Below are 57,671 nucleotides of genomic sequence, written 5' to 3'. Positions count from 1 at the left end.
ATGCGCTACTGGCGCGATAATTTCTCTGCCGCGTACGATCTTAACCGCGTCTTTTTGATTGGCAGTGACAACCTCTGTATGGCCGACTTCGGCCTGCGCGATATGCCGGTTGAGCGTGATGATACGCTAAAAAGTCTGCATGAGCGGATCGTCAAATACCGTAACGCGCCGCAGGATGAGCGCAGCAACAATGTCTACTGGATGAGCCAGGGGCCACGCCCGGGCATCGGCTATTTCTACGCCCTGACGCCGGTTTACCTCGGCAATCGCCTACAGGCGCTGCTCGGCACCGAGCAGTCGATCCGGATGGAGAACTTTTTCACGCCGGGTACGCTGCCGATGGGCGTTACCATTCTTGATGAGAATGGCCATACCTTGCTCTCGCTGACCGGGCAGGAGAGCAGTATTACCGCCGATCCGCGCTGGCTGCAGGAGCGCTCCTGGTTTGGTTACACCTCCGGTTTCCGCGAGCTGATCCTTAAGAAGACGCTGCCGCCATCCTCCCTGAGCGTGGTCTACTCCGTGCCGGTGGATGTGGTGCTGGAGCGCATCCGCATGCTGATCCTCAACGCCGTGCTGCTTAATGTGCTGGTTGGGGTGGCGCTGTTTACCCTGGCGCGCATGTATGAGCGGCGCATCTTTATTCCGGCGGAGAACGATGCACAGCGGCTGGAAGAGCATGAGCAGTTCAACCGTAAAATTGTCGCCTCCGCGCCGGTGGGGATCTGTATTCTGCGAACCCAGGATGGCACCAACATATTGAGTAACGAGCTGGCGCATAACTACCTCAATATGCTGACCCATGAAGACCGGCAGCGGCTGACGCAAATTATCTGCGGACAGCAGGTTAATTTTGTTGATGTGTTAACCAGCAACAACACCAACCTGCAAATCAGCTTCGTGCATTCGCGCTATCGCAATGAAAACGTGGCGATCTGCGTGCTGGTGGATGTCTCCGCCCGCGTCAAAATGGAGGAGTCGCTGCAGGAGATGGCGCAGGCGGCGGAGCAGGCGAGCCAGTCGAAGTCGATGTTCCTCGCCACCGTCAGCCATGAGTTGCGCACGCCGCTGTATGGCATTATCGGTAACCTCGATCTGTTGCAGACCAAAGAGCTGCCGAAAGGAGTCGACCGGCTGGTTACCGCCATGAACAACTCTTCAAGTCTGCTACTGAAGATCATCAGCGATATTCTCGACTTTTCGAAAATCGAGTCCGAACAGCTGAAAATCGAGCCGCGCGAGTTCTCGCCGCGCGAAGTGATGAGCCACATCACCGCCAACTATCTGCCGCTAGTGGTGCGCAAGCAGCTTGGGCTCTACTGCTTTATCGAGCCGGACGTGCCGCTGGCGATTAATGGCGATCCGATGCGCCTGCAACAGGTGATTTCCAACCTGTTGAGTAATGCGATTAAGTTCACCGATATGGGCTGCATCGTGCTGCATGTGCAGTGTGATATGGAGTATCTCAGTATCCGCGTACGGGATACCGGCGTGGGGATTCCCGGCAAAGAGGTGGTGCGCTTATTCGATCCCTTCTTCCAGGTTGGCACTGGGGTACAGCGCAACTTTCAGGGTACCGGTCTGGGTCTGGCGATCTGTGAAAAGCTGGTCAACATGATGGATGGCGATATCGCTGTCGATACCGAACCGGGCATGGGCAGCCAGTTCACTATTCGCATTCCACTCTACAGCGCGGTGCCAACGGTGCAGGCTGATGTCGATGGACTAGCGGAAACCTGCTGCTGGCTGGCGGTGCGTAATGCCTGGCTATCAGAATATCTGCATAACCTGCTGCAGTGGAACGGTATTCAGGTTAAGCAGTATGACGGTCATGAGTTGGGTAACCAGGATACGCTGATTACCGATGACGAGCTGCCCCAGCCCTGGACCGGGCGCGCGGCGATCATCTTCTCCCGCCGCCATATTGGCATTCCCCTGGAGCGCGCGCCGGGCGAGTGGCTACATAGCGTTGCCTCGCCGCACGATCTGCTGGCGTTGCTGGGCCGCATCTATCGCGTTCAGGTCATGGAGCCGCAGGCGGCAAACACCTTGTCGGCTGATTCCGGCGAGATGGAGAACAACGACGACATGATGATCCTTGTAGTCGACGATCATCCTATCAACCGCCGTCTGCTGGCGGATCAGCTGGGATCGCTTGGCTATCAGTGTAAAACCGCCAATGACGGTGTTGATGCGCTCAATGTGTTGAGCAAGAACCCGATCGATATCGTGCTCAGCGACGTGAACATGCCGAATATGGATGGTTATCGCCTGACGCAGCGCATACGCCAGCTTGGGCTGACGCTGCCGGTGATCGGCGTGACGGCGAATGCTCTTGCGGAAGAGAAGCAGCGCTGTCTGGAGTCGGGGATGGATAGCTGCCTGTCGAAACCGGTAACGCTGGATGTGCTGAAGCAGACGCTGGCTGCGTACGCCGCGCGGGTAAGAAAAAGCAGGAAGTAACGGTAAGAAAAACGAACCCCGGCGGCTGCCGGGGTTACGGGGATTACTCTTTTTCCGTCTGGGTGAGCGTCACGGAAGAGAGGTAGTTCAGCAGGGCGATATCGTTATCGACACCCAGTTTCATCATTGCTGATTTCTTCTGGCTACTGATGGTCTTAATGCTGCGGTTTAGTTTCTTGGCAATCTCCGTCACCAGGAAACCTTCTGCGAACAGGCGCAGCACTTCACTCTCTTTCGGTGACAGGCGTTTATCGCCATAGCCACCGGCGCTGATTTTCTCCAGCAGACGGGAGACACTCTCCGGGGTGAACTTCTTACCCTTTTGCAGTGCCGCCAGCGCTTTCGGCAGATCGGTCGGCGCGCCCTGTTTCAGTACGATACCTTCGATATCGAGATCCAGAACGGCGCTGAGGATTGCCGGATTATTATTCATGGTAAGCACGATAATAGAGAGCGCCGGGAAGTGGCGCTTGATGTATTTGATCAGCGTAATGCCATCGCCGTATTTGTCGCCCGGCATTGACAGATCGGTGATCAATACATTGGCCTCAAGTTTCGGCAGATTATTGATAAGCGCTGTAGAGTCTTCAAATTCACCGACTACATTTACCCATTCGATCTGTTCAAGTGACTTGCGAATACCGAACAGTACAATCGGATGGTCATCGGCAATAATTACGTTCATATTGTTCATGTATTAGGCTACCTTGCTACAGCAAGCTTTTGACGTAAGCGTCAATGTCGCTGATGTAATTTTCTATGCCTGGAGCATCACTCTCGCGAATTAATTGCTCCAGCGTTTCACACAACTGCTTACCAGGTACCAGATTAAGCATGGCAAACACCCCCTTGAGGCGGTGGGCCGTCTGTGCCAGCGCAGCGAAATCGCGCGAAGCCGATTCAGTATACAACCTCTTAACATCATCGGGAACTGTGTCGACAAACAGCGCGTAATAACCGCTGGCATGGAGTTCGGCATTCTCATCGCCGCCTAAAGGCGACTCCGTGACTTCCTCCTGCGCCAGCTGCTCCTCAATGAGCTGCAATATTGCTCCCTGCATTGCGTTGCTCATATTAAAATTGACGCGCAACTGGCCTGGACCAATTTTCCGCACGCCGACCTCATCATCGCTTAAAAGCAATCCTGAAGCTGTAAGATTTGACGGATTATCTGTTAAAAAGAGATCATATTCTTGATTAGATAATCGCTCGTCGGGCGAAATGCAGCTCGCCCCCCAATTCTCAAGCTGACGCACCACAATATTACGAATTTCATTCGACGTAATATCAATCATTGCCACCACATCATCGAGCAATTTCTCTTCGCTCTCGCCCTGCTGCGCGCGGACTGCCATTTTCACATGCAGGGAGTAACGGGTGCCAAGATCCTCACGCGCTTTAATATTGAGATGCCCGCCCAGTTTACGGGCCAACTGATCGCAAAGCCAGAAGGTGAGCGCATTTGCCTTGCCAAACTGATCGCCCTGCGTTTCGTTCAGGAACGGGAAATGCAGATTATCAATTTCGCTGGCGTTGACGCCGACGCCGGTATCAAGGATGCGGAAGGTTAGCCGATCGTCCGCGGATTCGTCCATGCTGACTTCGAGGGTGATTTTGCCCATTTGCGTAGTGGTCACCGCGTACTGAATCAGCAGCAGCATGATACGTCGCAGCGCATCACGATCGCCGTGACGCTCTTCATTGGCCGGAAGATGATTGTTGATCAGCAGCTGCAGCCCTTTACGCTTGATTACCGGGAGGACTTCCGGCACGACTTCATCAATCAGATCCTGAATGGAGAAAAGGGAAGAGGAGCCTTTCCAGGTATCGTTCTCCAGCATATTCGCCAGCTGAAGCTCATCCACCAGCTGCACCAGACGGTCAGCGTGATCGGCAAGGCGGTTCGCCTCGTGGCTCTCAATTGTCGCGGCATCACTGGCCAGCGCTTTTACCGGTTGTTTGAGCGCTTCGGCGAGATTATGCATAAACGCCGCGCGCCCCTGCTGGTTCTTCTCATACAGCCGCTGTGCCTGCTTAAGCTTTTTATTGACCAGCACTTCGCGATCCTGGTCGCGAATAATAAAGATCTGCGTACGCGATGCCACCTGGCTGCGGAACTGGCGAATCTCGTACAACTCATTATTAATGGTCGCCTGAATCACGCCCTGGTGCTGATCCGCCATCGCCGTAATGTTCTGCAAGTTAAGGTGCGGCAACAGGTGGTCGGCAATTTTATTGCTCAATACTGTACGGTTGGCTTCCTGATCGTGAACCAGCAAACCCAGCGGCAGCAGGGAGACTATCTCTTCATTAAAGGCGCGCAGCACGCGCAGCTCATTATTCGCGCCAGGCGTAGCGAGCGTATCGCTCTTACGCCCCGGCTGTTGACGAAAAGTCGTATAACCAAATAGCGCCAGCGCCAGCAGGCCAATATTGAGCAACAGCGGCAGCAGAACGTTTTGCAGGGTATCAAGCAGCAGGGTACCGAACGGTACTTGCCATACCAGGCGTAAACCGGTGCCGTTCAGCGCTGAGGAGATCTCAATGCGTGAACTGTTGAAATTTACAGAGGCACTATCGGTTGTCTCTTTATCCTGCGCACGCGCGCTACCCGGCGTGGTATCAGGATCGAGACGGAAGCTGTCCAGCGTCATGCCGGGCGGAATCAGATCGTTGATCGGCAGATCGAAGGCGACGACGGTTGCCAGATGGCCCGGCTGGTTGAAGGTGGTGCGCAGCGTAAAGTAGTGACCATTTTGCCAGGCAAGGCGGCGCAGCGAAGAGAAGCTTTCACGCTCATCAAGGGCATTCGCCTGCTGGAGCATCTCCGCGCGGCGGGTGTCGACGATATTACTGATCATCGAATCTTTAAAACCGGAGGTGAGATCCTTAAGCGGCAGCGTTGAGACAAGGATCATGCTGTTATCCTGGCCGTTAAGGTAGTACATCGACCACGGCACGGTTTCCGCGCCCCACAGCGTATCGAGATAGGTCGAAATGCGCTGGGTCATCTCCAGCGTTGAACTATCATGGGAGCCGAAAATCAGCGCTTCCGTCTTGCGGCGTGGTTTTTCCAGGTAGTAAACGTCCTGCTTTAAACGCGTCTCCTGCAAGCCTTCGCCGGAGGAGGCGGGGGCAGCAGCGATGTTGTCGTAAATCTGCCAGGTCGCATAGCGCCAGATATCAATGCGCTTATGAATAGCGTGAGTGGTATCAACAATTTGATAGCTCTTATCCTTCAACCACGCGTTAACTGCGCTCTGGATCATCACGCCCATGGTGACCAGCAGAACAATAATCAATAAAAGGAAGTAACGGGTAATGTTGCCCGGTATGAGGGAAAATTTGCCAGGAATCATTGTGTCCGATTGACTCATTCGTGTGTGTAACCCGTTATGACAACACGGCTGATAAAATTCCAGCCTGCGCTGAGACAATGTTGCTGCCATGCCGTTAGCGTCGCGTTTGGTGGGCGCGGGCGTAAAGGTAGTGTGCTGCAGAGTGATGTTCAGCAGGCAGTATATCGGTAAATGGGTGAATTTCCAGACTCTCTTTTCAGGAAATGCCTGGGCAGTGCATGAATATGCAACCTTAACCGATTGTCCGCTAAGAGTAGTGAGATGAGCAGAACGAGATACCTATTTACCGTCTGGCTGACAAAATATCGCACGAAATAACAAGATATTAACTTTTTAATTATGCTTGCGGGTTAATACTGGTACGATTATTGATTAATTAATAGTCATTACAAATGGTGACTATATAAGGTTTGAGTATTAACTGATGTAAAGAAAGGTAAAAAAAAACCGAATGCAGCGCATCCGGTTTGAAGAGGGGTAAACAGACATTCAGATTCGAATGACGGTAATAAATAAAGTTAATGATGATAGCGTTGATTATTTTAGACACCAATTTTGCTTTCAGTTTGGCATTCAGTGCTCTCATTTTGAATTTAATTAAGTTATTGTTTTTGATGGTAAATAACTATGAAAACGTTGCTATTAATCTTATTTGTTTGCTTTTTGTGCTTTCAAAAAGTTCCCGCTTATTCACATACAGAAACATTTAGCCTTAGATATGAAACATCTTCAAAGTTTTCGTATCATATTCCTGTTGGATTATTTTTGTTTTTTGCGCACAATGAATCGCCAGCTGATTTGAGGGTTAATCAGCATGCAGTGGCAATAAAAATGCATATAACAGAGGGTTAATAAAATGAAAGTTAAAGTTCTTTCCCTCCTGGTACCGGCTCTGCTGGTAGCGGGCGCAGCAAATGCGGCGGAAGTTTACAATAAAGACGGCAACAAATTAGATCTCTACGGCAAAGTAGACGGCCTGCACTATTTTTCTGACGACAACGGCTCTGATGGCGATAAGACCTATGTGCGTTTTGGCTTCAAGGGCGAAACTCAGGTTAACGATCAGGTAACCGGCTACGGGCAGTGGGAATACAACGTTCAGGCGAACAAAGAAGAGGGCGCAAGCGATCAGGCATGGTCTCGTCTGGCTTTCGCAGGTATCCGTGTGGCTGACGCTGGGTCTTTCGACTACGGTCGTAACTACGGCATTAACTACGATGTGACCTCCTGGACCGACGTTCTGCCGGAGTTCGGCGGTGATACTTATGGCGCGGATAACTTCATGCAGAACCGCGCAAATGGCGTGGCGACCTACCGCAACACCGACTTCTTCGGTCTGGTTGATGGCCTGAACTTTGCTCTGCAGTACCAGGGTAAAAACGGCAGCGTCAGCGGTGAAAACACCACTGGCCGCAGCCTGCTGAATCAGAATGGCGACGGCTACGGTGCGTCTCTGACCTACGATCTGGGCGAAGGCTTCAGCATCGGCGGCGCAATGTCCTCTTCTAAACGTACCGCAGACCAGAACAGCGCCGTTGACCCGCAGCTGCTCGGCGACGGCGATCGCGCTGAAGTTTACAGCGGCGGCCTGAAATACGATGCCAACAACATCTACCTGGCAGCACAGTACTCTCAGACTTACAATGCGACCCGTTTCGGTACCTCTAACGGCTCTTCTAAGACCGAGATTTACGGTTTTGCTAACAAAGCGCAGAACTTCGAAGTGGTTGCTCAGTACCAGTTCGACTTCGGTCTGCGTCCGTCCATCGCTTACCTGCAGTCTAAAGGTAAGGACATCACCAACAGCACCGGTACTGCTAACTTCGGCGACCAGGATCTGCTGAAATATGTTGATGTTGGCGCGACTTACTACTTCAACAAAAACATGTCCACCTATGTTGATTACAAAATCAACCTGCTGGATGAGAACACCTTTACCCGCGCGGCCGGTATTGCTACCGACGACGTAGTTGGCCTGGGCCTGGTTTACCAGTTCTAAGTCTGCAACATCGCGTATTGCAGGGGCCGCAAGGCCCCTTTTTTATTGCCTGTTTCGGGCAAATCCCTTTTTCGTGTACGCTTGCGCCAGCAAGGAGATAACAACTATGGCGATCGCTACTCTTCGTGCCGCCCTGATGGCGGCACTTTTTCTGTTAGCTGGCTGTGATACGGCAAACCAGGCTACACCTACGGTGCTAGAAGGCAAAACCATGGGCACCTCCTGGCGCGTCAGCGTGGTGGATATCACTCCGCAGCAGGCAACAGCGCTACAAACGAAAATCCAGGCGCAGCTTGATGGCGATGACTGGCTCATGTCGACGTGGAAAAAGGAGTCGGCGCTGATGCGCTTTAACCGCAGCACCAGCACCGCGCCATGGCCGGTCAGCGAAGCAATGGCGGATATTGTCACCACCTCGCTGCGCGTCGGGCAAAAAACCGATGGCGTAATGGATATTACCGTTGGGCCGCTGGTTAACTTATGGGGCTTTGGCCCCGACCAGCAGCCTGACAATACGCCAACACAGGCGCAGATCGACGCGGCGAAAGCGCGTACCGGGCTGCAACATCTGACGGTAATCAATCGCGCCGGTAAACAATTTCTGCAAAAAGATCTGCCCGATCTCTATGTCGATCTTTCGACGGTTGGCGAAGGTTACGCCGCCGATCATCTGTCGCATTTAATGGAGCGCGAGGGAATTGCCCGCTATCTGGTTTCCGTCGGCGGGGCGCTGGTCAGCCGTGGGATGAATGGCAAAGGGCTGCCGTGGCGTGTAGCGGTGCAGAAGCCAACGGATCGCGAAAACGCCGTCGAGGCGGTGGTCGATATTAATGGCCACGGCATTAGTACCTCCGGTAGCTACCGCAACTACTATGAGCTGGACGGTAAACGTATCTCCCATGTAATTGATCCGCGCAGCGGGCGACCAATCGAGCATAAGCTGGTGTCGGTGACGGTGATCTCGCCGACCGCGCTGGAAGCGGATGCCTGGGATACCGGTCTGATGGTACTGGGCCCCGAGCGGGCAAAAGAGGTGGTGGAGCGTGAAGGGCTGGCGGTGATGATGATCATGAAAGAGGGCAATGGCTTCACGACCTGGATGTCGCCGCAGTTTTCCGCTTTCCTCGTAAAGGATAAAAATTAAAGCGCAAGATTGCGGGTGTTTACGCGCGCGCTAACCGCCACAGTAGGGCTAAGCTTAGATAAGGAGCCTGAGATGAACAATGCGACGTTAACCGATGATCAATGCTGGCAGGCGGTGCTGGCGCGCGACCCGAAGGCCGATGGGCAGTTTGTCTTTGCCGTACTGACCACGGCGATTTTTTGCCGCCCCTCCTGCACGGCGCGGCGCGCCCTGCGCCAGAATGTCCGCTTCTATAAAGATGTTGCGAGCGCACTGGAGGCAGGTTTCCGTCCCTGCAAACGCTGCCAGCCGGACAGAGCGCATCCGCAGGAGCAGAGGCTGGAGAAGGTCGCCGCCGCGTGCCGCTTGCTGGAGCAGGATCGACCCGTCACGCTGGAACAACTTGCCGCGGCGGTTGCCATGAGTCCCTACCATTTTCACCGGCTGTTCAAATCGGTAACTGGCGTGACGCCGAAAGTGTGGCAGCAGGCATTTCGCGCCCGACGCTTACGCGAAACGCTGGCGACAAGCGAGACCGTTACCGATGCGGTGCTGGCGGCGGGATTCCCGGACAGCAGCAGCTACTATCGTAAAGCGGATGCCGCGCTCGGCATGACTGCTCGCGCCTTTCGCCGCGGCGGCCCGACATGCGCGGTTAGGTTTACATTGACGGCCTGTACGCTGGGTCGCTGCCTGGTGGCGGAGAGTGAGCGTGGCATCTGCGCCGTGTTGCTGGCACAAAGTGACGAAGCATTACTGGCGCAGCTCGGTGACCTGTTCCCCCATGCCCGCCAGGCAGAGGATGACCCGGAATTTAACACGCGCGTCCAGCAGGTGATTGCACATGTGGAGAGACCCGATTCGCCCTTTGCCCTGCCGCTCGATTTACGCGGCACCGCGTTTCAGCTCCAGGTATGGCAGGCGCTGCGCCAGATCCCGGCAGGGGAGAGGATCAGCTATCAGGCGCTGGCCCACGCTATCGGCAAGCCCGGCGCGGTCAGAGCCGTCGCCAGCGCCTGTGCGGCGAATAAGCTGGCGGTTATTGTTCCCTGCCACCGCGTGGTGCGCCAGAGCGGGGCGCTCTCCGGCTACCGCTGGGGCGCCGATCGTAAAGCGCAGCTGCTGGCGCGTGAAGCTAATCAACAGGAGACCTGATGCTCGATCTGTTTGCCGATGAACAACCCTGGCAGGAGCCGCTGGCACCAGGTGCCGTGGTATTACGCCGTTTTGCCCTTGCCCACAGCGAGGCGCTGATGCGCGGTATCGCTGATGTGGTCAGCGTTGCGCCGCTGCGCCATATGGTTACACCCGGTGGTTACACCATGTCCGTTGCCATGACTAACTGCGGGCAGCTTGGCTGGACGACGGACAAGCGCGGCTATCTTTACGATGCGGCCGATCCGCAGACGCAGCGTCCGTGGCCCGCTATGCCGCAGGCCTTTGTGACGCTCTGCAACGCCGCAAGCGCTGCGGCTGGCTACCCTGATTTCCGCCCGGATGCCTGTCTTATTAACCGCTACGCGCCGGGCGCGAAGCTCTCGCTGCATCAGGATAAGGATGAGCCGGATCTGCGCGCGCCGATTGTCTCCGTCTCGCTCGGCTTGCCGGCGGTTTTCCAGTTTGGCGGGCTGAAACGCAGCGATCCGCTCCAGCGGCTGCTGCTGGAACATGGTGATGTGGTGGTGTGGGGCGGGGAATCGCGCCTCTTTTATCATGGCATTGCACCGCTGAAGCCGGGTTATCACCCGCTTACCGGTGAGTGTCGCTATAACCTCACTTTTCGCCAGGCAGGCAATAGCGAACAAAAATAAGAATTATTCTTGATGAAAACGGGTAGCCGTTTAAACTGCTGGCTGTTTTTATTGACCGGATAGTCTTATGGAACTTCTCCTTCTTGTCTGGCGGCAGTATCGCTGGCCGTTTGTGGCGGTGCTGGCGCTCTCGCTTGCCAGCGCAGCAATGGGCATCGGGCTGATTGCCTTTATTAACCAGCGCCTGATTGAATCTGTCGATCTCTCCGTTGCGGTGTTGCCGGAGTTCCTCGGTCTGCTGCTGCTGTTAATGGCTGTTACCCTCGGCTCGCAACTGGCGCTGACGACACTGGGACACCACTTTGTCTACCGCCTGCGCAGCGAATTTATCAAACGTCTTCTTGATACGCCTGTGGAGCGCATCGAACAGCTGGGCAGCGCCTCGCTGCTGGCCGGGCTGACCAGCGATGTGCGTAATATCACCATCGCCTTTGTGCGCCTGCCGGAGCTGGTGCAGGGGATTATCCTTACCGTCGGCTCCTGTCTCTATCTCGCCATGCTCTCCGGCAAGATGTTGCTGATCACCGCGATCTGGATGGCGTTGACCATCTGGGGCGGTTTTTTACTGGTGTCGCGGGTGTACAAACATATGGCGACCCTGCGTGAGACGGAAGATAAGCTGTATGCCGATTTCCAGACGGTGCTTGAAGGGCGCAAAGAGCTTACGCTCAACCGCGAGCGCGCCGAGCATGTATTTGAAAAGATGTACCTGCCGGATGCGCGCGAATACCGCCACCATATTATCCGCGCCGATACCTTCCACCTGAGCGCGGTAAACTGGTCAAACATCATGATGCTGGGGGCGATTGGTCTGGTGTTCTGGATGGCGAACGGGCTGGGCTGGGCGAATACCAATATCGCGGCGACCTACTCCTTGACGCTGCTCTTTCTGCGTACGCCGCTGCTCTCCGCCGTCGGCGCGCTGCCGACGCTGCTCACCGCACAGGTAGCGTTTCGCAAGCTTAAACAGTTTGCGCTTGCGCCTTACCGCCCTGAGTTTCCGCGCCCGCAGATATTCCCCGGCTGGCAAACCCTTGAGCTGCGCGATGTCACCTTTAAATACCAGGATAACGACTTTGCCATCGGGCCAATTAATATGACCCTCAAGCGCGGCGAGCTGGTGTTTCTGATTGGTGGGAACGGCAGTGGGAAGTCGACGCTGGCGATGCTGCTGACCGGCCTCTATCAGCCGCTCAACGGTGAGATCCTGCTGGATGGCAAACCGATGGCGCAGGATAAACCGGAAGATTATCGTAAGCTCTTCTCTGCCGTGTTTACCGATGTCTGGCTGTTTGATGAACTGCTTGGCCCCGAAGGGCAGCAGGCCGATCCGGCGCTGGTGGAGAAGTGGCTTGAGCAGTTAAAGATGTCACACAAGCTGGAGCTTGAAAACGGCAAAATCCTCAACCTGAAACTCTCAAAAGGGCAGAAGAAGCGTGTCGCGCTGCTGCTGGCGCTGGCGGAAGAGCGCGATATTCTGCTGCTGGATGAGTGGGCGGCAGATCAAGATCCGCACTTCAGGCGCGACTTCTACCAGGTGTTGTTGCCGCTGATGCAGCAGATGGGCAAAACGATCTTCGCCATCAGCCATGACGACCACTACTTTATTCACGCCGATCGCCTTTTGGAGATGCGCAACGGTCACTTAAGCGAGCTGGTGGGTGAAGAGCGTCAGCTCGCCTCCCGCGACGCCGTTTCCCGCACTGCGTAATCACTATGCTCCCTGCTGAAGCGGGGAGCGTTGCCGTTTTTTTATCCAAACAACCCCGCCGTTGAGCCTTTTTTTAGCACCTGACGCTATGCTTAGAGCTATTCCGCCCGGATGAGAGGGCGCTTTCGATTCAGGATTGTCATGCCGGTTATCAAAAAGAACAGTGTCAAACTGCGCGAAGAAGAGCGCGCCCGTCTTATCTGGTTGCTCACCACCCATAAAGCCCTGACCGCCACGCTATTGGGCGAGATCACGCTGGTGGAGCAGGTGAACAGTGAAGTGCTCGATCAGCACCTGCTTGAAGTTCGCGCCCTCGCCGCACACCTGCCGCCGCCGGATCTGGCCGATACCCTCGAAGCGTTGCCGGTGGATGAACGCCACGCGTTGTGGCGGGTGATTGAAGATGAGAAACGCGGCAAAGTGCTACTCGAAGCCTCGGAAAATGTCTGGGACGATCTGATTGATGAGATGAGTGACCGCGCGCTGCTGGATGCGCTGGAAACCCTCAATATTGATGAGCAGATCTACCTGGTGCAGCATCTTCCGCGCAACCTGACCGGACGCATGATGGCAACGCTGCCGCCGAAAGAGCGTGCGCGGGTGCGCCAGGTGATGCGCTATGGCAAAAACTGCGTCGGCGCGATCATGGAGTTTGAGGTGATCACCATTCGCGCCGAGGTGACGCTGGCCGCCGTTCAGCGCTACCTGCGCCGCCTGGGAAAGATGCCGGAGAACACCGACAAGCTGTTTGTGGTCGAGCGCGACAACCGGCTTGTTGGCGAGCTGACGCTGCAAACCCTTTTGTTGAACGCCACCGATCGTGAAGTGGGCGAGGTGATGGAGAGCGATCCCGTCACCTTCCTGCCGGAAGAGGAGGCGGAGCGGGTTGCGCGCACCTTTGAGCGTGACAACCTGCTTAGCGCAGCGGTAATTGATGAAAATGGCGTACTGATGGGACGTCTGACCATTGATGAGATCCTCGATGTGGTCTACGAAGAGACCGATAACGATATGCGTCAAATGGGCGGCCTGAGTACCGAAGAGGATGTGTTTGCGCCAGTGACCAAAGCGGTCAAGTCGCGCTGGGCGTGGCTGGCGCTTAACCTCTGCACCGCCTTTATCGCCTCGCGGGTGATTGATGGTTTTGAACACACCATTTCCCAGTTGGTGGCGCTGGCCTCGTTGATGCCGATTGTCGCCGGTATTGGCGGTAACACCGGTAATCAGACCATCACCATGATTGTGCGCGCGCTGGCACTGCAAAATATTCAGCCGGGCAACTTCTCGTTTCTTATTCTGCGCGAAATGGGCGTGGCGTTAATTAACGGCGTGGTGTGGGGTGGCCTGATGGGCTGCATCACCTGGTGGCTGTATGGCGACCCGGCGCTGGGCGGCGTGATGATGCTGGCAATGGTGCTCAACCTGCTGATGGCGGCCTTAATGGGCGTGCTGATCCCGATGCTGATGATCCGGCTGGGGCGCGACCCGGCGGTCGGCTCCAGCGTGATGATTACCGCCATTACCGACACCGGGGGCTTCTTTATTTTTCTCGGGCTGGCGACGCTGTTTTTGCTGTAAACAACGACTTTTCCCGCCACTTCGCCGGTGTAATCGCCAGCGTTATCACCCCGGCAACCACGCCAATCGCCAGGTTGCCGGTGCTGACGGTAGCAATCACCGTTATCACCATCACCACGCTCTCGACGAAAGGCGCCTGTTTCAGGGTGTCCGGCTTGAGACTTCCCCAGTTAAAGGTCTTGAAGGCGACAATTGCCATAATCCCGGCCAGCACCACCATCGGAATTTTCGCCATCACTTCGCTTAACGCCGTTACCAGCAGCAGCAACACCAGCGCGGCGGCAATGGTTGAGAGGCGCGTGCGGCCTTTGCCCATCTCAACGTTAACGATGGTTTGCCCAATCATTGCGCAACCGGCGATGCCGCCATAGAGCCCGGCGAGGATATTGGCGATGCCAAGCCCGGCGCTTTCACGCCCTTTATTCGACGACGTATGGGTTAAATCATCGACCAGTTTGGCGGTCAGCAGCGACTCCATTAGCCCGACAAAGGCAATGCTCAACGCGCAGGGCCAGATGATGCCGAGGGTGTGGAGATTAAACGGCACCAGCCACTCGGTCAGACCCGGCAGGCCGCCTTGCATCGGGCCTTCATCGCCGACGGTCGGTAACAGCTGGCCGCTAAAAATGGTATAGGCGGTGAGTACGACAATGGCGACCAGCGGGGCAGGCACGCTTTTCAGCCAGCGCGGCAGCCACAGCACAATCAGCAGCGTCAGGGCGAAGAGCGCCAGAATCAGCGGATTTTTGCTCCAGAAGTGGGGCACCTGGGCAAAGAAGATCAGAATGCCGAGGGCGTTAACAAACCCGGTCATCACCGCATGGGGGATAAAGCGCATCAGCCGCGCCATGCCGGTGAGGCCGAAGATAATCTGGATCACGCCCGCCAGTATTACCGCTGGCAAAATGTATTCCACACCGTTCTGGTTGACCATCGGACCGATAACCAGTGCGACTGACCCGGCAGCGGCCGTTACCATCGCCGGACGACCGCCGAGAATGGACATGCCAAAGCAGAGCACAACCGAGGCGATGAGGCTCACCTTTGGGTCAACGCCGGCAATTACCGAGAAGGAGATCACTTCCGGAATTAATGCCAGTGCAGTAATGACGCCAGCTAAAATTTCGCGTGTAAATAGCTTCGGCGAACGCAGCACGGCGCTTACCGGGGCAGGGGAGGAGAGAGTTTTATCTGTCATAACGTTCCGCAAGTGGAGAGTGCCATAAAGCAGAGGCAAACGGCATCCATGCGTTTGGCAAAGCGCAGGATAATAACAGATTCAGCTGTTGAACGGGCAACAATTAGTGTTAAAACTAATGCATAAAAGCAACTTATTAGTAACATTTATATAATTATTATTTAATGTTTAAACATTATTTAAATCTCGACTTTTAAGTGCTACGTTAGACGAGCTAACGATTTAACCCTCTATAAATGCGAATAAAGCAGCACTAAAAGTAAGGCAATATCATCATGAAAAGAATGACTGCCAGGCTGTTTTCGATGGCTGTCGGGCTTAATGCTGTCTCAAAAGCAGCAGACGCGTCCGTATCGAAAGAGCAGGAAACAGATGTGCTTTTAATCGGTGGTGGGATCATGAGTGCCACGTTGGGAACCTGGCTTTCGGATCTTGAACCGGACTGGTCAATTACGATGGTGGAGCGTCTCGACGCCCTGGCGCAAGAGAGTTCAAACGGCTGGAACAATGCCGGTACCGGGCATGCTGCCCTGATGGAACTCAACTACACCCCCCGCAGCGCGGACGGCTCTGTCAGCATCAAAAAAGCGATTGAGATCAACGAAGCGTTTCGCATCTCTCGCCAGTTCTGGGCACACCAGGTGAAAAGTGGTGTGCTGCGCGATCCACGCTCCTTTATCAATACCGTGCCGCATATGAGCCTCGTCTGGGGCGACGATAACGTCAACTTCCTGCGCGCGCGCTATAAAGCATTGCAGCAGTGCTCTCTATTTCGCGGCATGCGCTACTCCGAAGATCCTGAGCAGATCAAACAGTGGGCACCGCTGGTGATGGAAGGGCGCGATGCCACGCAAAAAATTGCCGCCACCCGCACGGAGATCGGCACCGATGTAAACTTTGGCGAGCTGACCCGCCAGATGATCGGCTCGCTGCAGAAGAAGGCGAACTTCGACCTGCAACTCGCCACCGAAGTGCGCGGCTTAAAGCGCAATGCCGACCAGAGCTGGAGCGTGACGCTGCATAACCTGAATAGCGGCGCTGAGCAGGTGATCAAGGCGAAATTTATCTTTATTGGTGCCGGCGGTGCGGCGCTGAAGCTGTTACAGCAATCGGGCATTCCAGAAGCGGCCGATTACGCCGGTTTCCCGGTGGGTGGCCAGTTCCTGGTGGCGGAAGATCCGGCGGTGGTGAATCACCATCTGGCGAAAGTCTACGGTCAGGCGACCGTTGGCGCGCCGCCGATGTCGGTGCCACATATCGATACGCGCATTATTGATGGCAAGCGCGTGCTGCTCTTCGGGCCTTTCGCCACCTTCTCCACGCGTTTTTTGAAAAATGGATCGCTGTGGGATCTGCTGCGCTCAACCAACTCATCCAATATTTTACCGATGCTGACGGTCGGGATGACCAACTTCAGCCTGGTAAAATACCTGGTAAACCAGGTGCTGCAAAACGAGGATGACCGCTTTGATGCGCTGCGTGAATACTATCCGCTGGCGCAAAAAGAGGACTGGCGTCTGTGGCAGGCAGGGCAGCGGGTGCAGATTATCAAGCGTGAGGCTGGTAAAGGCGGCGTGCTGCGTCTGGGCACTGAAGTTGTCAGCGACAAAGAGGGCACCATCGCGGCGCTACTCGGCGCGTCGCCGGGTGCCTCAACCGCGGCACCGATTATGCTGGAGTTAATGGAGAAGGTCTTTACCGAGCGCTTCGCTTCCGAGGCCTGGCAAACTAAGCTCCGGGAGATTATCCCCTCGTTCGGTACCGAGCTGAATGGCAATATCGAGGCCGCCGACGCCGAACTGCGCTACACCAGTGAAATTTTGGGTCTGAAGTGCGACGAATCGATGGTGGCGGACATTACTCCGCCGGTACAGAAGCCAGCGGTGCAGCCACATCATGACGATGAGCAGGTTGCGGATATCGCGCTCTAATGCAGACAATCCCGGCTATATAGCCGGGATTTTTCATCTCTACTCCTGATCGTCGCCGTAGTAGAGCTTACCGATCTTAATCAGCGGTCGGCCCTGAGATTTACGGTGCAGGTTGCTGTCGCGCAGGGAGTAGACGCAGCCGCAATACTCCTGCTGGTAGAAGCGCTCCCGTTTGCTGATCTCAATCATTCTTGCCGAGCCGCCCTGCTTACGCCAGTTGTAATCCCAGTAGACCATTTCCGGGTAGTGGGCCGCCGCGCGCTGGCCGCAGTCATTGATTTGCTGCATATTCTTCCAGCGAGAGATGCCCAGCGAACTGCTAATGGCTTTGAAGCCGTGCTCATGAGCATAGAGCGCCGTGCGCTCAAAGCGCATATCGAAACACATCGTGCAGCGCACACCGCGCTCAGGCTCCCACTCCATCCCTTTCGCCCGCTCGAACCAGTTGTCGGTATCGTAATCCGCGTCGACAAAGGGCACACCGTGCTTCTCAGCAAAGCGGATATTCTCCTCTTTGCGCAGCTCATACTCTTTTTGCGGATGGATATTCGGGTTATAGAAGAAGATGGTGTAGTCGATACCGGAAGCCTGGATCGCTTCCATCACTTCACCCGAGCAGGGCGCGCAGCAGGAGTGGAGCAGGAGTTTATCGGCGCCGTTGGGCAGCTGGAGTTGTGGACGGTTTAAGTCGGACATAGGTTCACTCATCATAACAGGCATGAATTTGTCTCTATGTTAACATCCTGATTACGAATTGCTTACCCGTTTGCCGGACTAAAAGGCTTTTCGCGGGCAAAAAAAAACAGCAAGTTAAAGCAACTTGCTGTTTTTCTTCGTCTTGCCGAAAAGAATCAGGCAACACGGCGGGGAATTTTGGTCGGCACGAGAGGATTTGAACCTCCGACCCCTGACACCCCATGACAGTGCGCTACCAGGCTGCGCTACGTGCCGACATGTGGCGCTAATACTACCCGTTTCTTGCCCGATTGCAAGAGCAGGGCAGGCTGAGTGATTCATAAATAATCAATCAGTTAGCGATAAACCGTTTTTCATCGGTCAGCACCTGCAGCAGTAAACTGAGCTGTGGTTTCTGATCGTGGATCCTCTCACCCTGCGCATCCCATGATTTGTAATTACCGTTCTGATCGAGCACCAGCGTCATCTGCGGGGTGGTTATTGCCAGCGTATTGCTGTTAGCGGCGGTCACCCAGTTGTGGCGGCGCGCGGCGGTAAAGAGATCCTGCCCCTGAGAATACTCATTGGCCGGCGTGCTGACGTGCAGCAGGCGCTGCATCAGTGTGGTCATCACATCCTGATGCTCCGTCAGTTTTGTAATACGCTGTGCAGGCGTACCCGGCCAGTGCACCACAAGCGGAACATGCAGGCGGCTGCGCGACCAGTCGAATGTCGCATCCTCTTTGTTCGCCGGGATACCGCGACCGGCAGTAATCACCACCACCGTGTTCTCCATTTTTCCGGAGTCGCGCAGCACATCAAGTATGCGGGCAATCTGTGCATCGACATCGGCGGCAGCGCGGGTGTACTTACGTGCAAAGCCCGGAGTATCGATGTCAAACGTCGCAGTACCGTTAAAGGAGACCCATGAGAACCAGCGGGTATCGTCCTGCGCATCATGGGACAGCCATTTGATCCACTGAGCAGCTGTCTGCTCATCACTCTGGCTTTTCACCGGCGGCAGCGAGAAATCTGAAAGCAGAGCCTGGCGATTGAGCGGGCTGCTGAAGCCATCTGACGAGAAGAGGCCCAGCTGATAGCCCTGATGATTCAGGGCGGTGATCAGCGCAGGTGGGATGCGCGCCGACATTACGCCATCCATATAGCTCGGCGAAATGCCGTAAAAGAGGCCGAAATAGCCGTTATCGGCGCTATTTCCGGCGCTCATATGCTGAGCGAAATTGATATTTTGCCCCGCAAAGCTCGCCAGCTGCGGCATCTGTTTTTCGTAACGTGCGTAGTTAAGACCGTCGACGGTAATCAGCAGCACATTCTGCCCGGATCCCATATCGAGATAACGCAGATCGCTTAACGGATACTGCACCGATACCGCCTCAGGATTGCCTTGCTCCACCAGACGACGCTGGTAATCCTGCGCATCCAGCAGGCCGTGTTTTTCAAGGAAGCGGCGTGCGGTCATCGGGTAAGAGAGCGGCAGGTTGGCACGCTGCATAGTGATCGGCCGATAGAAATTGGCGTCTGCCCAGATATACATCACATGGGTGGCAATAAAGGAGACGAAAAAGAGGGCGGCCACCGGTTTGGCGAAGTGGCGGCGGCGCGTGAGGCTGCGCAGCTTCTGCCAGCTCCAGGTCGCAAACAGCATCTCAATCAGCAAAATTATTGGCACGCTGATAAACATCAGCTGCCAGTCGCGGGCCATCTCGTTCTGATCGGGGTTTATGACCAGTTCCCAGACCACCGGATTGAGGTGCAGGTGAAAACGGGTAAAGACTTCGCTATCGATAAGCAGCAGCGTCATGCCTGCGGTGGCGAGGATGGCAGAGAGCACGCGCATCAGCCGCTGCGACATCACAATAAAGGTCAGTGGGAAGAGGATCAGCAGATAGGTGGCGAAGACCACAAAGCTGAAGTGGCCCACCAGGCTCAGCCAGGAGTAGATACGCCCGGAGAGCGTGGTGGGCCAGTCGGCAACAAACAGATAACGGCTACCGAGCACGATGGACAACAAAATGTTGAACAGCGCGAACCAGTGCCCCCAGCTCACCATCTGGGAGACTTTTTCACGGTAGCGTTGACGATTAGTCACCATAAACTGTTGTGATTTCCCTTAGTGCGCTTTGTCGTCGCCAATGGACGATTGCAAGGCTTTTGCAAACGATGTCGCGATGGCCTGACGCTGCGCGGGGGCGACGCTGCTGTTAATCAGATTGGTCACCATATTGCCCAGCACCATCAAAGAGAGGTCGGCCGGTGCTTTGTGTTTTTCCAGTACGTTGGCCAGCTCACTGAGCAGTTGTTCAACGTGTTCATCACTGTAGCGGGAGATTTGTGGCATAAATCGAAATCAGTCTGTTCATGAAAGGGCAACATCTTACCGTAGCAAGAGCTTTTTTTCTGCTTTTTTATCAGCAGTTGCGCCGCGGCGTTGGTGGTGGTTGAATACCGCCGGTCAAAAAGGAGAGTTTATCATGAGTCTGGACATCAACCAGATTGCCCTGCACCAGCTTATCAAGCGCGATGAGCAAACCCTAGAGCTGGTGCTGCGCGATTCTTTGCTCGAACCCACCCCGCCCGTCGAAGAGATGGTGGCGGAACTGCACCGGGTCTATAGCGCAAAAAGTAAAGCCTATGGCCTGTTTAATGAAGAGAGCGAGCTGGCACAGGCGCTGCGTCTGCAACGTCAGGGCGAAGAGGAGTTTCTCGCTTTCAGCCGCGCGGCGACCGGACGCTTACGTGATGAACTGGCGAAATACCCCTTTGCCGACGGCGGTATTGTGCTGTTTTGCCACTACCGTTATCTGGCGGTGGAGTATCTGCTGGTGGCGGTGCTGAATAACTTAAGCAGCATGCGCGTCAATGAACACCTCGACATAAGCTCGACCCACTATCTTGATATCAATCACGCCGATATTGTTGCGCGCATCGACTTAACCGAGTGGGAGACCAACCCGGAGTCAACGCGTTACCTTACCTTCCTGAAAGGGCGGGTAGGGCGCAAAGTCGCAGATTTCTTTATGGATTTCCTCGGTGCCAGCGAAGGGCTGAATGCCAAAGCGCAGAACCGTGGGCTGCTGCAGGCGGTCGATGATTTTACCGCTCAGGCCGAGCTGGATAAATCTGAGCGCCAGACTGTACGTCAGCAGGTCTACACCTACTGTAACGAGCAGCTGCAGGCAGGTGAGGAGATTGAGCTGGCATCGCTCTCAAAAGAGCTGGCGGGCGTAAGCGAAGTGAGCTTTGAAGAGTTTACGGCGGGGCAGGGCTACGAGCTGGAAGAGAGCTTCCCGGCAGACCGCAGCACCTTGCGCCAGTTAACCAAATATGCTGGCAGCGGCGGCGGGCTGACCATCAATTTTGATGCGCTGCTGCTTGGCGAGCGGATCTTCTGGGATCCGGCTACCGATACGCTGACTATTAAAGGCACGCCGCCGAACCTGCGCGATCAGTTGCAGCGTCGGCTGAGCGGCGGAAAATAGGCCATAAAAAAACCCCGCCGGAGCGGGGTTTTTTCTTCAACTTGTCAGCGATTACGCGCGAACGAAGTCGATGTGAGTCAGTTTCGGCTTGAACGGGTGACGCTGAACAGCCTGAATTTTGACTTTAACTTCTTTGCCATCGACAGCCAGGGTCAGAACTTCGCTGTAGAAACCAGGCTTAGTCTGCATGTTCCACACTTTGTCGTGATCCAGTTCGATAGCAACCGGCGCTTCAGTTCCACCGTAGACGATAGCCGGGAACTTGTTCGCGGTGCGCAGGCGGCGGCTCGCACCCTTACCCTGCTCTTTACGTACTTCTGCGTTAATAGTAAACATTTGAATCTCTCTTAAATAGATCCTGTTACAGGCGACCCAGCAACAGGCAGATGATCGGCTTTGCGGATGCAAAAGCGGGCGGTATTCTATCCCCTAATGATTGATACATCAATAAAAAGTGCGCTTAACCGCGCAATTCATGCGCCCGGCGAAAACGACCTTCGTAATCAAACACTTTTTCCCGCACCTGCCAGTACTGACCCTTGAGCCGCGCGACGACAAAATCGGGGTGACGCAACAGTGCCTGCTGGGCGACGATATCCGCCGCCACAATCCAGCGTAATGGCACGCCGGGCGTACGCGTATGCGGGCGCATAAAGAGCTGCTCAAAGGCGGTGCGCTGCGCCGGAGTCTGTAGACGAAAGCGCTCGCTGACATCCGCGCCATCTTCATCGTAGTAGGTGATTTTCAGCCATTCGCCTTTCTCATCCGCGCCGTGCTGGAGCGTCATGCCGCTGCAGCGCAGCACCAGCGCATCTTTCAGCTTCAGCGCGGCTTTCAGCATATCGTCCGGGTCGACGAGGATGGCATCACAGCTGCGGCAGCGGCGGGCGGCGATATCATTCTCCGCGTTGCAGTGCGGGCAGTTTTTGAAGCGGAAACGGTAATCGCACTGCTCGCGGTGCCCTTCATCATCTTCAAACCAACCCTGGCAGCGGCGGCCAAAGTGCTCAATCAGCGTGCCGTCAGCGGTGGTTTTGCCCCAGAAGGTGTTAGCAAAGCCGCAGCCTGGGCAGAAGACCTGCACCGGCACGTTATCGCTTTTACCTTTTGGCGCGCCAATCTCCGGAGCGTAGAGATCGTGCGGGTTACCGGCGTAATCGAGGATCAGGCAGTCGGTTTTCCCTGGCGCCAGGCGCAGGCCGCGACCCACAATCTGCTGATAGAGGCTGACAGACTCTGTCGGGCGCAAAATGGCAATCAGATCGACATGTGGTGCATCAAAGCCGGTGGTCAGCACCGCAACGTTAACCAGAAAGCGGAACTGCTGCTGTTTAAAGGCTTCAATTAAGGCGTCGCGCTGCGGGCCGGGCGTTTCACCGGTGATCAGTGCGGCGTCGTTAGCGGGCAGCAGTCCGGTGATCTCGCGGGCGTGCTCCACCGTGGCGGCAAAGATCATCGCCCCTTTGCGCGTCTGCGCAAACTCAATAATCTGGCTAACAATGTGTGGCGTAATGCGCTTCTGTTTCTTCAACTCGCGGTTCAGCTCCGCTTCGCTGAACAGTCCGTTGCTCTGCGTCTGTAAGCGGCTGAAATCATACTGCACCACCGGCATATCCAGCCGCTCCGGCGGCGTCAGATAACCGTGTTTGATCATATAGCGCAGCGGCAGTTCATAAATACAGTCGCGAAACAGCGCTTTTTCATCCCCGCGCACCATGCCGTGATAGTGAAAGCGGTAAATCCATCCTTTGCCAAGACGGAAGGGCGTCGCCGTCAGGCCGAGCAGGCGAATGCGCGGATTCACCGCCTTCAGATGGGAAAGAATTTGCTGATACTGGCTGTCGTCATCATCGCTGATGCGATGGCACTCATCCACCACCAGCAGGGAGAACTCACCCTGGAACTGATTCAGGTTGCGCGCTACCGACTGCACGCTGCCGAAGACCACTTTGCCGTGGCTCTGCTTGCGCTTCAGCCCGGCGGCGAAAATATCGGCTTCCAGTCCCAGAGCAATATATTTGGCGTGGTTCTGCGCAACCAGCTCTTTCACATGCGCCAGCACCAGCACGCGACCGCGCGCCAGCCGCGCCAGCTCGGCAATCACCAGGCTTTTGCCGGCACCGGTTGGCAGCACAATTACCGCAGGTTCAGCGTGTTGACGAAAATGGGCGAGGGTGGCATCCACCGCTTCGCGTTGATAGGGGCGTAGCGTAAAAGTCATTGGCTCAACGGCGTTACAGATTGACGGTAGACAGTATGCCACGAAACTTTGCTTTAAGCGGTTTATGATGCTCGTTATACTTCAGGCTGTTCATCTCTTTTGTGGGCGCATTGCCCCCATTCAGCACCATACAGGCTAGAAAATTTCATGCGACTTGATAAGTTTATCGCTCAGCAGCTTGGCGTAAGCCGCGCCATTGCCGGGCGCGAAATCCGCGGCAGCCGTGTTACGGTCAATGGCGAGATCGTTCGCGATGCCGCCTTTAAACTGCAACCGGAACACGAGGTTGAGTACAACGGCAATACCCTCGTTCAGCAGAACGGCCCGCGCTACTTTATGCTGCATAAACCGGAAGGGTATGTCTGTTCCACGGAAGATCCTGACCACCCGACGGTGCTCTACTTCCTCGACGAGCCGGTTGCGCACAAACTTCACGCCGCAGGGCGTCTCGATATCGATACCACCGGTCTGGTGCTAATGACCGATGATGGTCAGTGGTCGCACCGCATTACCTCTCCGCGCCATCACTGCGAAAAGACCTACCTGGTGACGCTGGAGTCGCCGGTTGCAGAGGAGACCGCTGAGCAATTTGCCCACGGCGTACAGCTGCATAATGAAAAAGAACTCACCAAACCCGCCGTGCTGGAGGTGATTACGCCGACGCAGGTGCGCCTCACTATTAGCGAAGGGCGCTATCATCAGGTGAAGCGTATGTTTGCCGCCGTGGGTAACCACGTGGTTGGGCTGCATCGCGAACGCATTGGCGGCATCCGTCTGGATGATGACCTGGCGCCGGGGGAGTACCGCGCGCTTACCGAGGATGAAATTGCCAGCGTTGGCATGCCCGTCCGCTAACTTCAGGAGATTGCTGCCGTGACCAGCAGGCCACACTCATCACTGAGTATTGTCTTTATTCTTGGCCTGTTGGCCATGCTTATGCCGCTGTCGATTGATATGTATCTGCCCGCCTTACCGGTGATTGCCGGGCAGTTCGGCGTACCAGCCGGCAGCGCGCAGATGACCCTGAGCAGCTACATTCTCGGCTTTGCCATCGGCCAGCTCTTTTATGGTCCGATGGCAGACAGCATCGGGCGCAAGCCGGTTATCCTCGGCGGCACGCTGGTGTTCGCCGTCGCGGCGGTGGCCTGCGCGCTGGCGCAGAGTATTGAGCAGCTTATCTTCATGCGTTTTCTGCACGGCCTCGCCGCTGCGGCTGCCAGCGTGGTGATCAATGCGCTGATGCGTGATATCTACCCGCGCGAAGAGTTCTCACGCATGATGTCGTTTGTCATGATGGTAACCACTATTGCGCCTCTGCTGGCACCGATGATTGGCGGCGCGGTGCTGGTGTGGTTCAACTGGCACGCCATCTTCTGGATCCTCGCGCTGGCAGCGCTGCTGGCTTCCGGCATGATCGCCTTTTTCATCCGTGAAACCTTACCGGTGGAGAAGCGGCACAAGTTCCATTTCCGCACCACCCTTGGCAACTTTGCCTCGCTGTTTCGTCACAAACGCGTGCTGAGCTACATGCTCGCCAGCGGTTTTAGCTTTGCCGGGATGTTCTCTTTTCTCAGCGCCGGGCCATTTGTCTATATTGAAATTAACCACGTCTCGCCGCAGGATTTCGGCTACTACTTTGCGCTCAATATCGTCTTCCTGTTCATTATGACCATCATCAACGGCCGCTTTGTGCGTCGCGTTGGCGCGCTGAATATGTTCCGCAGCGGGCTGTGGATCCAGTTCGTGATGGCATTATGGATGGTGGTGACCGCGCTGCTCGACGTTGGTTTCTGGACGCTGGTGGTGGGCGTGGCGGCGTTTGTCGGCTGCGTCACGCTGGTGGCGTCGAACGCGATGGCGGTGATCCTTGACGAGTTCCCGCACATGGCTGGCACCGCCTCGTCTCTGGCAGGCACCTTCCGTTTCGGCATCGGGGCGATTGTCGGCGCGATGCTGTCGCTGGCAACCTTCAACACCGCCTGGCCGATGATCTGGTCCATGACCTTCTGCGCCACCTGTTCGGTTCTCTTCTATCTCTATGCCAGCCGGACGAAAAAAGCGGCATAACTCTCTTCAGCAGGGAGCGTAAACCGCTCCCTGCGTTGCTGCATATCAAGCAAAAGCCGCTCTCTTTTTGGGCTTTTTGTTTCTTTTATGTAAAATCCTGTCGTGTAAAAAGTCACATCTTTGTAGTGAAAAAGGTTGAGTTAGATCTCATAAACGGGTACATATAGCCGAAAAGTTGGCTTGCCGACGCGTCCATAACATGCTGATAAAAGCGCGGCAAACCCACACACTACGCGGGGTGCAACCTTTTCTCTGCCGCTGGCAGGATGAAATGTGAATAGTGTGTTAATCTAGATGTGAAATATTTGTGAAGTAAAAGTGCTTCTGGGGAAAGAAAGTGAATACATTACAGCTCTCAATCATCCACCGTTTGCCCCAGTGCTATCGCTGGCGGGAGGGTTTTGCAGGTGCCAAAGTTGAACCGATTCCGCAAAATGGTCATGCGGCGGATGACGCACTGGTGGCGCTAAAACTGCTCAGCCCGGATGGCGATAACGCCTGGCCGGTGATGCATAAACTCAGCCAGGCGCTCAGCGATATCGAAGTCGACTGCTCGGTGGTGGAGTGCGAAGGCGAGCCGTGCCTGTTCGTCCACAGTCAGGATGAGTTTGCCGCGACCTGCCGCCTGAAAAACTTCGGTGTTGCCATCGCGGAACCTTTCTCCAACTATAACCCGTTCTGAACTTCAGCTTAGCGACAGCAGCTGGCGTGTATACGCCTGCTGAGGTTCATCAAACACCCGCCGACACTCGCCCTGTTCCACCACTTCGCCCTGTTTGAGCACTATCACCTGGTGGCAAAGGCTACGTACCAGGTGCAAATCGTGACTGATAAAGAGATAAGCCAGCTGATGTGTCTGCTGAAGTGATTTCAGAAGCGCAAGGATCTGCGCCTGCACGGTGCGGTCCAGCGATGAGGTCGGTTCATCAAGAATAATCAGCTCCGGCTTCATAATCAGCGCGCGGGCAATAGCGATACGCTGGCGCTGGCCGCCGGAAAACTCCGCCGGATAGCGCTGGCGCGTCTGTGCATCCAGCCCCACCTCCTGCATCACCTCAATAACCCGCTGTTCGCGGGCCTCGCGCGACAGCTCTGGCTGATGAACGCGTAGCCCCTCTTCGATAATTTGCTGCACATTGAGGCGCGGATTCAGCGCCGAATTGGGATCCTGAAACACCACCTGGATGCGGTGGCGCAGCGGCAGCATCTGCTTGCGGCTCCACAAATGCAGCGGTTTGCCGTCGAAAAGAATCGTCCCCTCGGCATTGACCAGCCGTAGCAACGCAAGGCCTGTGGTACTTTTCCCCGAGCCGGATTCGCCCACCAGCCCCAGTGTTTCGCCTGCGCGCAGAGTAAAGGAGATGCCTTTCACCACAGCATTTTGTGCGACAACGCGGCGGAAAATACCTTTACGCACCGGGAAGCAGACGCCGAGTTTCTCCACCTGCAATAGCGGCCGATCGGTGGGCGGGAGCGGCACCGGTTCGCCGTGTGGCTCGCTGTTTATCAGCTTTTGCGTATAGGGATGAGTGGGCGCGCTGAACAGAGCTTCTGCGCGGTTCTGCTCCACACAACGACCGTTTTGCATCACCGCCACGTTATCCGCCAGCTTGCGCACAATATTCAGGTTATGGGTGATAAAGAGCAGCCCCATATTGAGCTCGTCGCGCAGCTCCCGCAGCAGGGTGAGGATCTGCGCCTGCACGGAGACGTCCAGCGCGGTGGTCGGTTCATCGGCAATCAGCAGCTCGGGGCGCGTTAACAGCGCCATGGCGATCATTACGCGCTGGCGCTCGCCGCCGGAGAGCTGGTGGGGGAAATCGCCGAGGCGGCTGCGCGCATTACGAATGCCGACGCGATCGAGGCAGTCAAGCATCTCGGCCCGCGCCGCTTCCCGACGCATTCCCCGATGCAGGGAGAGCACTTCATAGAGCTGCTTTTCCAGCGTATGCAGCGGGTTGAGCGAGACCATCGGCTCCTGAAAAATCATGGCGATCTTATTGCCTCGTACACCGCGCAGGGTGCGCTCGCTGGCATGCAGCAGGGATTCGCCATGAAACAGAATATCGCCCGCGGGGTAGATCACCGGCGGCGAGGGGAGCAGGCGCAGGATCGACAATGCGCTGACGCTCTTGCCGGAGCCGGACTCGCCCACCAGCGCCAGCGTTTCGCCCGCTTCAATGCGCAAGGAGAGATCCTCCACCACCGTGCGGGTAGTCGCCTGCTGGTGAAAGGCGATGGTTAACGCGTCAATAGTCAATAAAGGGGAAGCCATCTCACACCGCCTTATGGGGATCAAACGCGTCGCGCACCGCTTCGCCGATAAAGATCAGCACTGACAGCAGCAGCGCCGTAGAGAAAAACGCCGCGATACCGAGCCACGGAGCCTGCAAATTATTTTTGCCCTGCAGCAGCAGTTCGCCAAGCGAAGGGGAGCCGAGCGGCAGCCCGAAACCGAGAAAATCGAGGGAGGTGAGGGTGCTGACTGAGCCGCTAAGAATAAAGGGGAAGAAGGTGAGCGTTGCCACCATCGCATTCGGCAACATATGGCGCAGCATAATCGCGCCATCGCTGACGCCCATCGCCTGCGCAGCGCGGATATAGTCAAAATTGCGCGTACGAAGAAATTCGGCGCGTACCACGCTCACCAGCGTCATCCAACCGAACAGCACGGTAATGCCGAGCAGCCACCAGAAACCGGGCTGGATCACGCTTGAGAGTAGAATTATCAGGAACAGCGTCGGCAGCCCGGACCACACCTCGATAAAGCGCTGCCCGAAGAGATCGATCTTGCCGCCGTAATAACCCTGCACCGCACCGACCACAATTCCGATGACGCTGGAGCAGAGCGTCAGCAGCAGGCCAAACAACAACGAGATGCGCGTGCCGTAGAGAATGCGCGCCAGCACATCGCCGCCGTTGGCGTCGGTGCCAAGCCAGTTTTGTGCCGACGGTGGAGAGGGGAAGGGCTGCGTTGTCGCGTAGTTAATGCTGCGCGCGCCGAAACGCACTGGCGCCCACAGCGCCCAGCCGTGCTCGTTAAGTTTTGTTTGCAGCCACGGATCCTGGTAATCGGCTGGCGTTGCCAGCGGGCCACCAAAATCGCTTTCGCTGTAGTTTTTTACCAGCGGCACAAACCACTCGCCCTGATAGCGCACCAGCAGCGGCTTATCATTGGCGATCAGCTCCGAGCAGAGGCTGAGGACAAAAATCACGACAAAGATCCATAACGACCAGTAGCCGCGACGGTTATGGCGAAAACGCGCCCAGCGCGCCTGGTTTACATAACTAAGTCTGAACATCAGCGCCCCTCGAAATCAATACGCGGATCGACCAGCGTATAGGTGATATCGCTGACAATATTCAGCAGCAGGCCGATCAGGGAGAAGATATAGAGCGTGCCGAACATCACCGGGTAGTCCCGGGAGAGGGTTGCTTCATAGCCCAACAGGCCGAGACCGTTGAGGGAGAAGATCACCTCAATCATCAGCGAACCGGTAAAGAACATGCTGACAAAGGTGGCCGGGAAACCGGCAATCACCAGCAGCATGGCGTTGCGAAAGACATGTTTACGCATAATATTGCGCTCGCTCACCCCTTTCGCGCGCGCCGTCACTACATACTGCTTGCGAATCTCATCGAGAAAGGAGTTCTTGGTGAGCATCGTCAGCGCCGCAAAACCGCCAATCACTGTTGCCAGTACCGGCAGGGTGATGTGCCAGAGGTAATCAGCCGCCTGTTTATACCAGGGCAGGGTGGCGAAATCCGTCGACACCAGCCCGCGCAGCGGGAAGAAGTCGTAATAGCTGCCGCCGGCGAAGAAGATGATCAGCAGAATAGCGAATAAAAAGGGTGGAATAGCGTAGCCGACAATAATCAGCGCGCTGCTCCAGATATCAAACCGGCTGCCGTTGTAGACCGCTTTACGGATCCCGAGCGGGATCGACACCAGGTAGATAATCAGCGTGCCCCACAGGCCAAGGGTGATGGAGACCGGCAGGCTCTCTTTGATCAGTTGCAGCACCGAGGCGCTGCGAAACAGGCTGTCGCCGAAATCGAAACGTGCATAATCCCACAGCATCGTGAAGTAGCGCTCGGAGAGCGGTTTATCGAAGCCGTAGCGTTTTTTTATCTCTTCAATCACCTGCGGGTCGAGCCCGCGCCCGCCGCGATAGTGGCTATCGTTGGTCAGCACATCGCCGACGCCGGTACGCGCATGACCAGCGCCCGTTCCGCCACCGCCGGTGCCGGGCAGCCGCCCCTGATCGCCAAACTCAATGGCGGCAATCGCCTGATCGACCGGGCCGCCGGGCGCAATCTGCACAATAAAAAAGTTGATGGTAATAATCGCCCACAGAGTGGGGATCAGCAGCAATAAGCGGCGAATAAGGTAGGCACCCATCCCGTCTCCTTAACGTCTGGCAGCGGGCAGTTTCGCCGCCTTGTTTACGTCATACCACCAGGTATCAAACCCAATTGAGTAGACGGGGCGAATGCCGGGCATGGAGAACTTGTCCCAGTAAGCAAGGCGATCGGCCGCCATATACCACATCGGCAGCATGTAATAGTTCCACGTCAGCACGCGATCCAGCGCGCGCCCGAGCGGCAACAACTTCTCTTTGTTCCCCTGCCAGCGGGCGATCTGTTCGAGCAGGGCGTCGATAGCCGGGTTTTTTACCCCCGGCGCATTGTAGGAGGAGTCGATATAGGCGGAGCCCCAGGAGATTTGCAGGTCGCCGCTCGGCCACGGCTGCGCGCGCCACAGACGCGGCATCATGTCGTAATCACGGCTGCGCATGCGGTTGGTTGCCTGCGAGTTATCAACCTGGCGTAACGCCATGGTGATACCGAGGCGAGCGAGGTTGTGCTGGAAAGGCAGCACCCACTGCACATTCCCGCCGGAGGGGAGCAGCAGTTCAAAAACAAACGGCTTACCGGTTTTGGCATTCACCCGCTGCTGGTTTTTCAGCACCCAGCCGGCATCGTTGAGCAACTTATCGGCTTTAAGCAGGTTCTGGCGATCGTAGCCATCGCCGCTCGAGGTGGGCGGTGAGTAGATCTGCGTAAACACTTCAGGCGGGATCTGATCTTTAAGCGGTGCCAGCAATGTGAGTTCGTCGGCATCCGGGTAGTTGCGCGCGGCATATTCGGTGTTGATAAAGTAGCTATTCGCCCGGCTGTAGGCCCCGTAAAACAGGGCCTTATTCATCCACTCAAAGTCGAAGGCCAGCGACACCGCTTCACGAACTCGTCGATCGGCGAACACCGGGCGCTGGATATTAAACGCCAGCCAGCGCGCATCCTGCGCCGAGTGGTTGGTCTGTTCATCTTTAACGATATAGCCACGCGCAAAGTTAGTGCCGATATAGCGCGTTGCCCAGTTTTTCGGGCTCTCTTCGCTGCGCAGATCGTAGGAGCCGGCTTTAAACGCTTCAAAGGCGACGTTGTCGTCGAGATAGTAGTCATAGCGAATATTGTTGAAGTTCCAGCGGCCGCGGTTGACCGGCAGATCGGCGGCCCAGTAATCGCGCACGCGGGTATAGGCAATATATTGCCCCATGCGCCAGCTGCTGATGCGATAAGGCCCGCTGCTCAATGGCGGGCGGGCAAGCGGCTCGCTGAGGTTATGATCTTTCCAGAACTTCTCCGGCATCACCGGCAGCGTTAGCAGGCTGAGCATATCCTCTTTGCCCGGCTTCGCCAGCTCAATGCGCACGGTCAATGGCGAAATAGCTTTGACCGTTGTGCCTTTGTAGACAATGCGAAACTGCGGCACTCCCTGGGTCATAAACTTCTGGAAGGTGAAGGCGACATCGCTGGCGCGGATCGGTGAGCCGTCATGGAAGCGGGCGCGGGGATTGAGCGAGATCTCCATCCAGGAGAAGTCATCGGCATAGCGGGTGGTTTCGGCAATCAGCGGATAGTAGCTGCCTGGCTCATCATCGGAAGTGGTAAACAGGCCATCATACAGCGTATCGGTGCGCACCGCCGGGTTGCCGCGCAGGGCGAAACGGTTGAAGTTATCAAAGGTACCGATATTGGCGAGCGTCACATTACCGCCTTTCGGCGCGGCGGGGTTCACATAATCAAAATGGGAAAAATTAACGGCGTATTTTGGTTCGCCGATAATCGCAAAGCTGTCACTCTCTTTAATGGTCTGCGCCTGGCAGGCGAGGGCGATAAACGCCAGTAACAGAGCAACAATGCGCGCATACTTCATCTGCTGGATCCCTTTAACCGCAATGCGACGGAGGCGTGAATTTTTCTGCTTGAATAATAGGGGAGGGATCGGCGGTTGTGAACTCTTTCCGCCTACAGCCGGGCAGTAAATGTCGGCGGTTGCCAGTCGATAAACTGCTGTAGCGTCATCGGGCGGCTGAAAAAGTACCCTTGCAGGTAGTGTACGCCGTGCTCGCGCAGCCAGCGCACCTGCTCCGGCGTCTCCACCCCTTCCGCCACGGTACGCATATTGAGCCGTTTCGCCAGCGTCAGCACCGCGTCAAGCACCGGTGAGGTGACGGTCTCTGTGCCGATGGCATTAACGAAACCGCGATCGATCTTCAGGAAATCGAGGGTGAAGCGCTCAAGGTAGATCAACGCGCTATGACCAGTACCGAAATCATCAATGGCGATCTCAAACCCTTCGTCATGCAGCCACTGGAAGATCTCATTAACCTCATCATGCTTGAGCATATCGCGCTCGGTGATCTCCAGCACTACGCTGAAGTGGTGCGGGGGCAGGGCGAGGGCGAACTGCTGCATATCCTGTTTAAAGCTCGGCGCATGCAGATGTCCGGGCGCAATATTAACCCCCATTTTTACCCCTTCAGGCAGCAGCGTTTTTAACACCGGCGCATCGCGCGCAATAAGCTTAAACAGATGGAGGGTCAGCGGCACAATTAACTGCTGCGCTTCGGCGAAGTGAATGAAGGCATCGGGTGGGATCTCGCCCGCGGTCGGGTGTTTCCAGCGCATTAATACTTCAAAACCGGTGACTTTTAACTCCGCACCGCCAACCACTGGCTGATAGACCACATAAAACTGGTCGCGTTTGATGGCAGTCAGGATCTCCCGGCCGGGGCGCAAATGAACCGCGAGTATTACCGCCGTCAGCAGGCCGGCAAGCATGCCCACTGTGGCACCCAGCAGCAGCGCAAACTGAAGATCTTCTGCCCGCCATTTATCGGCGTAGAGATAGATCCTTACCGGTGAACCTTCGACCTGCGCACTAAGATAGGGCGCCTTATGAAGGTGATTTAACAGCAGTGGGCCGCTTGCAAAGGTGGTCAGTGCACGATCGCCTATTCCGATCGCAAGGCCGTTAAGATCGGGGATCTGTGCGGTGTAAAGCATGTAGGGTGCGAGGTTGATATTGAGCGTGGCGAGGACGCCGCGGTTATCCAGCAGCGGGCTGCGGAACCAGAGCGCAATCACCGGCTGCGTCGGCATCATCGGCGTGCCGGATAAAATCACCATATCGGTGGTTTTATTAATATCAATTTCCGGGATCAGCCGTTTCATCGGCTCATCCATATCACCGGTGGCGGACGAACAGTAGGCGTGCTGATCTTTTATTAACAGAAAGGCGCGCACATTCTGGCTGAAGGCAGCTTTGGAGGTGAGCTCGCTGGCAGCCTCTTCGCAGCTGTTGAGCGTAAGCGGGTGCAGCGTTTCTGCCGCGGCGCGAATAGTGCTGAAGTAACTGGCATAAGAGGCCTGAATACTGCTCAACAGCGTATCGTAGCGCGCTTCGCGCTTTTGCTGCTCCAGCCAGAATTGAATGCCACCGACCAGCAGGGCGACGAGCACGCCGGTCAGCAGGCTAATCAGTACAACGCGTCGATTAATGGTGACGTTACGGGTAAGCATGATGCTGAGCCTATGTTAGCGGTTCATCATATTTCGCATATAAATCGGGATATATGCGAAATAAAACCCGGAAAGCTTCGTATAGCATATTGCAGACATAAAAAAACACCGCCGAAGCAGTGTTTTTTATAACTTTACGCCAGCCAAGGGTAACCGGCATAAAACGATTAGCTGCGTGTCAGGATACGTCGCGCTTCGTTATAGCGCTTCTTCCAGTATGGCTCGTCAAGGTTGGAAATCATCACACCGCTGCTGGTGGAGGCATGCACAAATTGGTTATTACCAATATAGATGCCGACATGACGTCCGGTAGAGCCTGCGCGGAAGAGAACCAGATCGCCGGTGCGCAGACTGGTGCGCGAAATAGACTTACCGGTCTCCTGCTGTTCCCATGTGGAACGCGGCAGCTCTAAACCAAACTGTTCGCGGAAGGTGCGCTGCACAAAGCCAGAACAGTCGATGCCTTTCTTGGTGTCGCCGCCGAGACGGTAGCGAACGCCTTTCCAACTTGCATACTGATCCATAAGCCGGTTTTTAACATCCAGATTACGTACCAGGTTTTCAAATTCATCCTGAGAGGCTTGCAGTGAAGAGCTATCTTCGGGCACAGCATGCGTCTCAGGATGCATATTCTTGGCGGTATTTGTTGAACAAGCTGAAAGCAGAACCGCTACTGCGATCGCGGGTATCGCCCGCACGATATATCTCAAGATCGGCTGAGACTTGACCATGTTGCTTATTTTCCCTTGAAGTCCTTAACGATAATATCGTTATGAAAAATGCTAAACGCAGCGAGATTAATTATCTGAATGTTTCAAGACAAATACTCGAGCCAGAATTTGTGGCGAAACGCACAAATTACCGCGCAGAGAGTAAAAGAGCACTCTTTGCGACAAGACGGACCGAGGTTACCTGAACATCTAATGCATGGCGAGTGCTTTTCATCACTTTTTTATAAGAAATTGTGATACAGAAAGTGAATTCATGCGTTTGGTCAATAAATGGACAAATAAAGAGAAATAGCAGGCAAAATGCTCTTTTTAAAGGCGATTGAGTTGGTTAAAAAATGACACAATCAGGCAACCGCCGTGAATTTACATTAAGGAGGCTAATGATCGCCTCCTCACGGCGGTGGAAAATGTTATTTAGGTGTTTAAATTTTGTTTTTTCCTGGCAAATAGCGATCAAATAACGCCACGATCTCATCGCTCAATGGTGTCATCAGGCACCAGGGCAGGCCAATCAACACTGCCGAGAGTGAGCCGACGGCAATATCTGTAAACCAGTGCGCGCCAATCATTACGCGCGGGAATGCAAATATGACAAATATAAGAATTCCGATAGCGAAGGCCTTTTTACCGAAATAACGCAGCATCACCGAGGCAAAAATCAGCAGCATCATACCGTGGTCGCCCGGGAAACTGTCTTTCGAGGCATCTTTTGTCGGAAAGTTAAGCAGGTCGCTCACCCGGTAGGTATCGGTAAAGGAGATCGACGGGCTGGCACGCTTCACTGGCATAAGATGCTGCGCGAGCTGGTTGATCACCAGCGCCAGCAGCAGCATGGTCAGGCCAATCATTACCACGCGCCGACGCCCGGCCGGGTCAGCTGGCAGCCAGAAAGAGAGCATCAGACAGCCCATCGCTACCAGAGAACAGGCATCGAAAGCGCGGTTGTTGGTCAGGGCTACAAACCATAAATAGGCGCGATTTTCGGCGAGACCATGGTTAAAGAAGTGGAAAATCGCGGAGTCCAGCGGGAACCAGAAGCCATGATTCACCGGCAGATACCAGGAGAAAAACAGCGCCAGGCCAGCAGCATTCAGCAGCACGATGAGAGGCAGTCGGGTTTTCATTTTGCAGGCTCTTTTTGGTTTCAGGGACGCCACGGTAGTCTTGCTAACTTAAACGAAGCTTCAACAGTGCTGATTGAAGCGCGTTCCAGTCAGCCTCGCTGTCGGTGATTAACTCTATCCGGCTATCGGGCGGCGCAACGTTTTGCGTCTCAATATGCAAATCCTGACCCTGGCGGTTTACGCGCAGTAACCCTTCCGCGATGCGCATGACCCCTTTTACCCGCGACACTGGCGCAAGCCGCGCCCACTCCAGCAGACCAATGGTGTCGAAAACCGTGTCGGCATCGAAAATCCAGCCGCAGGCATGATGCCCCTGGCCGCTGTTCAGGTTGCGACGCCAGCGCTGATGCGCCGGTAAGCTGAGTGCCGCCAGCGCTTTTTTCTCACCGTGGGCATGATCGTGCGCGGCGCTGGCAGGCAGGGCGCGCAGGTTACGGCGCGGTTGGTCAAGCAAGCTACCGTCAATCGCACCCTGCGTGGCGTTTACCCGCAGGCGATCGCCGCCATACTGCTCCCACCACGCATCGAATGCCTGCTGGCTCTCGGCGCTGGCGCGATCCTCTTTATTAGCAACGATAATATCCGCTGCCGCTAACTGGTCGCGGAAGTTCTCATTGTTCAGCGCTTTCTCATCAAGCAGCTGGCGCGGGTCGAGCAGGCAGAGCGTGGCGCGCAGATCGATCCACGGTTCGTAAACCGGCGCGGTGAGCATATCGAGGATCTGTTTCGGGTGGCCCAGCCCGGTCGGTTCAATCAGCAGACGGTCAGGCTTGCCCTGGCGCAGCAGGGTATTGAGACCGACCTGCATCGGCAGGCCGTTGACGCAGCACATGCAGCCGCCGGGGATCTCTTTAAGCAGCGCGCCGCTGTCGCTGAGCAGGGCGCCATCAATCCCGACTTCGCCAAACTCATTCACCAGCACCGCCCACTTCTCCTGCGGATCTTTATGGGCCAGCAAATGCAGAATGGAGGTGGTTTTGCCGCTTCCGAGAAAGCCGGTAATCAGGTTGGTCTTCGTCACAGGAACTCCGCGTCATCAAAAAGCATAAGCGGACAATCCTGGCGAAAAAAAGGGGAAAAGAGAAGAGCGCGGACGGCGCATCGCACTATCCGTCCGCGTTGAGGGCAAAAAATGTTAAGCGTTGACCGCCTGCTGCACCGCGCCATGGGCGCCGAGCGTCTCAATAGCACGCCACGCCTGGCTGACGGCATCAACAAATACCGGGTTATGCGGCAGATCGTTACCGAAGATCTCTTTCAGCGTCAGTAGCGCCGTGACGCGCTCGTCGCTGCTGCTGGTCTCAACAATGGCGCGGATCTTATCCGCCAGCGGATCGCGAATATCAATTACCTCGCCCGCGTCATCAACGCCGCTGACATAGCGCATCCAACCCGCGACGCCGAGCGCCAGCAGCGGCCAGTCACTCTGGCGCAGCAGATGAATACGGATCCCATCCAGCAGGCGCTGCGGCAGCTTCTGGCTGCCATCCATCGCAATCTGCCAGGTGCGATGTTTCAGCGCCGGGTTAGCGAAGCGCTCCAGCAGGCTATCGGCGTAAGCATTAAGATTGACGCCTTTAATACGCAGCGTCGGCGCTTGCTCATTCAGCATCAGTTGGCGCGCCGCCTCCCGAAAGGCCGCGTCCTGCATACACTCATTAATATGCGCAAATCCGGCAAGATAACCTAAGTAGGCGAGGAAGGAGTGGCTGCCGTTAAGCATGCGCAGCTTCATCTGCTCCCACGGCTGCACATCTTCCACCAGCTGCACGCCCGCGCTTTCCCAGGCCGGACGCCCGGCGACAAAGTTATCTTCTATTACCCACTGAATAAAGGGCTCGCAGCTGATGGCGCACGGATCAAACACGCCGAGCACGTCGGCAATCTCCGCCAGCGACTCGTCGGTTGCCGCCGGGACAATACGGTCGACCATGGTGGCCGGGAAGCTGACATGCTCCGCTATCCACTGCGCCAGCTCCGGCGAGCGGGTTTGCGCCATCCCCAGCACGGCGTTTTTCACCACGTGTCCGTTGTCGGGAATGTTGTCACAAGAGAGCACGGTAAAGGGCGCCAGGCCACGCTCGCGGCGGCGATGCAGGGCTTCAACTAAGATGCCCGGCGCAGAGTGCGGCTCATGCGGGTATTTCAGATCGTGCTCAATACGCGGCTGGGTGAGATCAAGCTCACCGCTGGCCGGATCGATGCAGTAACCCTTTTCGGTGATGGTCAGAGAGACAATCGCCACTTGCGGCTCGCAGAACTTCTCAATAATCGCCGCCAGCGTGTCGAGTTTGGCATTCAGGCACTCGTTGACCGCGCCAATAATAATCGGCTTATTTCCGTCCGCGCCTTTCTCCAGCACCGTATAAAGATGTTCCTGCTCGCGCAGCTGCGACATTAAAACATCGCCGCTAAACAGGCTGATTTCGCAAATGCCCCAGTCGCCGCCTTGCGCATTCAGCACCCGGTCGGTCAATAACGCCTGATGGGCGCGGTGAAAGGCACCAAAACCGAAATGGACGATGCGCGAACGGAGCTGGCTGCGATCGTACTGCGGCTGTTGCACCGAAGCGGGCAGCGTGGCGGAGGCAATTGTTTTCATCTCTATACACCTGATTAACCAATAATTAACAATAGCAGTGTAAAGTTATATGACAGCAAAAAGAATTGGTATGCCTTAAATATCCGGGGAATGTGAGCTGGATCAATCATTGCTGCGGCAGGATTTGACCGGTTCCGATAAGCATGTATGGTAGTCGTCATGCTTTTCGCTGTATTGGTATAACAACTTTTTTGAGGGGAAGACGATGGAACAAACCTGGCGTTGGTATGGACCGAACGATCCGGTTTCTCTTGATGATGTTCGTCAGGCGGGCGCAACCGGCGTGGTCACCGCTCTGCACCACATTCCGAATGGCCAGGTGTGGCCAGTGGAGGAGATCAAAGCCCGCCAGGCCCTGCTGGCTGAAAAAGGGCTTTACTGGTCCGTTGTCGAAAGTATCCCGGTACATGAAGAGATCAAAACCCACTCCGGCGACTGCGAAAAATGGATTGCCAACTATCAGCAGAGCATCCGTAATCTCGCCACCTGCGGAATTGATACCGTCTGCTACAACTTTATGCCGATCCTCGACTGGACGCGTACCGACCTGGAATATCAACTGCCGGATGGCGCGCGCGCGCTGCGCTTCGACCAGATCGCCTTTGCCGCGTTTGAGCTGCATATTCTTAAACGTGAAGGGGCGCAGGCGGATTATAGCGATGAAGAGCAGCGCCAGGCGCAGGCCTATTTTAATGCGATGAGCGATGCGGAAGTGGAGAAGCTGACGCGCAATATCATCGCCGGTCTGCCGGGTGCGGAAGAGGGCTATACGCTGGATCAGTTCCGCGCACGTCTGGCAGAGTATGACGGCATCGACAAAGCGCAGCTGCGCGAAAATATGGCCTGCTTCCTGCGCGCCATTGTGCCAGTGGCACAGGAAGTGGGCGTACGGCTGGCGGTTCATCCGGACGATCCGCCGCGCCCGATCCTCGGCCTGCCACGCATTGTCTCCACTATCGAAGATATGCAGTGGCTGAAAGAGGCGGTAGACAGCATCAACAACGGCTTCACCATGTGCACCGGCTCCTACGGTGTGCGGGCAGACAACGATCTGGTGCGGATGATTGAGACCTTCGGCGACCGCATTCACTTCACCCATCTGCGCGCTACCTGTCGCGAAGAGAACCCGAAAACCTTCCACGAAGCAGCGCACCTGAATGGCGATGTCGATATGGTGTCGGTGGTGGCGGCAATTCTTACTGAAGAGCAGCGCCGTAAGAGAGCGGGCGATCTGCGCCCGATCCCCTTCCGGCCGGATCATGGCCACCAGATGCTGGACGATCTGCGTAAGAAAACTAACCCTGGCTACTCGGCGATTGGTCGTCTGAAAGGGATGGCGGAAGTACGCGGCGTTGAGCTGGCGCTGAAGAAGACGCTGTTCCGCGACCTGCTGTAAGAGCCGCTGACAAACATTCTGCTCGCTTTCGCGGGCGAAAAAAAAGCCTCCATGCGGAGGCTTTTTTATTTAATCAGCGCGGCCCATATAGCGGCGCTCTTCAATATGAATGCGGATCTTCTCGCCGGTGGTCAGGTACTCCGGCACCTGCACGACCAGGCCAGTGTTTAGCGTGGCAGGCTTGGTACGGGAGCTGGCTGACGCGCCTTTGATGCCCGGTGCAGTCTCAACGATTTCGAGATCCACGGTCTGCGGCAGCTCGAGGGCCAGCAACTGGCCGTCCCACAGCAGCACCTGCATATCCGGCATGCCACCCTCCGGAATAAAGAGCAGTTCATCTTCAATCTGGTCTTTGGTGAAGGTGTAAGGCGTGTAGTCTTCTTTATCCATAAAGACGTATTCATTGCCGTCGACGTAGGAGAAGTCAACGAAACGGCGGTTCAGGGAGACGGTATCAACAATGTCGTCGCCTTTAAAACGCTCTTCAACTTTCAGGCCGGTGCGGACATCGGCAAAGCGCATTTTATACAGCGTTGCTGCGCCGCGGGCGCTCGGTGACTGAATATCAATATCTTTCACAATCAGCAGCTTGCCGTTGTAGTTCAGCACCATACCTTTTTTAATTTCGTTCGCTCTTGGCATTGCCAGGTTCCTGTAAAAAAGAAATTCACCAAAATATCGCGACAAACTACTCGCGAGGGCCTTTTCAGGCAAGGGGAATTGCTGAGTTTTGCGTTGCAGGGGTAAAAGATGATAGCGTGCCCCGCAACGCGCTATTTCAGCGCGTCGCTGCCAAATAAGAGAGCCACTATGCACTGCCGCCCGGACTGCGGAGCCTGCTGTACCGCCCCGTCCATTACCAGCCCGATCCCCGGCATGCCCAACGGTAAACCGGCCAACACGCCCTGCGTACAGCTTGATGAACATCAGCGCTGCAAGCTTTTTGGCTCACCGTTGCGGCCAAAAGTGTGCGCTGGCCTGCAGCCAGGCCTGGAGATGTGCGGCTCAACGCGCGAACAGGCGATGATCTACCTCCTCAATCTTGAACAGCAGACTGCACCTTAATCCACTCTAAAGCTGAACAGGCTGAAGGCGATAAGCTGACGGCCAGATTCGCGTCAGCAAATTTTCCTTAACGGGCTGTAAAATGTGCAGTGCCTCAAAATTCTTAAACGCCAAATGAGAGATTTCTTGATCCTTGAGCAAAAAAGGTCAAGACTCCTTGAAACGTTTCAGCGTCATCGCATTGTCTCTGAATCACGGCGGTGACGTAACCTTTCTTATGTAAGCTGAAACGATTCAATTTCAGCGGGAGACGAGTCACATGTTCCAGTTATCCGTTCAGGACATCCATCCAGGCCAGCAGGCCGGTAATAAAGAAGAGGCCATCCGCCAGATCGCGGCGGCATTGACCGAAGCCGGCAACGTGGCTGAGGGCTATGTCAATGGCATGCTCGCACGCGAGCAGCAAACTTCTACCTTTCTTGGCAACGGCATCGCCATTCCGCACGGCACCACCGACACGCGCGACCAGGTGCTGAAAACCGGCGTCAAAGTGTTCCAGTTCCCGCAGGGCATTCTGTGGAGCGAAGGGCAGGTGGCTTACGTTGCCATCGGTATCGCCGCCAGCTCTGATGAGCACCTCGGTCTGCTGCGTCAGCTGACGCACGTACTGAGTGATGATGCCGTCGCCGCGCAGCTGCAATCCGCGACCACTGCTGAAGAGCTGCGGGCGTTGCTGATGGGCGAAAAGCAGAGCAGCGCGCTGAAGTTAGACAACGAAACCCTGTCTCTGGACGTCAACGCCAGCTCGCTGATGACGCTGCAGGCGCTGAACGCCGCACGTCTGAAAGAGGCGGGCGCGGTAGACAGCCTCTACGTCACCCGTGCTATTAACGAACAGCCGCTGAACCTCGGCCAGGGCATCTGGCTGAACGACAGTGCCGAGGGCAACCTGCTGAGCGCGGTTGCCGTCAGCCGCGCCGCCACACCGTTTGAGGTAGAAGGCGAAAACGCCGCCGTTCTGGTGAGCGTCGCGATGGCCGATGAGCAACCCGTTGCTGTGCTGAAGCGCCTGAGCGATCTGCTGCTGGCGAATAAAGCTGACCGTCTGCTGAATGCCGACGCCGCCACGCTGCTGGCGCTGCTGACCAGCGACGACGCAGTTGCGGAGGATCTGCTCAGCGAAGAGTTTGTTATTCGTAACGAGCACGGCCTGCATGCCCGTCCGGGCACCATGCTGGTCAACACCATTAAACAGTTCAACAGTGAAATCACTGTCACCAACCTCGATGGATCGGGCAAACCGGCAAATGGCCGCAGCCTGATGAAAGTGGTTGCGCTGGGCGTGAAAAAAGGACACCGCCTGCGCTTTACCGCACAGGGCGAAGATGCTGAACAGGCGCTGAAAGCGATTGGCGACGCCATCGCAGCGGGCCTGGGAGAGGGAGCGTAAATGAGCAGAAGAGTTGCAACAATCACGTTAAATCCGGCCTACGATCTGGTGGGTTTCACGCCGGAAGTGGAGCGTGGCGAAGTCAACCTGGTGCGTACTACCGGGCTGCACGCCGCCGGTAAAGGGATCAACGTCGCGAAGGTGCTGAAAGATCTCGGTATCGACGTCACCGTGGGCGGTTTCCTCGGTAAAGATAACCAGGACGGCTTTCAGCAACTGTTCAGCGAGCTGGGCATTGCCAACCGTTTCCAGGTGGTGCAGGGGCGTACGCGCATCAACGTTAAGCTGACCGAGAAAGATGGCGAAGTGACCGACTTTAACTTCTCCGGTTTCGAAGTCACCCCGGCCGACTGGGAACGTTTTGTCACTGACTCGCTCAGCTGGCTTGGCCAGTTTGACATGGTCTGCGTCAGCGGCAGCCTGCCGTCGGGCGTCAGCCCGGAAGCCTTTACCGACTGGATGACGCGTCTGCGCAGCCAGTGCCCGTGCATTATCTTTGACAGCAGCCGTGACGCGCTGGTCGCCGGTCTGAAAGCCGCACCATGGTTAGTGAAACCTAACCGCCGCGAGCTGGAGATCTGGGCTGGTCGTAAGCTGCCGGAATTGCAGGACGTTATTGAAGCCGCTCACGCGCTTCGCGAGCAGGGGATCGCCCACGTGGTGATTTCGCTGGGCGCAGAAGGGGCGCTGTGGGTCAACGCTTCGGGTGAATGGATCGCCAAACCGCCGTCAATGGAAGTGGTAAGCACCGTTGGCGCAGGGGATTCGATGGTTGGCGGCCTGATTTACGGCCTGCTGATGCGTGAGTCCAGTGAGCACACTTTACGCCTGGCCACCGCTGTCGCTGCACTGGCGGTCAGTCAGAGTAACGTAGGGATTACCGATCGTACCCAGTTAGCCGCGATGATGGCGCGCGTTGACTTAAAACCCTTTAACTAACAGCAGGAGAGGCATAATGAAAACGCTGCTGATCATCGACGCTGAACTCGGACAGGCCCGTGCCTATATGGCAAAGACCCTGCTGGGCGCGGCGGCGCAAAAAGCGAATCTGCAATTTGTTGATAACCCTGGCGACGCAGAACTGGCGATCGTGCTGGGTAGCCAGCTGCCAAACGACGCGGCGCTGAGCGGGAAAAAAGTCTGGCTGGGCGATATCAATCGCGCGGTCGCGCACCCGGAGCTGTTCCTGAGCGAAGCGAAGAACCACGCCGCGCCTTACAGCGCTCCGGCTGCTGCACCTGCGGCGGCAGCGCCGGCCGCAGGGCCGAAACGTATTGTTGCCGTGACCGCCTGTCCAACCGGCGTCGCGCACACCTTTATGGCGGCAGAAGCCATTGAAACCGAAGCGAAAAAACGCGGCTGGTGGGTGAAAGTTGAAACGCGCGGCTCCGTGGGCGCAGGCAATGCCATCACCCCGGAAGAGGTGGCGCAGGCAGATCTGGTTATCGTTGCGGCGGATATCGAAGTTGACCTGGCGAAGTTTGCCGGTAAACCGATGTACCGCACCTCGACGGGCCTTGCGCTGAAGAAAACGGCGCAGGAGCTGGATAAAGCAGTAGCGGAAGCAAAGCCCTATCAGCCATCCACGCAAGGGAAGTCTGAAGCTTCAGAAGGCAAAAAAGAGAGCGCGGGCGCCTATCGTCACCTGCTGACCGGTGTCTCTTACATGCTGCCGATGGTGGTGGCGGGCGGTCTGCTGATCGCACTCTCCTTCGCCTTTGGTATTACCGCGTTTAAAGAAGAGGGCACGCTGGCGGCGGCGCTGATGAAGATCGGCGGCGGTACAGCGTTTGCGCTGATGGTGCCGGTGCTGGCAGGCTTTATCGCCTTCTCCATTGCTGACCGTCCGGGTCTGACGCCGGGTCTGATCGGCGGTATGCTGGCGGTAAGCACCGGGTCTGGCTTTATCGGCGGTATCATTGCTGGTTTCCTTGCCGGTTACATCGCGAAAGCGATCAGCAAAGGCTTCAAGCTGCCGCCAAGTATGGAAGCGCTGAAACCGATCCTGATTATTCCGCTCTTCTCCAGCCTGATTGTTGGCCTGGCGATGATCTACCTTATCGGTACGCCGGTAGCGAAAATCCTTGCAGGTCTCACCTCCTGGCTGCAAACCATGGGTACAGCGAACGCCGTTCTGCTGGGCGCGATCCTCGGTGGCATGATGTGTACCGATATGGGTGGTCCGGTGAACAAAGCGGCCTACGCCTTTGGTGTCGGGCTGCTGAGTACGCAAACCTACGCGCCGATGGCGGCGATCATGGCGGCCGGTATGGTGCCCCCGCTGGCGATGGGTCTGGCAACGCTGGTAGCACGTAACAAGTTCGATAAAGGTCAGCGTGAAGGCGGTAAAGCGGCGCTGGTGCTGGGTCTGTGCTTTATCTCTGAAGGGGCGATTCCGTTTGCGGCGCGCGATCCTATGCGTGTTATCCCATGCTGTATCGCCGGTGGCGCGCTGACGGGTGCTATCTCCATGGCGATTGGTGCCAAACTGATGGCACCGCACGGTGGTCTGTTCGTACTGCTGATCCCGGGTGCTATCACTCCGGTGCTCGGTTACCTGTTGGCGATCGTTGCTGGTACGCTGCTGTCGGGTCTGCTTTATGCCCTGCTGAAACGTCCGGAAACGGAGATGGCCGCGAAAGTTGCCTGAGCCGTAGAAACAGAAAAAAGGCCGCTTAGCGGCCTTTTTTTATGCCCGCAAAAGGGCTGGTTTGCTTTTGTAGGCCTGATAAGCAAAGCGCCATCAGGCACTGCGCCATTGCCGGATGGCGGCATGCGCCTTATCCGGCCGACGGACTCGCAGGAGATTTTGCTTTTGTAGGCCTGATAAGCAAAGCGCCATCAGGCACTGCGTCATTGCCGGATGGCGGCTTGCGCCTTTTCCGGCCTACGGCTTGAGATAGTTTCGCTTTTGTTGGCCTGATAAGCAAAGCGCCATCAGGCACTGCGCTATTGCCGGATGGCGGCATGCGCCTTATCCGGCCTACGGCTCGGGATGGTGTTGCTTTTGTAGGCCTGATAAGCAAAGCGCCATCAGGCACTGCGGCATTGCCGGATGGCGGCATGCGCTTTATCCGGCCTACGGCTCGGGATGGTGTTGCTTTTGTAGGCCTGATAAGCGCAGCGCCATCAGGCATTGCGCCATTGCCGGATGGCAGGAGATTACCCGGCGGTGGTTTCCGCGTACTGCTGCGCTTTAAGCCAGGCGATCTCCTCCACCCAGATATCCGGGTTAACGGTCTCAAGGATCAGCGGAATACCGTCGAAGCGCGCGTCGCGCATGATCCAGCGAAACGCATCGTGGCCGATGTTGCCTTCGCCAAGGCTGTGATGGCGGTCAACCCGGCTGGCAAAGCTGCTTTTCGCATCATTGAGGTGCATTCCGCGCAGGTAATTAAAGCCCACCACGCGGTCAAACTCGGCAAAAGTGGCGGCGGTCGCCTCCTCGCTACGCAGGTCGTAACCGGCGGCAAAGGCATGGCAGGTATCAATACAGACGCCAACGCGGGATTTGTCTTCAACCCCATCGATAATTGCTGCCAGATGCTCAAAGCGAAAGCCGAGGTTGCTGCCCTGACCGGCGGTATTTTCGATCACCGCGGTGACGCCTTCGGTCTGCGCCAGCGCAATGTTGATGGATTCCGCAATCCGTGCCAGACACTTCTCTTCCGGGATCTGTTGCAGGTGGCTGCCGGGGTGGAAATTGAGCAGCGTCAGCCCAAGCTGCTGACAGCGGGAGAGCTCATCAATAAACGCTTCGCGGGATTTCTCCAGCGCCTCATCAACCGGATGCCCGAGGTTAATCAGGTAGCTGTCGTGGGGCAGGATTTGCGCGGGCGAATAGTTATGCGCTTCACATGCGGCTTTGAAAGCATCAATCGTTTCCGTGGTTAACGGCGCGGCGCGCCATTGACGCTGGTTTTTGGTAAACAGCGCGAACGCCGTTGCGTCCAGCTCGGCGGCGCGGATGGCCGCATTTGCGACGCCGCCTGAGGCGCTAACATGCGCACCAATGTATTTCATAAACACTCCTGTAAAGACCCGCCGGGGGAAAACCGACATCATAGCGGGTCTGCAGGACAGAGATGTAGTGCTTTATGCCATCACGCAATGAACCAGCAGATTGATAGCCCCCCCGCCGACAATCAGCCAGATAAAGAGCAGCAGCCCCATCACCAGCGGTTTCGCCCCGGCATTTTTCAGCGCACTGATATGAGTAGTCACGCCCAGCGCCGCCATGGCCATCGCCAGCAGCAGCGTATCCAGCGTGTTGAGCATACTCACCGTTGCGGGCGGCAACAGGTGAAAGGAGTTAAATACTGCCACCGCCACAAAGCCAAGCGCAAACCACGGGATCGTCACCTTGCTTTTTTCGTTCCCCTCCTGCGGGCTGAGCTGTTTCACCCGCGCGGCCAGCAGCAGTAAAAAGGGAGCCAGCATCATCACGCGCAGCATTTTGGCAATCACTGCCGCGTTCTCCGCCTCCGGGCTGACGGCGTGACCGGCGGCAACTACTTGCGCCACTTCATGCACCGTCGATCCAATCCAGATGCCATAGGTCTGCGGGCTGAACCATGGCGCAAGCAGCGGCCACAGCGCCGGGTAGATAAAGATCGCCAGCGTGCCGAAAATCACCACCGTGGCGATAGCGACGGTCACTTTGCTTGCTTCAGCTTTTACGACCGGCTCTGTTGCCAGCACCGCTGCCGCGCCGCAGATACTGCTGCCAGCGCCAATTAGCCAGCTGGTTTTTTTATCCAGCCCAAAAACGTTTTGCCCGAGAAAACAGGCCAGCATAAAGGTGCTGGAGAGGGTCAGTACATCTATCAGTACGCCGCTGACGCCGACATCGGTAATCTGCGAAAAGGTGAGGCGAAAGCCATAAAGAATAATGCCGAGCCGCAGCAGATGCTGTTTCGCAAACAGCACGCCGCTGTCACAGTGTCGATGCAGCGCCGGGTAAAGCGTGTTGCCCAGCACCATACCGAGCAGGATCGCCAGCGTTAATGCGCTCAGGCCGATGTCAGCTACGGCGGGCAGGGAGCCAAGCCACAGCGCCGCCGCGGTAATCGCGCCGCTCAGCAGCAGGCCGGGCATAACGCGCCAGATGCGAGAGTGATGAGAGTGTAATGTGATGTCGGTCATAGCCTTCTCCTCTTGTTGCTGAAAAGGGTACGGCGCGCTGGCTTAAAGGTAAAATTGATTATATATTTATAATTAATCTTTATAAGTGGTAAGCAACTCCCTATGCATATAACCCTGCGCCAGCTCGAAGTGTTTGCTGAAGTGCTGAAAAGCGGCTCCACCACCCAGGCCTCCCAGCGTCTGGCGCTGTCGCAATCTGCGGTGAGCGCCGCGCTAACGGATCTGGAGGGCCAGCTTGGCGTGCAACTGTTCGATCGCGTCGGCAAACGGCTGGTGGTGAATGAACACGGTCGGCTCCTCTACCCGCGCGCGCTGGCGGCGCTGGAGCAGGCAAGCGAAATCGAACAGCTGTTTCGTGAGGCCAACGGTGCTATCCGCGTCTTCGCCAGCAGCACCATCGGTAACTACATTCTGCCGGAGGTGATCGCTCACTACCGGCGTGATTTTCCCGAGCTGCCGCTGGAGCTGAGCGTCGGTAATAGCCAGGATGTGATCACCGCCGTGGCCGATTTTCGCGTTGATATCGGCCTTATCGAAGGGCCGTGCCATGCGGCGGAGATTATTGCTGAACCCTGGCTGGAGGATGAGCTGGTGGTGTTTGCACCACCTTCCTCGCCGCTGTTGCAAAGTGAGGTGACGCTGGAGGCCCTTGCCGCTGCGCCGTGGATCCTGCGCGAGCGCGGCTCCGGTACCCGCGAAATCGTCGACTATCTACTGCTCTCGCATCTGCCGCAGTTTCAGCTCGGCATGGAGCTCGGTAATTCAGAAGCGATTAAACATGCGGTGCGCCACGGGCTTGGCATCAGTTGCCTGTCGCGCCGCGTGATTGCTGAACAGCTGGAAACCGGCACGCTGGTGGAGGTGCCGCTGCCGTTACCTCGCCTGGTGCGCACCCTGTGGCGCATTCATCACCGGCAGAAACATCTCTCCAGCGCGTTGACCCGCTTTATCCGCTACTGCGAGCTTTGATTGCACCATCAACAGGCACCTGCACCGTTTTAGGGGTGCAGGCCTCCTCACGTTAACCCGCACGCCCGCTGAATCAGGCACTGGCTTCGTTGGCACATTAGTTGCAAAAAGTGATTCAAAGAATCTTTTGTTTCATGGGCGATGAGGTGTTGAGATGAAAAAGTGGATGATGGCGACGGCCAGTGCAGCAGTAATGATGATCTGTTCCGCCCAGGCGCTGGCGGATCAGTTACAGGATATTCAACAGCGCGGCGTGCTACGCGTGGCCGTGCCGCAGGATTTCCCGCCGTTTGGCTCGGTAGGCACCGATTTGCAGCCGCAGGGCTACGATATCGATATGGCCAACTACCTGGCGAAAGGGATGAAGGTGAAGCTGCAACTGGTGCCAGTTACCAGCGCAAACCGTGTGCCCTACCTGCAAACCAATAAAGTCGACCTGGTGATCTCAAGCCTCGGTAAAAACGCCGAGCGCGAGCGGGTGATCGATTTCAGCCGCGCCTATGCGCCATTCTTCCTCGGCGTGTTTGGCCCGAAAGACGCAACGCTTGCCGATGCGAAAGTCCTGAGCGGCAAAACCATCGGCGTCACGCGCGGCGCGGTGGAGGATATGGTGCTGAGCGATATCGCGCCAAAAGATGCCCAGGTGAAGCGCTATGAAGATAACAACACCACGCTCTCCGCCTACCTCTCCGGCCAGGTCGCCTTCCTTGCCACAGGCAACGTAGTCGTGGCGGCAATTGCCCGCCAGAACCCGCAACACGCACCGGTGAGCAAATTTATGCTTAAGGACTCTCCCTGCTTTATCGGGCTGATGAAAAACCAGCCGGCGCTGAAGGCAGAGGTCGACAAGCTGGTCGATCAGGCGCAGAGAGAGGGCACGCTGAATAGCTTCTCGCAGAAGTGGATGCAGGCACCGCTGCCCGCGAACTTTGGCGCCTAATCGATGACGGTGACGCTTGATTTCGCCGCACTCTGGCCTTTCTGGCCTGAGCTATTGGCCGGGCTGTGGACAACCATCACCCTGTCGCTGCTGGCAACGGTGGGCGGTGTCGCGCTTGGCATCCTCGGCGCGGCGCTGCGCAGCGGCAAACCGGGCGTGTTGCGCACGTTGTGGGGGATCTATGTTGAGGTGATCCGCAATACGCCTTTTGTCGTGCAGCTCTTCTTTATTGTCTTCGGTTTACCGGGGCTGGGGCTGAAGCTCACCGCCGGGCAGGCGGCGCTGATCGCCATGCTGGTGAACCTCGGCGCGTACAGCACGGAGATTATCCGCGCGGGCATTCAGGTGACGCCAAAAGGGCAGTGGGAAGCGGCGCGGGTGCTTGGGCTGACAAAAGTTCAGACCTTCCTGCGCGTGATTTTGCCGCCCGCGCTGGCGCGTATCTATCCGGCGCTGGTCAGCCAGTGCGTAATGGTGATGCTCGGCTCATCGGTAGTATCGCAGGTTTCGTATGAGGAGCTGACATTTATGGCGAACCTTATCCAGTCGCGTACTTTCTTAAGTTTTGAAGTCTATTTCGTCACCACGCTGCTCTACCTCGCGCTCTCGCTGCTGATGCGCCAGGCGCTGCTGGCGATTGGGCGCAAATGGTTGGGGAGCGGATCATGATGAGTACCTTTACCGACTGGGATATTGTGCGCAATCTGCTGCTGGCCGCCCGCTGGACGGTGCTGCTGTCGCTGATTGCTTTTTTCTGCGGCACGCTGGTCACCCTGCCGCTGCTGATGGTGCGCCTGGGTCGCTGGCGCTGGACGCAGCGTTTTGTCAGCGCCTATGCCGCGCTGTTTCAGGGCACGCCGTTGCTGATGCAGCTGTTCCTCGCCTTTTTTGGTCTCGGGCTGTTCGGTATTGATGTCAGCGCCTGGACCGCCGCCACGCTTGCCTTAACGCTGTTTACCAGCGCCTTTCTGCTCGATATCTGGTACGGGTCGATTCGTGCCCTGCCGAAAGGGCAGTGGGAAGCCAGCCGCTGTCTCGGGCTGAGCTTCGGTCAGACGCTGTTTCGCGTTATCGCCCCGCAGGCGATCCGCATTGCCATTGCGCCGACGGTGGGCTTTTCCGTGCAGGTGGTGAAAGGCACGGCGCTGGCTTCTATTATCGGCTTCGTTGAGCTGACCAAAGCGGGCACCATGCTGAACAACGTCACCTTTGCGCCATTTAAGGTCTTTGGCCTCGTCGCCGCAGGCTACTTCCTGCTGTGTTATCCGCTGTCGCGCTACAGCCGCTATCTGGAGAAAAAATTCCATGCCGCTCATCACCATTAATGATGTTCAGAAATATTATGGCGACAACCATGTGCTGAAGGGCGTAAGCCTGGATATTGAGATGGGTGAGGTGGTGTCAATTATCGGGCGCAGCGGTTCGGGAAAAAGCACGCTGTTGCGCTGTATGAACGGGCTGGAGGGCTACCAGGATGGCAGCATCAAACTTGGCGGCATGACGGTGACCGACCGTGAATCGCAGGCGCGGGAGATCAGCCGCTCCGTCGGCATGGTGTTTCAGAGCTTCAACCTCTTTCCCCACATGACGGCGCTGGAAAACGTGATGCTGGCGCCGCGCCGGGTGCTGAAAATGCCGGCTGAAGCCTGCCGCGAGCTGGCGGTGGAGATGCTGGAGAAAGTCGGGCTTGGCGATCGCATCGATTATGCGCCGTCCAGCCTCTCCGGCGGTCAACAGCAGCGCGTCGCCATTGCCCGCGCGCTGGCGATGAAGCCGAAAGTGCTGCTCTGCGATGAGATCACCTCCGCGCTCGATCCCGAACTGGTCGGTGAAGTGCTGCGCGTGCTGGAGAAGCTTGCCGCAGAAGGGATGACGCTGATCCTGGTCACCCATGAGATGAACTTCGCCCGCGAAGTGGGCGATCGGGTGGTGTTTATGCATCAGGGCAAAGTGTGGGAGCAGGGGGCGAGTAAAACCTTCTTCAACCAGCCGCGCACGCCGGAGTTACAGCAGTTTATCGCCTCGGTGCGCGGTCTCGCCTGACCGCGCTTATGCGCCTCGCAACATCCTCCATTCACTGCTTTACTTATAATTCGCGGCCTATCATGAAGGTCTCTAATAAGAGACCTTTTCCACCGGAAGGGCCGCGTTTCGTCTGCTACAATCGCGCCTCATTTTTTGGATGGATAGCTTTTTCTTATGGGTTCCGAGAAAAAAACCACAGAAGCGACCACGCTTCGCCGTGAACTGAAAGCGCGTCATCTGACGATGATCGCGATTGGCGGTTCCATTGGTACCGGTCTGTTTGTCGCCTCCGGGGCGACCATCTCCTCCGCAGGGCCGGGCGGGGCACTGCTCTCTTATATGCTGATTGGCCTGATGGTCTATTTCCTGATGACCAGCCTCGGCGAGCTTGCTGCTTTTATGCCGGTTTCCGGCTCCTTTTCGACCTACGGGCAGAAATATGTGGAAGAGGGCTTCGGCTTCGCCCTCGGCTGGAACTACTGGTACAACTGGGCGGTCACCATCGCCGTTGATCTGGTAGCTTCGCAACTGGTGATGACCTGGTGGTTCCCGGATACGCCGGGCTGGATCTGGAGCGCGCTTTTCCTGGCGGTGATCTTCCTGCTTAACTACATCTCGGTGAAAGGCTTTGGCGAAGCGGAATACTGGTTTTCGCTTATCAAAGTGACCACTGTGATTATTTTTATCATCGTCGGCGTGATGATGATTGTCGGTATTTTCCAGGGGGAAAAACCGGCGGGCTGGAGCAACTGGAGCATCGGCGACGCGCCGTTTGCCGGCGGTTTCTCGGCGATGATTGGCGTGGCGATGATTGTTGGCTTCTCCTTCCAGGGCACCGAGCTTATCGGTATCGCGGCTGGGGAGTCGGAAGATCCTGAGAAGAACATTCCGCGCGCGGTGCGTCAGGTCTTCTGGCGAATCCTGCTCTTCTACGTCTTCGCAATTTTGATTATCAGCCTGATCATCCCTTATACCGATCCAAGCCTGCTGCGTAATGACGTGAAAGATATCAGCGTCAGCCCGTTCACGCTGGTGTTTGAACATGCTGGCCTGCTCTCGGCGGCGGCAGTGATGAATGCGGTGATCCTGACGGCGGTGCTCTCTGCGGGCAACTCGGGGATGTATGCTTCCACCCGTATGCTCTACACGCTGGCATGCGACGGTAAAGCGCCGCGCATCTTCGCCAAGCTGTCGAAAGGCGGCGTGCCGCGCAACGCGCTGTATGCCACCACGGTGATTGCCGGTCTCTGCTTCCTCACCTCGATGTTTGGCAACCAGACCGTTTACCTGTGGCTGCTCAACACCTCCGGCATGACGGGCTTTATCGCCTGGCTGGGGATTGCCATCAGCCACTACCGCTTCCGCCGCGGCTACGTTGCGCAGGGCCACTCGCTGGATAACCTGCCGTACCGCTCCGGTTTCTTCCCGATTGGGCCAATCTTCGCCTTTGTGCTCTGTCTGATCATCACGCTTGGTCAGAACTACCAGGCCTTCCTCGAAGACTCCATTGACTGGGGTGCAGTAACGGCAACCTATATCGGCATTCCGCTCTTCCTGGTGATCTGGCTGGGCTACAAGTTCAGCAAAGGGACGCGCTTTGTGCGCTACAGCGAGATGGAATTCCCGGAACGCTTTACCAAATAACTATCTGTTTAACGCCCTCTACTCAGAGGGCGTTTTTTTATCACTTTCTCCTCCCATTTACCCGCCCTCCTTTACATAACTTTAAGTTTGCGAAATTGATAATCATTCTCGTTTGCACTAAGGTAAGCGTCTGAAAAAAAAGGGAACCCGGCGGGATTCATGCGCCTGATGTTTCCACAATCTATAACGCTGCCGTCAATGTAACGGTGCGAGGTTTTGCAATACGTGAGCAAATTTTTCAATCTTTTTCAGACCTCATGGAGTTACGGAATGTTTACCTTGAATCCCATTATGCGGGGAGGCCTCTGTGCGTCCGCGTTAACGCTGGCGCTGCCGGTGATGGCCGCCGCAGGGGAGGGTGAAACGCTGGTGGTGACCGCCTCGGCCAGCGAGCAGAACCTGAAAGATGCGCCTGCCAGTATCAGTGTCATCACGCAGCAGGATTTACAGCGCAGGCCGGTGCAAAACCTGAAAGATGTGCTGAAAGAGGTGCCAGGCGTGCAGCTCACCAATGAAGGGGATAACCGCAAAGGCGTCAGCCTGCGCGGGCTGAATAGCAGCTATACCCTGATCCTGATTGATGGTAAACGCGTTAACTCGCGCAATGCCGTCTTCCGCCATAACGACTTTGACCTCAACTGGATCCCGGTAGAAGCGATTGAGCGCATTGAAGTGGTGCGCGGCCCGATGTCGTCGCTGTATGGCTCCGACGCCCTCGGCGGCGTGGTGAATATCATCACTAAAAAAATCGGCCAGCACTGGAGCGGCTCAATCACCGCGGATACCACTATTCAGGCGCACCGCGATCGCGGCGATACACAAAATGGCCAGTTCTACACCAGCGGGCCACTGATTGACGGCGTGCTCGGGCTGAAGGCTTTTGGCGGCGTAGCGAAGCGCGAAAAGGATCGGCAGCAACCCTCGCAAACCGCTGCCAGCGGTGAGTCGCCGCGCATTGAGGGCTTTACCAGCCGTGATGGCAATATCGAGCTGGCCTGGACGCCAACCGAAGATCATGACTTTACCGCCGGCTACGGTTATGACCGCCAGGATCGTGACTCCGACTCGCTGAATAAAAACCGCCTCGACCGGCAGAACTACTCGCTGGCGCATAACGGGCGCTGGGGCATGGCTAATAGCGAGCTGCGTTTTTACGGCGAGAAGATCGATAACAAAAACCCGGGCAACGCCAGCGCCATCCGTTCAGAAAGTAACACCGTGGATGGCAAAGTGGTGCTGCCGCTCGGTGAGATCAATCAATTAGTGACGCTAGGCGGTGAATGGCGTCATGACAAACTCAGCGATCCCATTAACCTGACCGGCGGTAACAGTAGTAAAACCTCCTCCAGCCAGTACGCGCTGTTTATTGAAGATGAGTGGCGGATTATTGAACCGCTGGCGCTGACCACCGGCCTGCGCATGGATGACCATGAAACCTATGGCGATCACTGGAGCCCGCGCGCCTACCTCGTGTGGAGCGCCACCGATACCCTCACGGTGAAAGGGGGCTGGGCAACGGCCTTTAAAGCGCCGTCACTGTTGCAGTTAAGCCCGGACTGGGCGAGTAACTCCTGCCGCGGCGGCTGCCGGATTGTCGGCAGCCCGGAGCTGAAACCGGAAACCAGCGAAAGTTTCGAACTGGGGCTTTACTACAGCGGCGAAGAGGGCTGGCTGGAGGGCGTGCAGGGCAGCGTTACTGCATTCCAGAACAATATCGACGATATGATCAACATTAGCCGTACCCCCAGTTTGACCGAAGCGCCGGGCTACCCTAACTTTGTCGGCTTTGAGCGTAACGCTCGTGGGGCGCGAGTGCCGGTGTTCCGCTACTACAACGTCGATAAAGCGCGAATTCAGGGCGTGGAGACCGAGGTGAAAATCCCGTTCGATGAGGCGTGGAAGCTCACCCTGAATTACACCTATAATGATGGGCGCAACCTGAGCGGCGGCGGCAATAAACCGTTGCAGGATCTGCCGTTCCACACCGCCAACGGCACGCTGGATTGGCAGGCTAACGACGCGTGGTCATTCTATGTGTCGGCGAACTACAGCGGCGAAAAACGCTCGGTGTCACAGGGCGCTACGCCGGGCGGGTATGTTATCTGGAATGCGGGCGGCGCATGGCAGGCAACGAAAAATGTCAAACTGCGCGCGGGCGTGCTTAACCTCGGCGATAAAGATCTCAGCCGCGATGACTACAGCTTTAATGAAGACGGACGTCGCTACTTTGCGGCGATTGATTACCGCTTCTGATGAGAGACCCCGGCGGGAAAACGCCGGGGTGTCGCTTAGCGGAAGAGGTGCTGCGCATGGAAGCGCAGATGATCTTCAATAAACGAGGCGATAAAGAAGTAGCTGTGATCGTACCCCGGCTGAATACGCAGGGTCAGTGGCCAGCTTTTCTGCCGCGCCACTTCTGCCAACCGCGCCGGTTGTAGTTGATCGGCGAGGAACTGATCGCTGTCCCCCTGATCGATAAGGGTCGGAATGGCGTCACCTTCGCGGCTTTCCAGCATCAGCGCACAGCTGTCCCACTCGCGCCACTGGCTGGCATCCTCACCTAAATAGGCGTTAAAGGCTTTCTGCCCCCACGGCACCTGCAGCGGGTTCACAATTGGCGCGAAGGCGGAGACGCTGGTGTAACGGCCAGGGTTTTTCAGCGCCATAATCAGCGCGCCGTGTCCACCCATTGAGTGGCCGCTAATTGCCGCTTGGGTGCTGACGTTAAACTCGCTCTGGATAAGCGCCGGGAGTTCATCGCGCAGATAATCAAACATTCGGTAGTGGCTGGCCCACGGTTGCTGCGTGGCGTTGAGATAGAAGCCGGCCCCTTTACCCAGATCGTAACTGTCGACGTCGGCCACTTCATCGCCGCGCGGGCTGGTATCTGGCATCACCAGCACAATGCCTAATTCAGAGGCGACGCGCTGCGCACCCGCTTTGGTGGTGAAGTTCTCATCGTTGCAGGTCAGGCCGGAGAGCCAGTAAAGCACCGGCGGGCGCGCATCGCTACGCTGCGGCGGTAAAAAGATGCTGAACGTCATGGCGCAGTTCAGGACGCTGGAGTCGTGACGCCAGCGCTGCTGCCAGCCTTCAAAACAGCGGTGCTCTTCGAGCAATTCCATGCGGGGCTCCTCAGGTTTCACAGAGATAAACAGAGTGATAACCCTGCATAATACAGATAATTCACACTGCTGTGAGTAACTTTCACTTCCGCCCCTGCGCAACATACTGCATCATAAACATAACTTTACATTAACATTCGGGGGCGGAGATGGCGCTACGCATCGCGCTGTGCGGTTTTATTGTGCTGGTGGTGGTAATGGGGATTGGCCGCTTTGCCTTTACGCCCCAGGTGCCGCTGATGATCCGCGACGGCCAGCTTACCCTCACCAGCGCCGCCCTGGTGGCAGCCATTAACTACCTTGGCTATCTGCTCGGTGCCTGGGATGCGATGCGCGCGAAGCAGCATATCGAAGTGCGCTTGTGGCTCGGCATTAGCGGCGCGGTGCTGCTCACTTTCCTTTCTGCGCTGGCGGACAACGCGCTGCTGCATGGCGCGATCCGGCTCATTATCGGCGCGATGAGCGGCTGGGGAATGGTGCTGATTGCCGCCTGGACCAATGAGCGTCTGGCCCATGCCGGAAAGCCGGGCCTCAGCGCGGCGGTGTTTGCCGGGCCGGGTGCGGGCATCGCGTTAAGCGGTTTGCTGGCGGTGGCGATTCAGGCCAAAGGGTTAAGCGCTGCTGGCGCCTGGCAAGTGTATGGCGTGCTGGCGCTGCTGCTGGTGGCGCTGATTGCCCGTTACTTACCCAAGCCCGGCGAGTGGCACCGCCCGGAGATTAAGACGCAGCCTCTGCACCTGACGACGGATCTAAAACGGTTGGTCTGGAGCTACACCCTGGCCGGCTTTGGTTATATTCTGCCCGCCACCTTTTTGTCACAGATGGCAGCGCTGCGCTTTCCCGGCAGCCTGTTTGCCCAGTTTGTCTGGCCGGTCTTTGGCCTCGCTGCAGTCATCGGTATCGGCCTGAGTATTCTGCTGCGCCACTGCGGGCAGAGCCATCAGCGGCTGGCGTTCGTGCTCTGGTTGCAGGGCGCTGGCGTGCTGGCGGCCTGGCTTCTGCCAGGGATGAGCGGTCTGGTGTGCGGCGCGGTGCTGGTCGGCGGCGGTTTTCTCTGCGCGGTGCAGCTTTCATTGCTCTATGGCCGCGAGCTGGCACCCTACCACGCGCGCTATATGGCGGGCCTGCTCACCACCGGCTATGCCGTCGGGCAGCTGGTCGGTCCGATGACCTCTGCGCTCTCGACCTGGCTTACCGGACGCCTTGAACCGGCGCTCGGTATCGCGGCAGTTGCGCTGGTGATTGGCGGTGTTCTGGTGTGGAAACGGCGCGCCTGAAAGGCAGCGGCGATTTCAATAATTATCCCCGGCGGGGCTGGATTATGTGCGCGACCTCACGCACAATGTTGCCTCACTTCGCCGCAACACGCGAAGCACGCCATACCTGCAGGAGAAGAAGAAAATATGTCATCACTCAGTAAAGAAGCGGCGCTGGTGCACGAGGCGCTGGTTGCCCGTGGTCTGGAAACCCCGCTGCGCCCCCCGGTGCAAATGGATAATGAAACCCGTAAACGCCTTATCGCCGGCCATATGACCGAGATTATGCAGCTGCTCAATCTCGATCTGAATGATGACAGCCTGATGGAAACGCCGCATCGCATCGCCAAAATGTATGTCGATGAGATCTTCTCCGGCCTCGATTACGCCAATTTCCCAAAAATCACCGTCATTGAAAATAAGATGAAGGTCGATGAGATGGTGACCGTGCGCGACATTACGCTCACCAGCACCTGCGAACACCACTTTGTCACCATCGACGGTAAAGCGACGGTCGCTTACATCCCGAAAGAGTCGGTAATTGGGCTGTCGAAAATTAACCGCATTGTGCAGTTCTTCGCCCAGCGCCCGCAGGTTCAGGAGCGCCTGACCCAGCAGATCCTCACCGCGCTGCAAACTCTGCTTGGCACCAACAATGTCGCGGTATCGATTGATGCGGTCCATTATTGTGTGAAAGCGCGCGGCATTCGCGATGCCACCAGCGCCACGACTACCACCTCGCTCGGTGGCCTGT

47 protein-coding genes and 1 tRNA gene (2 of these 48 running past the window's edge) are annotated in these 57,671 nt (G+C 56.5%); 26 read left to right on the top strand and 22 right to left on the bottom strand.

Features of this window, described 5'->3' with window-relative positions:
- Positions 1-2,463 carry the 3' portion of a two-component system sensor histidine kinase RcsC gene (gene rcsC, locus HF650_RS15980; RefSeq protein ID WP_187799469.1) on the top strand. The gene continues 384 nt to the left of window position 1, outside the view, so only the last 2,463 of its 2,847 coding nucleotides appear in the window; the start codon falls outside the window, past its left edge; the stop codon is at positions 2,461-2,463.
- 43 nt (positions 2,464-2,506) lie between these two features.
- Here the strand turns inward: rcsC and rcsB are convergent, their stop codons facing one another.
- Positions 2,507-3,157, bottom strand: coding sequence for a response regulator transcription factor RcsB (gene rcsB / locus HF650_RS15975; protein ID WP_007371125.1), 651 nt, complete (start codon positions 3,155-3,157; stop codon positions 2,507-2,509).
- 16 nt (positions 3,158-3,173) lie between these two features.
- Positions 3,174-5,840 (bottom strand): phosphotransferase RcsD, encoded by a 2,667-nt coding sequence (gene rcsD, locus HF650_RS15970; protein ID WP_187799468.1) that lies wholly within the window; start codon positions 5,838-5,840, stop codon positions 3,174-3,176.
- Positions 5,841-6,678: 838 nt separating this feature from the next.
- Between rcsD and HF650_RS15965 the strand changes: the two genes are divergently transcribed.
- The 6 genes from HF650_RS15965 (at position 6,679) to mgtE (ending at position 14,044) form a co-directional block, all read left to right on the top strand.
- The gene (locus tag HF650_RS15965) at positions 6,679-7,821 is read left to right on the top strand and encodes a porin OmpC (RefSeq protein WP_187799467.1); all 1,143 of its coding nucleotides are present in this window, start codon (positions 6,679-6,681) and stop codon (positions 7,819-7,821) included.
- 106 nt (positions 7,822-7,927) lie between these two features.
- Entirely contained in the window at positions 7,928-8,965 is a 1,038-nt protein-coding gene (apbE, locus tag HF650_RS15960) for an FAD:protein FMN transferase ApbE (RefSeq protein WP_187799466.1), read from the top strand.
- Positions 8,966-9,037: 72 nt separating this feature from the next.
- Positions 9,038-10,099: a bifunctional DNA-binding transcriptional regulator/O6-methylguanine-DNA methyltransferase Ada gene (gene ada / locus HF650_RS15955; protein WP_187799465.1), complete on the top strand. Its 1,062-nt coding sequence runs from the start codon at positions 9,038-9,040 to the stop codon at positions 10,097-10,099.
- Positions 10,099-10,755, top strand: a complete 657-nt coding sequence (alkB, locus tag HF650_RS15950) for a DNA oxidative demethylase AlkB (RefSeq protein ID WP_128482514.1) — start codon at positions 10,099-10,101, stop codon at positions 10,753-10,755. The genes ada and alkB overlap by 1 nt, the downstream gene beginning before the upstream one ends.
- Positions 10,756-10,822: 67 nt before the next feature.
- Entirely contained in the window at positions 10,823-12,466 is a 1,644-nt protein-coding gene (locus HF650_RS15945; RefSeq protein WP_187799464.1) for a multidrug ABC transporter permease/ATP-binding protein, read from the top strand.
- A gap of 141 nt (positions 12,467-12,607) precedes the next feature.
- Entirely contained in the window at positions 12,608-14,044 is a 1,437-nt protein-coding gene (mgtE, locus tag HF650_RS15940) for a magnesium transporter (protein ID WP_187799463.1), read from the top strand.
- Here the strand turns inward: mgtE and HF650_RS15935 are convergent.
- Positions 14,007-15,242 (bottom strand): SulP family inorganic anion transporter, encoded by a 1,236-nt coding sequence (locus HF650_RS15935; RefSeq protein WP_187799462.1) that lies wholly within the window; start codon positions 15,240-15,242, stop codon positions 14,007-14,009. The two genes, mgtE and HF650_RS15935, sit on opposite strands and share 38 nt — an antisense overlap.
- Before the next feature lie 275 nt (positions 15,243-15,517).
- Between HF650_RS15935 and mqo the strand changes: the two genes are divergently transcribed.
- Positions 15,518-17,173: a malate dehydrogenase (quinone) gene (gene mqo / locus HF650_RS15930; protein ID WP_187799461.1), complete on the top strand. Its 1,656-nt coding sequence runs from the start codon at positions 15,518-15,520 to the stop codon at positions 17,171-17,173.
- 39 nt (positions 17,174-17,212) lie between these two features.
- Here mqo and HF650_RS15925 read toward each other — a convergent pair whose 3' ends face one another.
- From HF650_RS15925 to HF650_RS15910, 4 genes are all read right to left on the bottom strand, one after another.
- Positions 17,213-17,869 carry an epoxyqueuosine reductase QueH gene (locus HF650_RS15925; protein ID WP_187799460.1) on the bottom strand — a complete coding sequence of 219 codons (657 nt, stop codon included), beginning with the start codon at positions 17,867-17,869 and terminating at the stop codon, positions 17,213-17,215.
- A 178-nt stretch (positions 17,870-18,047) separates the two neighbouring features.
- Positions 18,048-18,124 (bottom strand) — tRNA-Pro (locus HF650_RS15920).
- 76 nt (positions 18,125-18,200) lie between these two features.
- A complete protein-coding gene (gene yejM / locus HF650_RS15915; RefSeq protein ID WP_187799459.1) occupies positions 18,201-19,961 on the bottom strand; it encodes an LPS biosynthesis-modulating metalloenzyme YejM in 1,761 nt (586 codons plus the stop codon).
- An 18-nt stretch (positions 19,962-19,979) separates the two neighbouring features.
- Entirely contained in the window at positions 19,980-20,207 is a 228-nt protein-coding gene (locus tag HF650_RS15910; protein WP_023479697.1) for a YejL family protein, read from the bottom strand.
- Between the two features lie 133 nt (positions 20,208-20,340).
- Here HF650_RS15910 and yejK point away from each other — a divergent pair, with 133 nt between their 5' ends.
- Entirely contained in the window at positions 20,341-21,348 is a 1,008-nt protein-coding gene (gene yejK / locus HF650_RS15905; protein WP_187799458.1) for a nucleoid-associated protein YejK, read from the top strand.
- Between the two features lie 51 nt (positions 21,349-21,399).
- Here the strand turns inward: yejK and rplY are convergent, their stop codons facing one another.
- Positions 21,400-21,684 carry a 50S ribosomal protein L25 gene (rplY, locus tag HF650_RS15900; RefSeq protein ID WP_187799457.1) on the bottom strand — a complete coding sequence of 95 codons (285 nt, stop codon included), beginning with the start codon at positions 21,682-21,684 and terminating at the stop codon, positions 21,400-21,402.
- 124 nt (positions 21,685-21,808) lie between these two features.
- Positions 21,809-23,569, bottom strand: coding sequence for a DEAD/DEAH box helicase (locus HF650_RS15895; RefSeq protein WP_187802715.1), 1,761 nt, complete (start codon positions 23,567-23,569; stop codon positions 21,809-21,811).
- A gap of 147 nt (positions 23,570-23,716) precedes the next feature.
- On the opposite strand from HF650_RS15895, the gene rsuA reads away from it, so the two are divergent.
- The 3 genes from rsuA (at position 23,717) to HF650_RS15880 (ending at position 26,318) form a co-directional block, all read left to right on the top strand.
- A complete protein-coding gene (rsuA, locus tag HF650_RS15890) occupies positions 23,717-24,424 on the top strand; it encodes a 16S rRNA pseudouridine(516) synthase RsuA (protein ID WP_187799456.1) in 708 nt (235 codons plus the stop codon).
- An 18-nt stretch (positions 24,425-24,442) separates the two neighbouring features.
- Positions 24,443-25,636, top strand: a complete 1,194-nt coding sequence (locus HF650_RS15885) for a Bcr/CflA family multidrug efflux MFS transporter (protein WP_187799455.1) — start codon at positions 24,443-24,445, stop codon at positions 25,634-25,636.
- A gap of 337 nt (positions 25,637-25,973) precedes the next feature.
- Complete coding sequence (locus HF650_RS15880; protein ID WP_023479706.1) at positions 25,974-26,318, top strand: YejG family protein; 345 nt, start codon at positions 25,974-25,976, stop codon at positions 26,316-26,318.
- A gap of 3 nt (positions 26,319-26,321) precedes the next feature.
- Here the strand turns inward: HF650_RS15880 and yejF are convergent, their stop codons facing one another.
- The 9 genes from yejF to HF650_RS15835 form a co-directional block, all read right to left on the bottom strand.
- Positions 26,322-27,911 carry a microcin C ABC transporter ATP-binding protein YejF gene (gene yejF / locus HF650_RS15875; protein WP_187799454.1) on the bottom strand — a complete coding sequence of 530 codons (1,590 nt, stop codon included), beginning with the start codon at positions 27,909-27,911 and terminating at the stop codon, positions 26,322-26,324.
- Between the two features lies 1 nt (position 27,912).
- Positions 27,913-28,938, bottom strand: coding sequence for a microcin C ABC transporter permease (locus tag HF650_RS15870; RefSeq protein ID WP_187799453.1), 1,026 nt, complete (start codon positions 28,936-28,938; stop codon positions 27,913-27,915).
- Positions 28,938-30,038, bottom strand: a complete 1,101-nt coding sequence (gene yejB, locus HF650_RS15865; protein ID WP_187799452.1) for a microcin C ABC transporter permease YejB — start codon at positions 30,036-30,038, stop codon at positions 28,938-28,940. Before yejB ends, HF650_RS15870 begins: the two co-directional genes overlap by 1 nt.
- 9 nt (positions 30,039-30,047) lie before the next feature.
- Positions 30,048-31,856, bottom strand: a complete 1,809-nt coding sequence (locus tag HF650_RS15860) for an extracellular solute-binding protein (protein WP_187799451.1) — start codon at positions 31,854-31,856, stop codon at positions 30,048-30,050.
- Positions 31,857-31,948: 92 nt separating this feature from the next.
- Positions 31,949-33,505, bottom strand: a complete 1,557-nt coding sequence (locus HF650_RS15855) for a cyclic di-GMP phosphodiesterase (protein ID WP_187799450.1) — start codon at positions 33,503-33,505, stop codon at positions 31,949-31,951.
- Between the two features lie 167 nt (positions 33,506-33,672).
- Positions 33,673-34,236, bottom strand: a complete 564-nt coding sequence (mepS, locus tag HF650_RS15850; RefSeq protein WP_023479708.1) for a bifunctional murein DD-endopeptidase/murein LD-carboxypeptidase — start codon at positions 34,234-34,236, stop codon at positions 33,673-33,675.
- Positions 34,237-34,658: 422 nt separating this feature from the next.
- The gene (locus HF650_RS15845; protein WP_187799449.1) at positions 34,659-35,360 is read right to left on the bottom strand and encodes a phosphatase PAP2 family protein; all 702 of its coding nucleotides are present in this window, start codon (positions 35,358-35,360) and stop codon (positions 34,659-34,661) included.
- A gap of 43 nt (positions 35,361-35,403) precedes the next feature.
- A complete protein-coding gene (locus tag HF650_RS15840; protein ID WP_187799448.1) occupies positions 35,404-36,381 on the bottom strand; it encodes a GTP-binding protein in 978 nt (325 codons plus the stop codon).
- A gap of 114 nt (positions 36,382-36,495) precedes the next feature.
- Positions 36,496-37,962, bottom strand: a complete 1,467-nt coding sequence (locus HF650_RS15835; protein WP_187799447.1) for a fructuronate reductase — start codon at positions 37,960-37,962, stop codon at positions 36,496-36,498.
- 205 nt (positions 37,963-38,167) lie between these two features.
- Here HF650_RS15835 and uxuA point away from each other — a divergent pair, with 205 nt between their 5' ends.
- A complete protein-coding gene (gene uxuA / locus HF650_RS15830; protein WP_187799446.1) occupies positions 38,168-39,358 on the top strand; it encodes a mannonate dehydratase in 1,191 nt (396 codons plus the stop codon).
- A 69-nt stretch (positions 39,359-39,427) separates the two neighbouring features.
- Here the strand turns inward: uxuA and yeiP are convergent, their stop codons facing one another.
- Positions 39,428-40,000: an elongation factor P-like protein YeiP gene (gene yeiP, locus HF650_RS15825; RefSeq protein WP_023479652.1), complete on the bottom strand. Its 573-nt coding sequence runs from the start codon at positions 39,998-40,000 to the stop codon at positions 39,428-39,430.
- 168 nt (positions 40,001-40,168) lie between these two features.
- On the opposite strand from yeiP, the gene HF650_RS15820 reads away from it, so the two are divergent.
- The 4 genes from HF650_RS15820 (at position 40,169) to fruA (ending at position 44,463) form a co-directional block, all read left to right on the top strand.
- Positions 40,169-40,423: a YkgJ family cysteine cluster protein gene (locus tag HF650_RS15820; protein ID WP_187802714.1), complete on the top strand. Its 255-nt coding sequence runs from the start codon at positions 40,169-40,171 to the stop codon at positions 40,421-40,423.
- Between the two features lie 259 nt (positions 40,424-40,682).
- Positions 40,683-41,813 carry a fused PTS fructose transporter subunit IIA/HPr protein gene (gene fruB / locus HF650_RS15815; protein WP_187799445.1) on the top strand — a complete coding sequence of 377 codons (1,131 nt, stop codon included), beginning with the start codon at positions 40,683-40,685 and terminating at the stop codon, positions 41,811-41,813.
- Positions 41,814-42,752 (top strand): 1-phosphofructokinase, encoded by a 939-nt coding sequence (fruK, locus tag HF650_RS15810; protein WP_187799444.1) that lies wholly within the window; start codon positions 41,814-41,816, stop codon positions 42,750-42,752.
- A gap of 16 nt (positions 42,753-42,768) precedes the next feature.
- The gene (gene fruA, locus HF650_RS15805; RefSeq protein ID WP_187799443.1) at positions 42,769-44,463 is read left to right on the top strand and encodes a PTS fructose transporter subunit IIBC; all 1,695 of its coding nucleotides are present in this window, start codon (positions 42,769-42,771) and stop codon (positions 44,461-44,463) included.
- Positions 44,464-44,975: 512 nt separating this feature from the next.
- Here the strand turns inward: fruA and nfo are convergent.
- The gene (nfo, locus tag HF650_RS15800; RefSeq protein ID WP_187799442.1) at positions 44,976-45,836 is read right to left on the bottom strand and encodes a deoxyribonuclease IV; all 861 of its coding nucleotides are present in this window, start codon (positions 45,834-45,836) and stop codon (positions 44,976-44,978) included.
- A 72-nt stretch (positions 45,837-45,908) separates the two neighbouring features.
- Positions 45,909-46,958: a YeiH family putative sulfate export transporter gene (locus tag HF650_RS15795; protein WP_187799441.1), complete on the bottom strand. Its 1,050-nt coding sequence runs from the start codon at positions 46,956-46,958 to the stop codon at positions 45,909-45,911.
- Between the two features lie 102 nt (positions 46,959-47,060).
- Between HF650_RS15795 and yieE the strand changes: the two genes are divergently transcribed.
- From yieE to cirA, 7 genes are all read left to right on the top strand, one after another.
- A complete protein-coding gene (gene yieE, locus HF650_RS15790) occupies positions 47,061-47,927 on the top strand; it encodes a DNA-binding transcriptional regulator YeiE (RefSeq protein WP_187799440.1) in 867 nt (288 codons plus the stop codon).
- A 154-nt stretch (positions 47,928-48,081) separates the two neighbouring features.
- Positions 48,082-48,867, top strand: coding sequence for a transporter substrate-binding domain-containing protein (locus tag HF650_RS15785; protein WP_187799439.1), 786 nt, complete (start codon positions 48,082-48,084; stop codon positions 48,865-48,867).
- Positions 48,868-48,870: 3 nt separating this feature from the next.
- Positions 48,871-49,536, top strand: a complete 666-nt coding sequence (locus HF650_RS15780) for an amino acid ABC transporter permease (RefSeq protein WP_187799438.1) — start codon at positions 48,871-48,873, stop codon at positions 49,534-49,536.
- Complete coding sequence (locus tag HF650_RS15775) at positions 49,536-50,192, top strand: amino acid ABC transporter permease (protein WP_187802713.1); 657 nt, start codon at positions 49,536-49,538, stop codon at positions 50,190-50,192. Before HF650_RS15780 ends, HF650_RS15775 begins: the two co-directional genes overlap by 1 nt.
- On the top strand, positions 50,173-50,910 hold the full coding sequence (locus tag HF650_RS15770) for an amino acid ABC transporter ATP-binding protein (protein ID WP_023479833.1): 738 nt from the start codon (positions 50,173-50,175) through the stop codon (positions 50,908-50,910). Before HF650_RS15775 ends, HF650_RS15770 begins: the two co-directional genes overlap by 20 nt.
- A gap of 156 nt (positions 50,911-51,066) precedes the next feature.
- Entirely contained in the window at positions 51,067-52,536 is a 1,470-nt protein-coding gene (locus HF650_RS15765; protein ID WP_187799437.1) for an amino acid permease, read from the top strand.
- A 270-nt stretch (positions 52,537-52,806) separates the two neighbouring features.
- Positions 52,807-54,789 carry a catecholate siderophore receptor CirA gene (cirA, locus tag HF650_RS15760; protein WP_187799436.1) on the top strand — a complete coding sequence of 661 codons (1,983 nt, stop codon included), beginning with the start codon at positions 52,807-52,809 and terminating at the stop codon, positions 54,787-54,789.
- Between the two features lie 35 nt (positions 54,790-54,824).
- On the opposite strand, the gene fghA is transcribed toward cirA, so the two are convergent.
- A complete protein-coding gene (fghA, locus tag HF650_RS15755; protein WP_187799435.1) occupies positions 54,825-55,661 on the bottom strand; it encodes an S-formylglutathione hydrolase in 837 nt (278 codons plus the stop codon).
- Positions 55,662-55,810: 149 nt separating this feature from the next.
- On the opposite strand from fghA, the gene HF650_RS15750 reads away from it, so the two are divergent.
- Together HF650_RS15750 and folE are read left to right on the top strand one after the other, a co-directional pair.
- Positions 55,811-56,938: a YbfB/YjiJ family MFS transporter gene (locus HF650_RS15750; protein WP_187799434.1), complete on the top strand. Its 1,128-nt coding sequence runs from the start codon at positions 55,811-55,813 to the stop codon at positions 56,936-56,938.
- A gap of 126 nt (positions 56,939-57,064) precedes the next feature.
- Positions 57,065-57,671, top strand: the 5' portion of a protein-coding gene (gene folE, locus HF650_RS15745) for a GTP cyclohydrolase I FolE (RefSeq protein WP_023479844.1). It continues 59 nt past the right edge of the window; the window shows 607 of its 666 coding nt (coding positions 1-607); it begins with the start codon at positions 57,065-57,067; its stop codon lies off the right edge, out of view.

Origin of the sequence: Kosakonia sp. SMBL-WEM22, from assembly GCF_014490785.1 — a bacterium.
In the GTDB taxonomy this organism is placed as follows: Bacteria; Pseudomonadota; Gammaproteobacteria; order Enterobacterales; family Enterobacteriaceae; genus Kosakonia.
Note: the sequence above shows the minus strand (reverse complement) of the source record. Positions and strands in the feature narration are given on the sequence as shown.

Bases quoted from the DNA above. Each gene is read 5' to 3' on its own strand.
- rcsB (WP_007371125.1), bottom strand. From the start codon at position 3,157: ATGAACAATATGAACGTAATTATTGCCGATGACCATCCGATTGTACTG.
- rcsD (WP_187799468.1), bottom strand. From the start codon at position 5,840: ATGAGTCAATCGGACACAATGATTCCTGGCAAATTTTCCCTCATACCG.
- HF650_RS15965 (WP_187799467.1), top strand. From the start codon at position 6,679: ATGAAAGTTAAAGTTCTTTCCCTCCTGGTACCGGCTCTGCTGGTAGCG.
- apbE (WP_187799466.1), top strand. From the start codon at position 7,928: ATGGCGATCGCTACTCTTCGTGCCGCCCTGATGGCGGCACTTTTTCTG.
- ada (WP_187799465.1), top strand. From the start codon at position 9,038: ATGAACAATGCGACGTTAACCGATGATCAATGCTGGCAGGCGGTGCTG.
- alkB (WP_128482514.1), top strand. From the start codon at position 10,099: ATGCTCGATCTGTTTGCCGATGAACAACCCTGGCAGGAGCCGCTGGCA.
- HF650_RS15945 (WP_187799464.1), top strand. From the start codon at position 10,823: ATGGAACTTCTCCTTCTTGTCTGGCGGCAGTATCGCTGGCCGTTTGTG.
- mgtE (WP_187799463.1), top strand. From the start codon at position 12,608: ATGCCGGTTATCAAAAAGAACAGTGTCAAACTGCGCGAAGAAGAGCGC.
- HF650_RS15935 (WP_187799462.1), bottom strand. From the start codon at position 15,242: ATGACAGATAAAACTCTCTCCTCCCCTGCCCCGGTAAGCGCCGTGCTG.
- mqo (WP_187799461.1), top strand. From the start codon at position 15,518: ATGAAAAGAATGACTGCCAGGCTGTTTTCGATGGCTGTCGGGCTTAAT.
- HF650_RS15925 (WP_187799460.1), bottom strand. From the start codon at position 17,869: ATGTCCGACTTAAACCGTCCACAACTCCAGCTGCCCAACGGCGCCGAT.
- yejM (WP_187799459.1), bottom strand. From the start codon at position 19,961: ATGGTGACTAATCGTCAACGCTACCGTGAAAAAGTCTCCCAGATGGTG.
- HF650_RS15910 (WP_023479697.1), bottom strand. From the start codon at position 20,207: ATGCCACAAATCTCCCGCTACAGTGATGAACACGTTGAACAACTGCTC.
- yejK (WP_187799458.1), top strand. From the start codon at position 20,341: ATGAGTCTGGACATCAACCAGATTGCCCTGCACCAGCTTATCAAGCGC.
- rplY (WP_187799457.1), bottom strand. From the start codon at position 21,684: ATGTTTACTATTAACGCAGAAGTACGTAAAGAGCAGGGTAAGGGTGCG.
- HF650_RS15895 (WP_187802715.1), bottom strand. From the start codon at position 23,569: ATGACTTTTACGCTACGCCCCTATCAACGCGAAGCGGTGGATGCCACC.
- rsuA (WP_187799456.1), top strand. From the start codon at position 23,717: ATGCGACTTGATAAGTTTATCGCTCAGCAGCTTGGCGTAAGCCGCGCC.
- yejF (WP_187799454.1), bottom strand. From the start codon at position 27,911: ATGGCTTCCCCTTTATTGACTATTGACGCGTTAACCATCGCCTTTCAC.
- HF650_RS15870 (WP_187799453.1), bottom strand. From the start codon at position 28,938: ATGTTCAGACTTAGTTATGTAAACCAGGCGCGCTGGGCGCGTTTTCGC.
- yejB (WP_187799452.1), bottom strand. From the start codon at position 30,038: ATGGGTGCCTACCTTATTCGCCGCTTATTGCTGCTGATCCCCACTCTG.
- HF650_RS15860 (WP_187799451.1), bottom strand. From the start codon at position 31,856: ATGAAGTATGCGCGCATTGTTGCTCTGTTACTGGCGTTTATCGCCCTC.
- HF650_RS15855 (WP_187799450.1), bottom strand. From the start codon at position 33,505: ATGCTTACCCGTAACGTCACCATTAATCGACGCGTTGTACTGATTAGC.
- mepS (WP_023479708.1), bottom strand. From the start codon at position 34,236: ATGGTCAAGTCTCAGCCGATCTTGAGATATATCGTGCGGGCGATACCC.
- HF650_RS15845 (WP_187799449.1), bottom strand. From the start codon at position 35,360: ATGAAAACCCGACTGCCTCTCATCGTGCTGCTGAATGCTGCTGGCCTG.
- HF650_RS15835 (WP_187799447.1), bottom strand. From the start codon at position 37,962: ATGAAAACAATTGCCTCCGCCACGCTGCCCGCTTCGGTGCAACAGCCG.
- uxuA (WP_187799446.1), top strand. From the start codon at position 38,168: ATGGAACAAACCTGGCGTTGGTATGGACCGAACGATCCGGTTTCTCTT.
- yeiP (WP_023479652.1), bottom strand. From the start codon at position 40,000: ATGCCAAGAGCGAACGAAATTAAAAAAGGTATGGTGCTGAACTACAAC.
- HF650_RS15820 (WP_187802714.1), top strand. From the start codon at position 40,169: ATGCACTGCCGCCCGGACTGCGGAGCCTGCTGTACCGCCCCGTCCATT.
- fruB (WP_187799445.1), top strand. From the start codon at position 40,683: ATGTTCCAGTTATCCGTTCAGGACATCCATCCAGGCCAGCAGGCCGGT.
- fruK (WP_187799444.1), top strand. From the start codon at position 41,814: ATGAGCAGAAGAGTTGCAACAATCACGTTAAATCCGGCCTACGATCTG.
- fruA (WP_187799443.1), top strand. From the start codon at position 42,769: ATGAAAACGCTGCTGATCATCGACGCTGAACTCGGACAGGCCCGTGCC.
- nfo (WP_187799442.1), bottom strand. From the start codon at position 45,836: ATGAAATACATTGGTGCGCATGTTAGCGCCTCAGGCGGCGTCGCAAAT.
- HF650_RS15795 (WP_187799441.1), bottom strand. From the start codon at position 46,958: ATGACCGACATCACATTACACTCTCATCACTCTCGCATCTGGCGCGTT.
- yieE (WP_187799440.1), top strand. From the start codon at position 47,061: ATGCATATAACCCTGCGCCAGCTCGAAGTGTTTGCTGAAGTGCTGAAA.
- HF650_RS15785 (WP_187799439.1), top strand. From the start codon at position 48,082: ATGAAAAAGTGGATGATGGCGACGGCCAGTGCAGCAGTAATGATGATC.
- HF650_RS15780 (WP_187799438.1), top strand. From the start codon at position 48,871: ATGACGGTGACGCTTGATTTCGCCGCACTCTGGCCTTTCTGGCCTGAG.
- HF650_RS15775 (WP_187802713.1), top strand. From the start codon at position 49,536: ATGAGTACCTTTACCGACTGGGATATTGTGCGCAATCTGCTGCTGGCC.
- HF650_RS15770 (WP_023479833.1), top strand. From the start codon at position 50,173: ATGCCGCTCATCACCATTAATGATGTTCAGAAATATTATGGCGACAAC.
- HF650_RS15765 (WP_187799437.1), top strand. From the start codon at position 51,067: ATGGGTTCCGAGAAAAAAACCACAGAAGCGACCACGCTTCGCCGTGAA.
- cirA (WP_187799436.1), top strand. From the start codon at position 52,807: ATGTTTACCTTGAATCCCATTATGCGGGGAGGCCTCTGTGCGTCCGCG.
- fghA (WP_187799435.1), bottom strand. From the start codon at position 55,661: ATGGAATTGCTCGAAGAGCACCGCTGTTTTGAAGGCTGGCAGCAGCGC.
- HF650_RS15750 (WP_187799434.1), top strand. From the start codon at position 55,811: ATGGCGCTACGCATCGCGCTGTGCGGTTTTATTGTGCTGGTGGTGGTA.